Source organism: Pedobacter sp. ASV12 (assembly GCF_016429155.1).
In the GTDB taxonomy this organism is placed as follows: domain Bacteria; phylum Bacteroidota; class Bacteroidia; order Sphingobacteriales; family Sphingobacteriaceae; genus Pedobacter.
The window spans coordinates 1-57,671 of sequence record NZ_JAELUC010000012.1; the positions used below are offsets into that span (position 1 = coordinate 1).

The 57,671-nt window shown below is 44.4% G+C and carries 50 protein-coding genes and 2 riboswitches (1 of these 52 running past the window's edge); of the genes, 34 read left to right on the forward strand and 16 right to left on the reverse strand.

Going from position 1 to position 57,671, the window contains the following annotated elements; translation table 11 throughout:
• The first annotated feature begins 209 nt into the window (after positions 1-209).
• The 3 genes from JHD69_RS05190 (at position 210) to JHD69_RS05200 (ending at position 3,603) form a co-directional block, all read left to right on the forward strand.
• A complete protein-coding gene (locus JHD69_RS05190) occupies positions 210-407 on the forward strand; it encodes a hypothetical protein (protein ID WP_199138024.1) in 198 nt (65 codons plus the stop codon).
• 36 nt (positions 408-443) lie between these two features.
• Entirely contained in the window at positions 444-1,325 is an 882-nt protein-coding gene (locus JHD69_RS05195) for a polyphosphate kinase 2 family protein (RefSeq protein WP_199138026.1), read from the forward strand.
• Positions 1,326-1,445: 120 nt separating this feature from the next.
• A riboswitch (cobalamin riboswitch) is annotated at positions 1,446-1,634 on the forward strand.
• 97 nt (positions 1,635-1,731) lie between these two features.
• On the forward strand, positions 1,732-3,603 hold the full coding sequence (locus tag JHD69_RS05200) for a TonB-dependent receptor plug domain-containing protein (protein WP_199138028.1): 1,872 nt from the start codon (positions 1,732-1,734) through the stop codon (positions 3,601-3,603).
• A gap of 468 nt (positions 3,604-4,071) precedes the next feature.
• On the opposite strand, the gene JHD69_RS05205 is transcribed toward JHD69_RS05200, so the two are convergent.
• Positions 4,072-5,328, reverse strand: a complete 1,257-nt coding sequence (locus tag JHD69_RS05205; protein WP_233165720.1) for a serine hydrolase — start codon at positions 5,326-5,328, stop codon at positions 4,072-4,074.
• A gap of 184 nt (positions 5,329-5,512) precedes the next feature.
• Positions 5,513-5,702: riboswitch (cobalamin riboswitch) on the forward strand.
• Between the two features lie 89 nt (positions 5,703-5,791).
• Between JHD69_RS05205 and JHD69_RS05210 the strand changes: the two genes are divergently transcribed.
• The 9 genes from JHD69_RS05210 to JHD69_RS05250 all read left to right on the forward strand — a co-directional run bounded on the left by JHD69_RS05210 (position 5,792) and on the right by JHD69_RS05250 (position 15,683).
• Positions 5,792-7,831 (forward strand): TonB-dependent receptor plug domain-containing protein, encoded by a 2,040-nt coding sequence (locus JHD69_RS05210; protein WP_199138030.1) that lies wholly within the window; start codon positions 5,792-5,794, stop codon positions 7,829-7,831.
• Complete coding sequence (locus JHD69_RS05215; protein WP_199138032.1) at positions 7,828-8,961, forward strand: YncE family protein; 1,134 nt, start codon at positions 7,828-7,830, stop codon at positions 8,959-8,961. Before JHD69_RS05210 ends, JHD69_RS05215 begins: the two co-directional genes overlap by 4 nt.
• Positions 8,962-8,972: 11 nt before the next feature.
• The gene (locus tag JHD69_RS05220) at positions 8,973-10,112 is read left to right on the forward strand and encodes a YncE family protein (RefSeq protein WP_199138034.1); all 1,140 of its coding nucleotides are present in this window, start codon (positions 8,973-8,975) and stop codon (positions 10,110-10,112) included.
• A gap of 1 nt (position 10,113) precedes the next feature.
• Positions 10,114-11,067, forward strand: coding sequence for a PKD domain-containing protein (locus JHD69_RS05225; protein WP_199138036.1), 954 nt, complete (start codon positions 10,114-10,116; stop codon positions 11,065-11,067).
• A 41-nt stretch (positions 11,068-11,108) separates the two neighbouring features.
• Entirely contained in the window at positions 11,109-12,245 is a 1,137-nt protein-coding gene (locus JHD69_RS05230) for a PKD-like domain-containing protein (RefSeq protein WP_199138038.1), read from the forward strand.
• A gap of 209 nt (positions 12,246-12,454) precedes the next feature.
• Positions 12,455-13,420 (forward strand): DUF5074 domain-containing protein, encoded by a 966-nt coding sequence (locus tag JHD69_RS05235; protein WP_199138040.1) that lies wholly within the window; start codon positions 12,455-12,457, stop codon positions 13,418-13,420.
• Between the two features lie 65 nt (positions 13,421-13,485).
• Positions 13,486-14,070 (forward strand): DUF6580 family putative transport protein, encoded by a 585-nt coding sequence (locus JHD69_RS05240; RefSeq protein ID WP_199138042.1) that lies wholly within the window; start codon positions 13,486-13,488, stop codon positions 14,068-14,070.
• A 226-nt stretch (positions 14,071-14,296) separates the two neighbouring features.
• Entirely contained in the window at positions 14,297-14,989 is a 693-nt protein-coding gene (locus JHD69_RS05245; RefSeq protein WP_199138044.1) for an SIR2 family NAD-dependent protein deacylase, read from the forward strand.
• Positions 14,982-15,683 carry a diphthine--ammonia ligase gene (locus JHD69_RS05250; protein WP_199138046.1) on the forward strand — a complete coding sequence of 234 codons (702 nt, stop codon included), beginning with the start codon at positions 14,982-14,984 and terminating at the stop codon, positions 15,681-15,683. The genes JHD69_RS05245 and JHD69_RS05250 overlap by 8 nt, the downstream gene beginning before the upstream one ends.
• A gap of 6 nt (positions 15,684-15,689) precedes the next feature.
• On the opposite strand, the gene JHD69_RS05255 is transcribed toward JHD69_RS05250, so the two are convergent.
• The 3 genes from JHD69_RS05255 to JHD69_RS05265 form a co-directional block, all read right to left on the reverse strand.
• Positions 15,690-16,331 carry a hypothetical protein gene (locus tag JHD69_RS05255; protein ID WP_199138048.1) on the reverse strand — a complete coding sequence of 214 codons (642 nt, stop codon included), beginning with the start codon at positions 16,329-16,331 and terminating at the stop codon, positions 15,690-15,692.
• Between the two features lie 335 nt (positions 16,332-16,666).
• Positions 16,667-16,915, reverse strand: a complete 249-nt coding sequence (locus JHD69_RS05260; RefSeq protein WP_199138050.1) for a hypothetical protein — start codon at positions 16,913-16,915, stop codon at positions 16,667-16,669.
• 62 nt (positions 16,916-16,977) lie between these two features.
• Positions 16,978-19,146 (reverse strand): S46 family peptidase, encoded by a 2,169-nt coding sequence (locus tag JHD69_RS05265; RefSeq protein WP_199138052.1) that lies wholly within the window; start codon positions 19,144-19,146, stop codon positions 16,978-16,980.
• Between the two features lie 149 nt (positions 19,147-19,295).
• On the opposite strand from JHD69_RS05265, the gene JHD69_RS05270 reads away from it, so the two are divergent.
• The 11 genes from JHD69_RS05270 to JHD69_RS05320 all read left to right on the forward strand — a co-directional run bounded on the left by JHD69_RS05270 (position 19,296) and on the right by JHD69_RS05320 (position 28,066).
• The gene (locus JHD69_RS05270; RefSeq protein WP_199138055.1) at positions 19,296-19,508 is read left to right on the forward strand and encodes a PLDc N-terminal domain-containing protein; all 213 of its coding nucleotides are present in this window, start codon (positions 19,296-19,298) and stop codon (positions 19,506-19,508) included.
• A gap of 91 nt (positions 19,509-19,599) precedes the next feature.
• Complete coding sequence (locus JHD69_RS05275) at positions 19,600-20,076, forward strand: GAF domain-containing protein (RefSeq protein WP_199138057.1); 477 nt, start codon at positions 19,600-19,602, stop codon at positions 20,074-20,076.
• A complete protein-coding gene (locus JHD69_RS05280; protein WP_199138059.1) occupies positions 20,069-20,674 on the forward strand; it encodes a DNA-3-methyladenine glycosylase in 606 nt (201 codons plus the stop codon). The genes JHD69_RS05275 and JHD69_RS05280 overlap by 8 nt, the downstream gene beginning before the upstream one ends.
• A gap of 348 nt (positions 20,675-21,022) precedes the next feature.
• Positions 21,023-22,312, forward strand: coding sequence for a kynureninase (gene kynU / locus JHD69_RS05285; RefSeq protein WP_199138061.1), 1,290 nt, complete (start codon positions 21,023-21,025; stop codon positions 22,310-22,312).
• Positions 22,305-23,165, forward strand: a complete 861-nt coding sequence (locus JHD69_RS05290) for a bestrophin family protein (RefSeq protein WP_199138063.1) — start codon at positions 22,305-22,307, stop codon at positions 23,163-23,165. Before kynU ends, JHD69_RS05290 begins: the two co-directional genes overlap by 8 nt.
• 103 nt (positions 23,166-23,268) lie before the next feature.
• Positions 23,269-24,171 (forward strand): histone deacetylase family protein, encoded by a 903-nt coding sequence (locus tag JHD69_RS05295; protein WP_199138065.1) that lies wholly within the window; start codon positions 23,269-23,271, stop codon positions 24,169-24,171.
• Between the two features lie 16 nt (positions 24,172-24,187).
• Positions 24,188-24,877, forward strand: coding sequence for a pseudouridine synthase (locus tag JHD69_RS05300; protein WP_199138067.1), 690 nt, complete (start codon positions 24,188-24,190; stop codon positions 24,875-24,877).
• 106 nt (positions 24,878-24,983) lie between these two features.
• A complete protein-coding gene (locus JHD69_RS05305; protein ID WP_199138069.1) occupies positions 24,984-25,730 on the forward strand; it encodes a hypothetical protein in 747 nt (248 codons plus the stop codon).
• Positions 25,731-25,756: 26 nt separating this feature from the next.
• Complete coding sequence (locus tag JHD69_RS05310; RefSeq protein WP_199138071.1) at positions 25,757-26,710, forward strand: hypothetical protein; 954 nt, start codon at positions 25,757-25,759, stop codon at positions 26,708-26,710.
• Position 26,711: 1 nt separating this feature from the next.
• Positions 26,712-27,815 carry a DNA polymerase IV gene (dinB, locus tag JHD69_RS05315; RefSeq protein ID WP_199138079.1) on the forward strand — a complete coding sequence of 368 codons (1,104 nt, stop codon included), beginning with the start codon at positions 26,712-26,714 and terminating at the stop codon, positions 27,813-27,815.
• A gap of 92 nt (positions 27,816-27,907) precedes the next feature.
• Positions 27,908-28,066: a hypothetical protein gene (locus tag JHD69_RS05320; RefSeq protein WP_199138081.1), complete on the forward strand. Its 159-nt coding sequence runs from the start codon at positions 27,908-27,910 to the stop codon at positions 28,064-28,066.
• A gap of 1 nt (position 28,067) precedes the next feature.
• Here JHD69_RS05320 and JHD69_RS05325 read toward each other — a convergent pair whose 3' ends face one another.
• From JHD69_RS05325 to JHD69_RS05360, 8 genes are all read right to left on the reverse strand, one after another.
• Complete coding sequence (locus JHD69_RS05325) at positions 28,068-28,433, reverse strand: response regulator (RefSeq protein WP_199138083.1); 366 nt, start codon at positions 28,431-28,433, stop codon at positions 28,068-28,070.
• 73 nt (positions 28,434-28,506) lie between these two features.
• Positions 28,507-29,646, reverse strand: a complete 1,140-nt coding sequence (locus JHD69_RS05330; protein ID WP_199138084.1) for a cytochrome-c peroxidase — start codon at positions 29,644-29,646, stop codon at positions 28,507-28,509.
• Between the two features lie 4 nt (positions 29,647-29,650).
• On the reverse strand, positions 29,651-31,213 hold the full coding sequence (locus JHD69_RS05335) for a DUF6850 family outer membrane beta-barrel protein (protein WP_199138085.1): 1,563 nt from the start codon (positions 31,211-31,213) through the stop codon (positions 29,651-29,653).
• A 44-nt stretch (positions 31,214-31,257) separates the two neighbouring features.
• Positions 31,258-32,586, reverse strand: coding sequence for a DUF4876 domain-containing protein (locus JHD69_RS05340; RefSeq protein ID WP_199138086.1), 1,329 nt, complete (start codon positions 32,584-32,586; stop codon positions 31,258-31,260).
• A 19-nt stretch (positions 32,587-32,605) separates the two neighbouring features.
• Complete coding sequence (locus JHD69_RS05345) at positions 32,606-35,377, reverse strand: TonB-dependent receptor domain-containing protein (protein ID WP_199138087.1); 2,772 nt, start codon at positions 35,375-35,377, stop codon at positions 32,606-32,608.
• A gap of 114 nt (positions 35,378-35,491) precedes the next feature.
• Entirely contained in the window at positions 35,492-36,850 is a 1,359-nt protein-coding gene (locus JHD69_RS05350; protein ID WP_199138088.1) for an MATE family efflux transporter, read from the reverse strand.
• A 52-nt stretch (positions 36,851-36,902) separates the two neighbouring features.
• A complete protein-coding gene (locus JHD69_RS05355) occupies positions 36,903-37,535 on the reverse strand; it encodes an AlbA family DNA-binding domain-containing protein (protein WP_199138089.1) in 633 nt (210 codons plus the stop codon).
• A gap of 17 nt (positions 37,536-37,552) precedes the next feature.
• Positions 37,553-38,038: a DUF4442 domain-containing protein gene (locus tag JHD69_RS05360; protein WP_199138091.1), complete on the reverse strand. Its 486-nt coding sequence runs from the start codon at positions 38,036-38,038 to the stop codon at positions 37,553-37,555.
• 103 nt (positions 38,039-38,141) lie between these two features.
• Between JHD69_RS05360 and JHD69_RS05365 the strand changes: the two genes are divergently transcribed.
• Positions 38,142-38,450: a phosphoribosylpyrophosphate synthetase gene (locus JHD69_RS05365; protein ID WP_199138093.1), complete on the forward strand. Its 309-nt coding sequence runs from the start codon at positions 38,142-38,144 to the stop codon at positions 38,448-38,450.
• Between the two features lie 30 nt (positions 38,451-38,480).
• On the opposite strand, the gene JHD69_RS05370 is transcribed toward JHD69_RS05365, so the two are convergent.
• Both JHD69_RS05370 and JHD69_RS05375 read right to left on the reverse strand, forming a co-directional pair.
• Positions 38,481-39,164 carry a response regulator transcription factor gene (locus JHD69_RS05370; RefSeq protein ID WP_199138094.1) on the reverse strand — a complete coding sequence of 228 codons (684 nt, stop codon included), beginning with the start codon at positions 39,162-39,164 and terminating at the stop codon, positions 38,481-38,483.
• Entirely contained in the window at positions 39,164-40,618 is a 1,455-nt protein-coding gene (locus JHD69_RS05375) for a sensor histidine kinase (RefSeq protein ID WP_199138095.1), read from the reverse strand. Before JHD69_RS05375 ends, JHD69_RS05370 begins: the two co-directional genes overlap by 1 nt.
• Positions 40,619-40,759: 141 nt before the next feature.
• On the opposite strand from JHD69_RS05375, the gene JHD69_RS05380 reads away from it, so the two are divergent.
• The 9 genes from JHD69_RS05380 (at position 40,760) to JHD69_RS05420 (ending at position 54,556) form a co-directional block, all read left to right on the forward strand.
• The gene (locus JHD69_RS05380; protein ID WP_199138096.1) at positions 40,760-41,932 is read left to right on the forward strand and encodes a redoxin family protein; all 1,173 of its coding nucleotides are present in this window, start codon (positions 40,760-40,762) and stop codon (positions 41,930-41,932) included.
• Positions 41,933-42,020: 88 nt separating this feature from the next.
• Positions 42,021-43,250: an MFS transporter gene (locus JHD69_RS05385; protein ID WP_199138097.1), complete on the forward strand. Its 1,230-nt coding sequence runs from the start codon at positions 42,021-42,023 to the stop codon at positions 43,248-43,250.
• Positions 43,251-43,426: 176 nt separating this feature from the next.
• Positions 43,427-44,320: an oxygen-dependent coproporphyrinogen oxidase gene (gene hemF, locus JHD69_RS05390; RefSeq protein WP_199138098.1), complete on the forward strand. Its 894-nt coding sequence runs from the start codon at positions 43,427-43,429 to the stop codon at positions 44,318-44,320.
• 173 nt (positions 44,321-44,493) lie between these two features.
• Positions 44,494-45,651 (forward strand): DNA polymerase IV, encoded by a 1,158-nt coding sequence (gene dinB, locus JHD69_RS05395; RefSeq protein ID WP_199138104.1) that lies wholly within the window; start codon positions 44,494-44,496, stop codon positions 45,649-45,651.
• Between the two features lie 6 nt (positions 45,652-45,657).
• Entirely contained in the window at positions 45,658-48,645 is a 2,988-nt protein-coding gene (gene dnaE / locus JHD69_RS05400) for a DNA polymerase III subunit alpha (protein ID WP_199138106.1), read from the forward strand.
• A gap of 309 nt (positions 48,646-48,954) precedes the next feature.
• Positions 48,955-51,519, forward strand: coding sequence for a DNA gyrase subunit A (gene gyrA / locus JHD69_RS05405; RefSeq protein ID WP_199138108.1), 2,565 nt, complete (start codon positions 48,955-48,957; stop codon positions 51,517-51,519).
• Positions 51,520-51,546: 27 nt separating this feature from the next.
• Positions 51,547-52,629, forward strand: coding sequence for a tetratricopeptide repeat protein (locus JHD69_RS05410; protein ID WP_199138110.1), 1,083 nt, complete (start codon positions 51,547-51,549; stop codon positions 52,627-52,629).
• 87 nt (positions 52,630-52,716) lie between these two features.
• Positions 52,717-53,859, forward strand: a complete 1,143-nt coding sequence (locus tag JHD69_RS05415) for a tetratricopeptide repeat protein (protein ID WP_199138112.1) — start codon at positions 52,717-52,719, stop codon at positions 53,857-53,859.
• 310 nt (positions 53,860-54,169) lie between these two features.
• Complete coding sequence (locus JHD69_RS05420; protein WP_199138114.1) at positions 54,170-54,556, forward strand: VOC family protein; 387 nt, start codon at positions 54,170-54,172, stop codon at positions 54,554-54,556.
• A 5-nt stretch (positions 54,557-54,561) separates the two neighbouring features.
• Here JHD69_RS05420 and JHD69_RS05425 read toward each other — a convergent pair whose 3' ends face one another.
• A complete protein-coding gene (locus tag JHD69_RS05425; protein WP_199138116.1) occupies positions 54,562-55,203 on the reverse strand; it encodes a GNAT family N-acetyltransferase in 642 nt (213 codons plus the stop codon).
• A gap of 24 nt (positions 55,204-55,227) precedes the next feature.
• Positions 55,228-55,584, reverse strand: a complete 357-nt coding sequence (locus tag JHD69_RS05430) for a response regulator transcription factor (protein WP_199138118.1) — start codon at positions 55,582-55,584, stop codon at positions 55,228-55,230.
• Positions 55,585-55,742: 158 nt separating this feature from the next.
• On the opposite strand from JHD69_RS05430, the gene JHD69_RS05435 reads away from it, so the two are divergent.
• Positions 55,743-57,671, forward strand: the 5' portion of a protein-coding gene (locus JHD69_RS05435; RefSeq protein WP_199138120.1) for a tetratricopeptide repeat-containing sensor histidine kinase. It continues 186 nt past the right edge of the window; the window shows 1,929 of its 2,115 coding nt (coding positions 1-1,929); its start codon is at positions 55,743-55,745; the stop codon falls past the right edge of the window.

The window sequence follows — 57,671 nt, forward strand, 5'->3', positions numbered from 1 at the left end:
TACTGTCTCGTGGGCTCGGAGATGTGTATAAGAGACAGGGCCGATCCAGAACATGTTAATGCCAGGAGAAAATCCGTTGGCCTCGAACCCATAGAGGAATACTATGAAAAAACAGCGGCGTTTTTAGGCTGGAAAAGACCCCAATCGAAGAACTAGCCTCAAAAAACAAACTTTTGCAGGTTGCTTTTGTTTTTCTGATAAAGATAATCATGTCTAAAAAGAAAGAAATATCACCAGCAACAGTTGCACCTAGGGATGGTTTAGACAACACAGGTACCCAAGGCTATGATTCGTTGAGCAACGACGCATTTACCGGTAGTTCTAAAAAGTCTGCCAAACATCCAAACGATAGCGATAGTGGAACGGGCAGTTCTTCAAAAGATTTTCATGAAAACGAAGAACAATAAATTTTGCTTTATATTTAAAGCTAAAATGCAATACTTATGAAAATCGACATCAAAAAATACCAGGCCTCTACCCAAAAGAAATTCAAGCTTAAGGATTTTGGTACCAGTTACCACGGCGATCTGGATAAGGAAAAAGGGAAACTAGAGCTGGAAAAAGCCAAGTTGCAATTGAGCAACTACCAAGAAAAACTGTATGCCTCGGGCCAACAATCGGTTTTGATTATTTTTCAGGCCATGGATGCCGCGGGTAAGGATAGCGCCATTGAACATGTGATGTCTGGTCTCAATCCCCAAGGCTGCCAGGTATACAGTTTTAAAACGCCGAGCAGCGAAGAATACCGTCACGATTTTTTATGGCGACATTATAAGGCATTGCCAGAAAAAGGAAAAATAGGCATACACAACCGTTCGCACTACGAAAACGTGTTGGTATGCAAGGTGCATCCCGAATATGTGTTGAGCGAAAACATCCCAGGTTATACCAACATAAAGCAAATGGATGCCAAGTTTTGGAAAAGCAGGTACGAAAACATCCGCAATTTTGAAAAACAGCTGACCGATAATGGAACTGTCATTTTGAAGTTTTTTTTGAACGTATCAAAGGAAGAACAAAAACAGCGTTTTCTGGATCGCATTGAAGATCCAACCAAAAACTGGAAGTTTGCCGCAGGCGATTTAAAAGAAAGGGCGCTGTGGAAGCAATACATGGAGGCTTACGAAGAAGCTATCCAGGAAACCTCTACGGCCAATGCGCCCTGGTTTGTGGTGCCTGCCGACAAAAAATGGTATACCCGATTGGTCATTAGTCAGGTAATTGCCGAAACACTGGAGAAATTGAATCTCAAATATCCTGTATTGCCCAAAGAAGAAGCCGATCAGTTGCAAGTGTTAAAGCAGCAACTGTTAGACGAAGAATAAGAACCTGAAACGCTTCTCGGGTAAATCAATAGGTGAGCATTCTTCGCGTAACCTGAATTTTAATGAGCAGCCCTATTCAAAATAAACTGCCGTCTTTTTTTAATCAATCAGAAATAACTTACCTTTGCATCGCTTTTAGGTTCCTGGTCTTCGGATTGGGATTAAAAGGGAATACGGTGTAAATCCGTAACTGTCCCGCAGCTGTAAGCTCCATAATGGTTTTCAAATCTTGGCCACTTTTTCAATTGGAAATGGGAAGGCCGAAAACCGGGAGCAAGTCAGAAGACCTGCCTACGAGTAAATAATTCATAGCTTTCGGGGATTGGAGCTAGGAATGGGACTAATTTATTTTATACCTCATTTCTTTCGTTGATTCTGTAGCTGTGTGTACAAAAAACTCACTACATTGAACAAAACAATCAAATGCATTGCAGCAGGTCTGGGACTTGCGCAATTGGTGCTAATGGGCGGCCAAACAAAAGCCCAAGAGGTACAGTCGTTAAACGAAGTAGTTATAGCTGCTACCAAAAACAATCAAAAACAGGCACAAACGGGTAAGGTGGTTAGCGTTATTACCAGAGAAGAACTGGAGCGAAGCGCGGGCAGAAACCTGGCCGAATTATTGAACCAGCAGGCGGGAATTAACGTGGTTGGTGCCGGCAGCAACTATGGTAAGGACAAAAGCGTATTTTTTAGGGGTGCCGGAAGTGCTTATGCCGTAATTTTGGTAGATGGTATTCCGGTAACCGATCCGTCGGGTACCGGTGGCGCCTTTGACCTGCGCATGTTTGCTATTGATCAGATAGACCATATCGAAATTTTAAGAGGTGGACAGTCTACTTTGTATGGTTCTGATGCCGTGGCAGGGGTAATCAACATCATTACCAAAAAAACAGGTACCAAAGGCAATAATGTCTATGGCGTTGCCAGCGCCGGAAGCTACAACTCTTATAAGGGAACGATTGGCTTGAGCAGCAAGGTAGATGCTTTTACCTATAATGTAAGCTATAGCCACTTCAAAACCGATGGTATTTCTGAAGCTGCCAATCCGGAAGGCAATACGCAGGTGTTTGACAAAGATGGCGTGAAGCAAGATGCCTTGAACGCCAACTTCTCTTTACAGTTAGACAAGCGTTTGAGCATTAATCCATTCCTGCGTTATTTTTACGGCAAATTTAATTACGATGCCGGACCTTTTGCCGATGCCAACAACACTTCAACAGTTAAGCACTTTAATGGTGGCTTAAATGCACAATATCAGTTGGATAAAGGCAAAATTACCTTGAACTACAGCTACGAGAATACAGGTCGTGTTTATAAAAGCAGCTTTCCTGGCCAATATCAAGGCCGTATGAACTTGGTGGATTTGTTCTATAACCAAAATTTAGGCGAAAAGGTAAACCTATTGGTGGGTTTAGATAACAGATCAACCGATGTTACTTATTATGGTAATGTATTGAAAAGACCCAACACCAATCTGTTCAGCACTTATGGCTCTTTGTTTTTGCATGATTTGAGCATTTTTAACCTAGAAGTAGGCGGCCGTTACAACAAACACAACAAATACGGCGAAAACTATACCTATGCGGTTACGCCTAGCTTGAACATCATAAAGGAAGTAAAATTATTCGGAACGGTTTCGTCGGCCTTCAGGGCGCCAACCTTGGATATGCTTTTTGGCCAATATGGTGCCAACCTGAACCTCAAGCCCGAAAAAGCAACAAACTATGAAGCGGGTGCCAGCTTTAATTTCTTAAAGGAAAAAATAAGCCTGCGTGCAGTGGCCTTTAAGCGCGATATGACTGATGCCATTAATTATGGTGCTACTGGCTATATTAATCAAGACAAGCAAAAGGATAGGGGTTTTGAAATTGAGCCTGGCGTTACCTTTAGCAAGTTTACCGTAAAAGGTTATTATGCCTATGTGGAAGGCAAACAGACTTCGGGCAATACGGTAACCGATTTCTTGTTGCGCAGACCTAAAAATACTTATGGTGTCAACGCTGGCGTACAAGCTACCAAAGAGCTGTATTTGAGCGCCAATTATAAGTTTACCGGTCAGCGTGTAGACAGCGACTTTAGTTCTTATCCTTCGGTAAACAAGATGTTGGGTTCATACCGATTATTGGATTTCTATGCAGAATATGCCTTGGCCAAAAAACGCATCAAGATTTTTGCCGATCTGAAAAACCTAACCGACGAGAAATACGCCGAAATTATTGGCTATAGCACCATGGGCTTTAACATGAATGCCGGTGTAAGTTTTAATTTTAAATAAAATAGCAGTACCGTTAGGCTGGGCTCTGGCCAAAGCAGATCAATTAAAAACGCCATGTAAATTAATTACGTGGCGTTTTTTAGTTAAATTGATTACGAATGAAGAGCAGGGTTTAGGCCATCGGGCCTTATCCTGTTCAATCTTTAGCGTTAACTATGCTTCCCAATCGCATCGCGAATAATACCTGTATTCTTCATAATTAGGGCAGAACGGTTCCACAGAGGGGCATTCCTTCAAAATACAATTGCCTCCCGGAGGACAGCCTGCACCTGGTCCATAAGGGTCGTAAAGACAAGTGCTAAAACAAGCTTCGCATGAAAAAAGGCCACCCGTAACCTGTTTCATCTCATTTCTAGATAAAGTTTTTCCGATCATAACTTTTGCGATTTAAAATTTGGTTGATTAATTGGTTAGTTAACTCTAATATACTAAATCACAGGTTATTATACAAAATAAGATATCATAGTGTTATTTGTTGCCATAGTCCATTTTATAACGGCTGAGGTTGGGCAGGTGCTTTTTGCTACGGTTCAGTTCGTACTCATAAATGGTTCGGCCCAGGTTTTTCATAAAAGGGTAGCACACGGTTTCGTACTCGTATTTGCTGTCGTTGTAAATACCATCTTCGTTTGATTGGACAACTGCCGTCAAGAAAAACTCAATCTTGTTCTTGAAATCTACGAAGTACGAATTGTCGATAATGTAGCCGTAGCTATCGCCGTATTTATTGAAAATCCTGATGTTTGGATCAAGTTCGACGTTTTTCTCCCGTCCATAATATAGCATCTTGGCATAAGTAGGCCAAAATGAGTTCGGGTCGTATTTGGGGTAATCACTTTCTGTGGGCAGCTTGCTCATGTAGGTATAAATGAGCTGGTAGTCGGCCGGCGTGAGGTTAAACCTTTCTCTGGCCGGAAATGCTTCGGGCATCATCAGGCGTTTCAGCAACATTTGCTGGTCGCCAACTGTAAATACGTTTTTGTTGGCAAAACTATAGGGTTCATTGACCAGCTGTTCGTTGCTGTCGATATAACCTTTGCCCACCAGCAGGTTGGTTAAGGTGAGGGGATAATCTTTATCATCGTATTGGGCATCCTGATGGTAAACCAGTTTTCCATCCTTGTAAAAATCGATAGGGTTGGTATGTCTGGCCTGTTCGCCACCGTCGCCAATAGCCAGCCTGTTTAAGATCCGGCTGTGGTTCATGCCGTATTTGCTAAGTTTAGCATTGATTTCGGCCCTGCCAATAAATTCGAACAAACGATTAAAAGCGTCGTTGTCACTGGTGAGGAGAATTTTTTTGACGTAATGCGTTATAGAAGGCTTGCCGTTGGGGGCGCTTTCGTCTTTCAGTACTTTGGTTTGCCCTTTAAAGTTGCTGTCGGTTAACATGGTCAAATCGGCATTCATGCCTTTGCTTTTCAGGGTGTTTACCTTTTCGAGCGCAAAAACCACGGCTGCCAGCTTAACGGTACTGGCCGGATAAAAATATCGTTGCGGATTGTAGTTGTAACTGAAAGTCTTAAAACTTGGCTTGTTATGCTGATCGCGGTTAACCTGGGTATAGATTACCTGTACTTCGTTTTTGTTGGGATGGTTTAATACACCTGAAAAGAGTTCAGGCTTGCTTTGCATGAGCTTTGCCAAGAACAGGGTGTCGGTTTGTTGGGCCATGGCTTGGATGCTGATGATCAATAATAAAAAAAGGGATGATAGGCTACGCATTGGCTTATTTTTAAGTTTAAAGATAGGGTTTTAGAACCAATTGCAAAATTGACGAAGCTGTAAAGCGATAGTTGGCTACAGCTTATGATAAAAGAGGGGTATTTCTTCCTGGTCGAAGAAGAAGATCAACAAGGGCTTCGTAGCGCTTCTTTCTACATTTTTTTGCATTCCTGCCTGTTTTGGCTATATTTGCATCGCTTTTGGTTCCCGATTTTCGGATTGGGATTAAAAGGGAATACGGTGTAAATCCGTAACTGTCCCGCAGCTGTAAGCTCTGTAACGGTTTTCAAATCTTGGCCACTTTTTCAATCCAGAAAGGGGAAGGCCGAAAACCGGGAGCAAGTCAGAAGACCTGCCTTTAGCATTATGATTTCATAGCTTTCGGGGATTGAAGCTAGGAGTAAATGCTTGTTGATACATGCTCCTTCATTTCTGTTTGCTGTGGGTTTAACTCACAACAAAAATGACAAAAAAGAAATTGGCCTTTTTTGAAGGCTATGTTGCTTTTATTGGTGTCGCCGTAGTGGGAATGCTCTGCGCATTCGAAGGCGTTGCCTTTGCCCAAAACACTGATACCTTGGGCAAGGTAAACCAATTGCAAGAAGTAAAAATAAACGAATACCGTGTAAGCCGACAAAGCCTGTCGCCGGCTCCGCTACAGATTTTAACCGGCCCAGACCTCCAACGAATCAACAGTTTGTCGGTTGCCGATGCCATCAGGTACTTTTCGGGTGTGCAGCTCAAAGACTATGGTGGCATTGGCGGACTTAAAACCATTAATGTACGGAGCATGGGCAGCAACCATACTGCTGTTTTTTACGATGGCATTCAATTGGGCAATGCACAGAACGGCCAGGTAGACTTAGGCAAATACTCGCTCGATAACCTGGAAGAGATAGCCCTGGTTAGCGGCCAGAGCGACGAGCAGCTGCAACCGGCCAAAAGTTATGCTTCGGCCAGTGCCATCTACCTCAAAACCCGCATTCCTGCTTTTGATGATAAAAAATACAACCTCACAGCTAATTTTAAAACCGGCGATTTTGGTCTCCTCAACCCGGCATTTGTGTACCAGCATCAAATCAGCAGGCATCTTTCGGCCAGTGTAAGCAGCGAATACATCAAAGCCAACGGAAAATATAAGTTCAGGTATACCAATGGTGTTTACGACACCACGGCGGTACGAAACAATGGCGATGTTAACCGGTTCAGGCTCGAAACGGCTTGGTTTGGCCAATTGAACAAACAAGGCAAATGGCACGCACAGGTTTATTCCTTCTTGTCAGACAGAGGTTTGCCGGGTGCTATAGTAGCGAACAAATTCAATTACGACCAACGTATTTGGGACAGGAATATCTTTGTGCAAGGCAACTTGACACAAAAATTTGGAGAGCGCCTTGCTGTGCTGATCAACACCAAGCTCGCTTACGATTATACCCGTTTTCTCGATCCGGAATACATCACGCTTAACGGTTTTCTCGACAATCGTTTTCACGAAAGGGAAGCTTATGTTGCTGTATCGGCCAATTACAGGTTAACCGATAGGTGGCAGGTGTCTTTCGCTTCCGATTATCAGTACCAAGACCTCAAGGCCAATCTTTACCGCTTTGCCTATCCGCGCCGAAACACCTTCTTAAACGTGCTCAGCTCCTCGGTCAAACTGTCGAGGTTCGAAGTACAAGCCAACTTGTTGAGCAGCACGGTAAACGACGAGGTAAACGCCTACAGTTCGGCCGGAAACAAGCAGGTTTTTAGCCCAGCAGTGTTGTTTTCGTGGAAGATTTTTGAAGAATCTAATTTCAGGCTGAGGGGTTTTTACAAGGATATTTTTAGGATGCCTACCTTCAACGATCTCTATTATACTTTTATTGGCAACACCTTGCTCAAACCCGAGTTTGCCCAGCAATACGATTTGGGCTTTACTTATCAGAACTCCTTTAAAAAACAGCAGCTCACTTTTGTAGAGGTCCAGGCCGATTTTTACTACAACCAGGTTAAGGACAAGATTATTGCGCAACCAGGAGCTAATCTGATCCGCTGGATTATGTACAATTTGGGCAGGGTGGATATCAAAGGTGCAGAGCTGAACCTTAAAACCGGTTGGAATTTGGGAAAAGAACTCGCCCTTGGCACAGCCATCAACTACACCTTTCAGCAGGCTATGGATATAACCGACCCCTCTGACGAAAACTATAGGCAACAGATTCCTTACATCCCTAAGCACAGCGGCTCTTTCCTGGCCAAAATCGACTACCGCAACTGGCGAGCCAATTACAGTTTCATTTATACCGGTTATCGCTATAACCAAAAAGCCAATATCATTTACAATTATATGGAGCCTTGGTATACACACGACCTGGCTTTGGGCTATGGGTTTAAGCTCAAACAGGCCAGCTTTAACCTCAATGCAGAAGTAAATAACCTGCTCAACCAGTATTATGATGTTATTCCAAACTTTCCGATGCCCGGAAGGAATTACCGTTTAACCCTAAACTTTAAGCTATGAGCAAAAGCAAGATACATCAACTTTTAATTGTTCTTTTTGTGCTGTCCTTGGTGGCTTGCCGAAAAGATCCTAAGCCATTGCCCGCCGAAATCAGCAGGGTAGAGCCCGAGCCTAACTCGGCCGTAAAGGGGTTTTATTTGGTTAACGAGGGCAACATGAACATGAACAAGGCTTCGTTAGATTACCTCGATTTGGTGAATGGCATCTATACCCGAAACCTGTACAACCAGGTAAACCCCGAAGCCACCAAAGGCTTGGGCGATGTGGGCAACGATATTGGCATTTACGGCGATAAATTGTATGTAGTGGTCAATATTTCTAACAAAGTGGAAGTGTTGCAGGTAAAAACGGGCAAACGTATAGGCCAAATCAACCTCGCGAACTGCCGTTATGTAACCTTTAATCAGGGCAGGGCCTATGTGAGCGCCTATTTGGGCAAGGTTGGCGACCCCAAGGCGCCCAATGGCATGGTAGCCGAAATAGATACGGCAAAACTAGCCATCAACCAGACGGTAGAAGTAGGGAGGCAACCCGAAGAAATGGCCATTGTAGGCAACAAGCTCTACATTGCCAACTCGGGAGGTTATAGTCCGCCAAACTACGAAAGCACGGTTTCGGTTATTGATTTAAACACTTTCAAGGAAATCAAGCGCATTGAAGTGGCCATTAACCTGCATCGCCTAAAAGCCGATCGTTATGGCGACCTCTATGTAACCTCGAGAGGCGATTATTATACCATCCCATCGCGTTTGTACGTGGTCGATACCCATACCGATCAGGTCAAAAAAGTATTCGATGTCGCGGCCAGCAACTTGGCCATTGACGGCGATTTGGCCTATCTGTACAGCACCGAATGGAACTATATCCAGGGCAAGAACACCATTAGCTATCACCTGATCGATGTGAAGAACGAAACGCTACTCGACCAGAAATTTATAACCGACGGCACCGAAAAAAACATCAAAATACCTTATGGCATTGCGGTAAATCCGGTGAGCAAAGATGTATACGTAACCGATGCCAAAGACTATGTAACTCCCGGCAAATTGCATTGCTACAACGCCCTAGGCAAATTAAAATGGTCTGTTGCCACCGGCGATATCCCTGCACACATTGCTTTTGTTTATTAATTAAATTAGATATGAAAACTATTGACAACAAACCGTTTAAAACCATAGTATTAGCCTTTTTATGGGGTATACTATTAACCAGCTCCTGTAAAAAGGACCGTACGCCGGCACCGATTCCCAAAGTTCCCGAAATAGCAGGCACTAAAGGTATTTATATGCTTTGCGAAGGCCTTTGGGGCATGAACAACAGTGCCATTTCTTACTACGATATTGCTACCAATACCGTGGAAAAAGACATGTACAAAAAGGTGAACAAAACCGATTTGGGCGAAACGGCCAACGATTTGAAAGCTTACGGTAGCAAAATGTACTGCGTAGTGGCCGGTAACCAAGGCGAAGCCAGGTCGTTTGTCGACATTATCGATATTGCTACCTGCAAATCGCTGAAAAGGATTTCGTTTAACAGTGCCAACGATGGTTACATGCCAAGGTTTGTGACCTTTTATAAAAACAAGGCCTATGTATCGAGATATGATGGCAAAATCAGCCGCATTGATACAACATCTTTGGCTGTTGATGGCGAGTTGCAGCTCATGAACGGCTCCAACAAAGCCGAAGGCCTCGAAGAACTAACGGTAGCCAATGGAAAATTATACGTAACCAATTCATCGCATCCTTTTTATTCAAACGGCTTAAAAACCAAGGTTACGGTTATCGATTTGGCTTCTTTTACCAAGGTTAAGGATATTGAGGTAGGCAATAACCCGGTGAGAATTGGCGCTGCCGGCAATGGCGACCTGTATGTGATCACCTGGAACGATTACATCATCTTCAACAATCCGTCCTTGGTACGCATCAACAGCACAACCGATGCCGTGGTACAAACCGAATCTTATGATTTGGGTGCTATTAATATTGTGAAAGATCAAGCCTGGGTAAGCCAGGATGTGTATACCAATCCAACGGTTAAAGGCATCAACTTGGCAACGGGCAAATTGGGCAACAGCCTGATTAGTGATGGAACAAAAATAACTACGCCTTATGGCCTTACCGTAAATGGTTTCGACCAGTCGGTAGCCGTTGCCGATGCCATGAACTACAATTCTTCAGCCGGTAAGGCTTACATTTTTGGTAAAGACGGCAAGCTGCAATACAGTTTCGCTACGGCCGCATTGCCGCAACATGCCGTGTTTAATTATAGCTACAAATAAGATGAGGGCTTATTCATTAAAATGCGCTGTTAAAAGTTCGGTATTGCTGCTGTTGCTCTTCGTGCTTGCCTGTAAAAAAAACAGCGAGGAAGAAAGGCCAGCACCCATAAAGCAGCGTGCCTATATCAGTAAAATATACGAATACAAGCCGGCACCCGGACAATTTATTAACGACCCGAGCTATGGCACTTTGGCCAAAGCCAATGCGTTGGTTGGTGCCAGCGATAACGGCTTGCTGTCGCTTGGCGCTTTTGGGGGTTATGTGGTCTTTGGTTTCGACCATCCGATAAAAAACGAAACCGGCAACGATTTGGGCATCTTTGGCAATCCTTTGATTGGCGGAGGAGGCGAATGGTCTGAACCGGGTATTGTTTGCGTTATGCAAGACCTAAATAAGAATGGCTTGCCCGACGATGGCGAATGGTACGAATTGGCAGGCAGTGAATACAACGCGCCTGAAACGCGAAGAAACTACAAAATCACCTATTACAAACCAAGTGCGCTTGCCGATGATATCCGATGGACGGATAACCTGGGCAACGAAGGCTTTGTGCTCAGAAATTCGTACCACAATCAAGCTTATTATCCAAATTGGGCCAACGAAACGCAACTTTCTTTTGAAGGTACCCTGCTCAAAAACACCTTGCTCGAAGGTGGCCTAATCACCAATTTGCCGTTTTCTTTTGGTTATGCCGACAGTGGATCGCCGGAATATTTGAGCTTGCAAAACCTTTTGGGCAGGGGCTATAATGCTTTCGACATTGATTGGGCAGTTGACCGCAACGGCAAAAAAGTGGCATTGATGCAGATCGATTTTGTAAAGGTGTATACCGCACAAAACTGCAACGGCAATCCCTATCATCCGGTAACCAGCAATCCGCGTTCGCGCTACCTCGGCGAAATATCGACGGAAATTGCCGGTGCCATTGACATCCGTCTATACCAGCAACAGTAAAATAAACCATGAATTATAAAACAAGGCTAACCCTTAAAAAAATGAGAATTCTTAATTATCTATTGCTCGCTACCTTATTTGTTTCAGTGCTTTCGTCCTGTAAAAAGAACGATGTTGCCAAACCGCCAGTACCTATTTTAGGCAGTGTTTATCCAGAGATATCGGTTAAACTGGCAGAAAAATATGCGTTTAAAGTAACCACGCTCAATGGCGAAACCTTTAGTAACCAGTGGACGCTTGACGGAAAAGCGGTAGGCACCGATTATACCTACAATTTTACGCCAACCTTGGCGGGCACCTATACCTTGGTGTATAAGGCCAGCAACGAAGCCGGCAGCTTTAGCTACACCTACAAGATTACCGTACCGGTTCCTGTGGTTGCTGCAACGCCAACCAGCAGCAAATACATCAGCAAGGTTTTCGAATACTTGCCGGCGCCCGGACAGTTCATTAACGAAGCGGCCGTAGGTTCGTTGGAACAGGCACAAAAACTGGTTGGCAATACCAGTAACTTGTTGACCCTGGGTGCCTTTGGTGGTTATATCGTTTTTGGCTTCGACCACTCGGTAAACAACCAAACGGGTTACGATTTGGCCATTTACGGCAACCCGATAGGAGGTACAACGCCTTGGGCCGAACCGGGAATTGTAATGGTGAGCCAAGATAAGAATGGCAATGGCCTGCCAGACGACGAATGGTATGAACTGGCCGGAAGCGAATACAACGATCCCGCTACGATCAAGAACTACGAAATTACCTACAAAAATCCGAAGGCCTATGCCAATGTAACCTGGACAGACAACCAAGGCAACAGCGGTTCGGTAGATATCAATACCTTTCATAAACACAATTACTATCCTGAATTTGCGCCAAACCAAGAGACGCTTACTTTTAAAGGCACCTTGCTGAGGTCTACCTGGGGCAAATATGGCAGCATCTTTATCAATTCGGCTTTTGCATGGGGCTATACCGACAGCTGGTCTATCGGCGACGATTACCAGAACAATCGCTACAATGGTTTCGATATTTCGTGGGCCGTAGATAAAACCGGCAAAAAAGTAGATTTAAAAACCATCGATTTTGTAAAGGTATATACCGGTCAGAACGAAAAAGGCAATGCCCTTTTGGGAGAAATCTCTACAGAAATCAAAGGCGCTACCGATTTAAACATCAAATAAGCAATACGCTCTCTAGGCTCTTGTGCTGTTTGGTGGCAAAGGAGCCTTGAAATGCAATACGTTAATAATAATATCAACACAAATGAAACCATTTACACTTGCACCATCCAAATCATTATTATCGGTAGCTTTTGCTGTTCTCCTGTAAAAAAGATCAAGTTGACCAACCCGCTCCAGCAACTCAGGGCAAATACGAAAATGGCTTTTTTATGGTAAATGAAGGCTGGTTTGGACACGGTACCGGCGAAATCAGTTTTTACGACTACGCCATGAAAAAGATTACCGATAGCATTTTTAAACGCGAAAACCCTACCAAAGATTTAAATCCCACAAGTTCTACCTTGCAGTTTGGGACGATTTTCAACAACAATATGTACCTGGTTAGCAAAGTTGGCGGACCTATGGTGGTGGTTGATGCCTTTACTTTTAAGGAAAAGGGACGCATCGCAGCCAAAGGGGGCAATGATTGGAGGGCTTTTTTAGGCATCGACCAAAATACGGGGCTCTTGAGCAGTTCTTCGGGCGTATACATGGTAAACCTCAAAACCATGAGCGCCTACAGCAAACTGGTTGGAGCCGATGGCCAGATTGGCGATATGTTCAAGGCTGGTCGATATATTTTTATGCACAGCGCCACCAATGGCATGCTGATTTTTAACGCAAACGATTATAGCCTAAACCAAAAGGTAAAAGGCGTAACCATGGGCTTTGCCCAAACGCCAAACGGAAAAGTATGGTACACCGGTGGCAAATACCTTTACGAGATTGACCCGCAAACCCTGGCCAAAGATAGCGTCGACCTCAAATTTACGACTTATGCGGCTTGGGGTGCCTGGCATTCAGGCTCTATAGTGGCATCTACTAAAGAAAATGCGGTTTATGTATTGAAAAATGCCAGTTTTAGTGGTGGCAGCGAAGTTTACCGATATGTAGCTGGTAATAAATCGTCGATTGATGCGCCATTCATTACCAATCCGGCACAGCAAATATTTTATGGAAAGGGCATCGGTTTTGATGGCAGGCAGAACCAGCTGGTTATTCAAACCGTACAATCGGGTTTTGGTGCCAATTTTGCCATTAATAACCTCTTTTTTTATGACACCAATGGAAAGCTGAAGCAAACTATTCCTTATGAAGGGTATCATTTTCCTTCGCTAACGGTGTTCCATCAGTAAGCTTTAAACTTAACTCTTTTATATTATCCAGAAATAAACTAGTTTTGTGAGTAAAATAAAGAATAATGGAAAACAAGTTTAACTCGAGAACGCTAGTATTGCTATTGTTTATGGTTGTCATCATTGGATTGAGGGTAATTGCGCCACTTTCTCCTGATTTCAAAGTCATTGCCAATTTCTCTGCATTTGGCGCGGTAGCCTTATTTGGTGGAGCTTATTTCAAAAATACGTTTAATGCTTTTGCCTTGCCAATGCTCATTTTGTTATTGAGCGATATCGGACTTGCACTCGTAATGGGCAAAGACTATGGCTTTTACCAGGGCTGGTACTATACCTATATTGCCTTTGCGCTGATGGTTATGGTAGGCAGGATTTTGATTAAAAAAGTCAACATCCAAAACCTTTTTGCCGCTAGTTTGGCTGTGGTTTTTATACACTGGATCGTTTCCGACTTTGGTGTTTGGTTAGGTTCTACGTTTTATCCGCAAACCTTGGCCGGTTTTTGGGCCTGTCTGGTAGCCGCTATTCCTTTCGAGCTCAACTTCCTTTATGGCACTTTGGCCTATACGGCTTTGATGTTCGGTGTATTCGAAAGCTTAAAAGCAAAATATCCTGTTTTGAGCCTAAAAAGAGACATTGCACACTCTTAACAAATAAAATATTCGAAGAAAGCCCTTTTGTACCATCGTGCAAAAGGGCTTTTTGTTTAAATTAGCAGATCCAAAGCCGCCAATATGACTAGCAACCCTCGCCGGCTTTTGAATGATAAGCGTATAAACCGATGAAACTGCCATGGGCAAATACCTGTAAATTAAGGTAATGCCGATGATTTCCGTTTGCAACAATGTGCAATTTCATCGCCATGAAAAAACAGTGATGAAAAAAAGACTAGTAGTTTTAACGGGAGCAGGTATCAGTGCAGAAAGCGGCCTTAAAACCTTCAGGGATTCTGACGGACTGTGGGAAGGCTATAACGTTAGGGAGGTGGCTACTCCAGAAGCTTGGGATTGGAATCCGGTGTTGGTGCAACAGTTTTACAATGAACGCCGCAGGCAGGTACGCGCCGCCATACCCAATGAGGCACACCTGGAACTGGCCAAACTCGAAACCCATTTCGACGTCCATATCATTACTCAGAACATTGACGACCTGCACGAAAGGGCAGGCTCCAGCCAGATTGTCCATTTGCACGGACTCATTACCCTGGCACAATCCGATCAAAATCCTGCGCTTGTTTATCCCATAATTGGCGACGAAATTAAGATGGGCCAACTGTGCGAACTGGGTTCGCAGCTAAGGCCACACGTAGTTTGGTTTGGCGAAGCTGTGCCAATGATCGAAACCGCGGCCAACATTTGTGCAACTGCCGACCTGTTTATGCTGGTAGGCAGTTCGCTGGCCGTATATCCGGCTGCCGGATTAATTGACTATATACCCAAACATGTACCTAAATATATTATCGATCCTAAAATCCCATCGGTAGAGCGCTATCACAATTTGATCAAAATTGAAAAATCTGCTACTCTAGGCTTAAAAGTGGCTGCCGATTTATTAAAACAACATGTCTAATCGCAAAAAAGCCGTATTTAACTGGAGCGGAGGGAAAGACAGTACGCTGGCCCTTCACTATGTATTGCAACAAAAAGAATTCGAAATCAGCCATTTGCTCACCACCCTAAACGATTCGTTTAATCGTATTGCCATGCACGGTGTCAGGGAGGAGCTTTTGGTCAGGCAGGTGGAAAGCCTAAAGCTTAACCTGCTACAAGTAAGATTACCCGAAATGCCCAACATGGAAATTTATGAGCAGCTAATGGGAAGACAATTGAGCAGGCTTAAAGAAGAAGGCATTACCCATGCCATATTTGGAGATATATTTTTGGAGGATTTGAAGGTTTACCGGGAAAACCAGTTGGAGCAGTTGGGCATGTCGGCCGTTTTCCCGCTCTGGAAGGGCGATAGCTTGGAGTTGGTGCGCGATTTTATAGAATTAGGGTATAAAACCATTGTAGTAGGAGCCGAAGATGGCTTGCATGACTTTTGCGGGCGGATAATAGACCACAAGTTTTTGGATGATTTGCCCAATTACGTTGATCCATGTGGCGAAAACGGAGAATTTCACACTTTTGTGTTTGATGGCCCCATTTTCGAAAAGCCGATTAATTTTACCCTCGGCGAAAAGATTTTCAAGGCTTTCCCTAAATTTAACCAAGAAGATCTGCCTACGGGGTATTGGTATATCGATCTCATTCCCGCCGATTAGCAAGGCCTATTTGTTCTTCTTGTTGAACAGCTTGCTCAGGTTAGGCTTGATGCCTACGGTAAGCGGTACGGCGCTAAAACTGCGGTTCTGTATTTTACTGAAACCCTGCATATAGCTGGCTTCAATAAATAGAGAGGCCCCGCCAATGTTGTACTCTGTGCCCAATCCGGCTTCTACCATCCCCATGCCGTTGCTTTTATTGTCGAGCGTAGCCGAATGATTGCTTTGGTCGATGGTGATACGTGGCGTAAGGATAATCCCGCCACCTGCACCGGCAAAACCATACCAGGCGAATTTACCATCGATATGGCGATACCCCAGCGCCAAGTTGAGCAGGTAGGTAGTAGTTCTTGCTTTTTTCAAGGAATAGCTGTAGCCCTCATCCGGGCTTAGTTCTTGGTAACCGTAAGCATGCAGGCTTACCTTGGGATAAAGGAAAAGACCTTTGTTGCCGAGCCCTAAATTCAAGCCAAGCGACGTAGAAAATTTTGGCTTTAAATAGTCTGCACTTTCACCTACCGGAAAAGAGAAGCCGATGCCGCTCATGCTGTAAAGTTTATCCGGTCGGGTAGGAGAATTTTGCGCTTTTAGTGAAGTTGCCATCAAGGTTGATAAACCCCAAGCAACTGCCATGATGTATTTTTTCATTAGACAGTTTTTAGTGTTTAAGTACAACAGCAAAAATGGTATTTTGTTTCGCTGGGCCAAGTAATGATGGCGCCTTATGGCCTCAAAACAAAAATGCCCAAAGTTGGTTGTCTTTGGGCAAACTTTGCATTTATTTGGTTAAAATAACACTCAGAATAATATTTTGTTTTATTTTTTAAGTTATTAATTATCAATAAGTTATTTTTATTTAAATAAATTAATTGTTTTAATATGGATTGTTAAGGTAGAACTAAAGCGTTTAAAATAAAGAATAATATTCTGATTTTAAATTAAAAGCACTATTATACAGTATATTACAGTTTTTAATTAAATCATTACTGCTGTCTTTGGTAAGCGGCGTTAAAATCGCTTCTCATGGTTTTGAAACGCGCTGTAACCGTATTTAAAAACTCTTCGTCAAGCATTTGGAAAACTTCGTTTGCTCCTCCTCCCATCAGGTCGAGCTCGGCTAATTTGTAGCTTTGTTCCAGCTGTCCCTGTTCAAATTTGACAATGTATTTCTGGTTCATGCTAAACAAAGTAATCTTAAAATTCGGATGTGGCAATTCGGCAACTATTCTCATGTACTGTGTTTTTTATAGCAAAACGGCGAAGCACTTGCCTCGCCATTGTTGCCTGTTTTTGTTTAAAGTTTAACACCCATTTCCTTGAGCAGGAAATCGGCATGGTCAATTTTTTGTGCTACCCAAAGTACATACCTGATGTCTACGCCGATAGAACGGCTATAGCTTTCGTTCCAGGCATAATCATTGATGGTGGCTTCGTAGGCCCGGTCAAAATTTACCCCAATCAACTCGCCATAAGCATTCATGATCGGAGAACCCGAATTGCCTCCGGTAGTATCCATGTTGTAAAGGAAGGCGACTGGAACATCGTTCAGTTCTTTTTTGACAAACGGTCCAAAATCCTTGGCTTCCCAAAGCGACCTGATCTGTTGCGGGTAATTGAATTCAGGATTTCCGGTAGCTCCTTTTTCTAAAATACCTTTAATGGTAGTGTAGGGTGCCATATAGCTGGCATCGGCGGGCGAGTAGCCACGCACATGGCCATAGGTAAGCCTTAGCGTGCTGTTGGCATCAGGTATGAAGTCTTTCTTCATAAACTTTTCTTTTACATTTACATAATCGCCCATCAGCTTGTTCAGTACGCCGTCTCTACGGTCTTTTTCTGGTTTAAGCGCAGCGATTTGTTCGGCAATGCCTTTTTCGAACAATAAAATGCCGTCGTTGTAATCGTTAACAGACTTGGCCGATTTAAGGATGTTGTTGAATACGTAGTTCTGGTCTTTCAACCTGCTCAGTCCAAAGGCATCGTTAATGAAATCGTTGACCATGGTTTCGTTGTTGGCGCCACGGTTGGTAATTTTATCTACCGCACTTACCCTTTGGTTAGCAGAGAAAGCTGAGGCATCCATCATCATTTTCTTTAGTATTCTACGGTCTACATCAATATCATAAGCTTCGTAAACGGTATTTAACGACTGTTTAAGCTTGGCAATATTGCTGTTGAAGTAGTTTTCCTTCTGGGCGTTTGGCTGTGCCTCTAAATCACTTTTAAATGCGTTGAGCTGCTTGGCTACATTGAGCAAGCTGGTAGAGGTGTAGATCTGGCCCAGCCAAAGATCTCTGTTGGCATCGCCATTGATCTGCTGGTAAAGCTGGTCTATATCATTCATCAAATTGCCGTATTGGGCCTTCACTTCAACATTTGAGTTGATGAAAGCAGCCAAAGCCGCGTCTTCCTGCTTTTTCTGAGCCACCAAGTCGATGCCTTTGATACCTTTAAGCTTGCCTCTGTAGTTTTTCATTACGTTGGCGTTTCTTTTGATGCGGGTGGCCAGTTTAAGTTCGGTGGCTTTGTCTTTTTTGCCTACGCTTTCCATCGTGCTGTTTTGGAAATCGTACAATTGCGATACATAAGGCAATAAAAACTGTTGCTGGTAATTGATAAACTGCGCCGGACGGTGGCGGAAAGTTTTACCCGGATAGCCCAAAATAAACACAAAATCTTCTTCGTTGGTTCCTTTGGCATTTACCTTCAGAAACTTTTTAGGGGTGTAAGGCACGTTATCTTTCGAGTATTTGGCCGGCGAACCATCTTTGGCCACATAAGCGCGCATAAAAGAGTAGTCGCCGGTATGGCGCGGCCAAACCCAGTTGTCGGTTTCGCCACCAAACTCGCCTATGCGACGGTCGGGCACATAAACTAGGCGGACGTCTTGAATGGTTTTGTATTTAAACAGCACATAACTTTTGCCAATAAACATTTCGGACACTTCGGCTTTGATGCCAGGATCTTTTTTCTCGGCCTCTAAAGCCAAATTCTTCATGGCGTTATTGATGAGCTGCAAGCGGGTGGCCGGATCGCTGATGTTGGCAACCGTGCCTAAAACCTTATCCGAAACATCTTCATAACTATCAGTAATACGGCAGGTTAAGCCTTTTGCCTCAATTTCTTCTTCATGGGATTTGGCCACAAAACCATTGTTCAGGTAGTCGTGCTCAGGCGTGCTGGCCAACTGCACGGCGCTAAAGGCGCAATGGTGGTTGGTGATGATCAGTCCCTCGTTCGATACAAAGGAACCGGTACAGCCGCCCACGTTAACCAAGGCATCTACCAAACTGATCCCGTTCGGATTGTACACTTCATTCTGGTCTATTTTAAGGCCTGCTTTTTTCAGGTCAACTTTATGGATTTCGCTCAGGGGAAACATGCCCTCTTCGGGTGCACGATAGGCGAATTGGCCTATGGCAGTGCAGAGCAGTAAAGTAATTAATAAGGATTTTTTATTCATTTCACTTCGTGTTAGGGTAGTACAGGCCAAAGCTAATCAATTTGTTTAACCTAACGAGGCATTGTTGAATAGTCTTGTCATGTTGATACTTGTCAGCCAGTACTTGAATAAATGCTTAATATTGCTTATTTTAGGGAAAAATATACACGATGGCAAATCTGTCTGGCATTTTCTTTTGCGCCGTTTTGGCGCTCGTGGTGGTAGCCATTGATATTTGGGCTATCCTCGATATCGCTAAATTTCCATTAGATCGTGGCCGAAAAAAATGGATTTGGACCAATATTGTCATGTTGCTGCCCATTGCCGGAGGCCTCATTTATTTTTACGTCGGCAAGAAAGACCTGCTCGCCGCTAAGCGTTGATCAAGTTCTGTCACTCAAACGTTATTTGTTGGTACGCAAAACAAAATGAACCTGATGATTTGTTAGTTTTGCTATTCAATGTAAAAGACCCATGGCAGAAGATTTAACCATCACCCGTACCGGAACCAAAGCAGAACAATACGAATCGCTTATCCCGCAAATTGAAGCCTTGCTTTTTGGCGAAACAGACCTGATTGCCAATTTGGCCAATGTTTGCGCAGCTTTAAAAGAGCAGTTCGGCTGGTTTTGGGTAGGCTTTTACCTGGTTAAAGGCGACGAATTGGTATTGGGCCCCTTTCAAGGTCCGGTAGCTTGTACGCGCATTAAAAAAGACAAGGGCGTTTGTGGTGCTTCTTGGGCCCAGGCTAAAACCCTGGTTGTTCCTGATGTAGATCAGTTTCCGGGTCATATTGCCTGCGCTTCGGCCTCTAAATCAGAAATCGTGCTACCACTTTACCAACAGCAAAACATTATAGGCGTATTGGATGTTGACAGTGAATACTTGGCTCATTTTGACGAAGTGGATGCGAAGTACCTGGAGCAAATTGTGAAACTGCTAGATGCCTAAACTGCCTTATTCCTTTTATCAGCAAGACCATGTAACCGATTTGGCCATGCAACTGTTGGGCAAACAGCTGTTTACCCTGGTTGATGGTAAATTAACTGGAGGTACCATTGTAGAAACCGAGGCTTATAACGGAATCGCCGATAAGGCTTCGCATGCTTATGGTGGCCGTTTTACGCCCCGCACCTCAACCATGTACGAAGCAGGAGGTATTTCCTATGTGTACCTTTGCTATGGCATACATCATCTGTTTAATGTGGTTACCGCTCCAAAAAATACGCCCCATGCGGTGCTAATCCGTGGCTTAATGCCTACCGTTGGACTAGAAACTATGCTCGAACGCCGAAAAATGACTAGCCTCGCACCTCGACTAACCGCCGGACCAGGTGCCTTGGCCCAAGCTTTAGGCATCAATAAGGCGCTAAATGCCAAAGACTTGCTGGGCGAAGAAATCTGGATAGAAGACAATGGCCTCATTTTTAGCCCTGAACAAATTGTTGCCTCGCCACGTATCGGTGTTGATTATGCCGAAGACCATGCCTTGTTGCCTTGGCGCTTCTATATCAAGGGCAACAAATACGTGAGCAAGCCCAATGCTTAAGTTGTAAGGGCGAAGTCGATTTCATTTTGTGTTTTTATGCATCATCACCAAGATCAGAAAAAAGACCCTCGTTGAGTCTTTTATAGCATGCCGATTGGCCATGGCAGTGACGACCAATCTCCAGAAAAAGTTAAAATGAGCAAATAGACGAAGAAGACTGGCGTTCCGACCTACATCAACCTTTATGGCTATGGCTACAAAAACAGCTATGAGTTATATGAGCAGGTCAATACGAACTACAAAAGGATCAAATTTGAAGGGCTCGGAAGTCAAGTCGAGCAATCTGAATTTGAAGCAAAATATCAAGTCTAGCCGAGAGGTTAGGCTTTTTTTTATTAATATTGGCACATGAATTTCGAGAACAATCTGTCTTTCGCCCAACAGCTAGACCGAGCCGACCCACTAAGGGAAATGCGCAGTCAATTTCTTTTTCCTCAACACAACGGAAAAGAATTTATCTACTTGTGTGGTAATTCTTTAGGATTACAACCTAAAGTAGCACAAGAAGTAATGCAAGTGCAATTAGACAATTGGAAAAACCTGGCTGTAGAGGGTTGGTTTGATGGCGAAACCCCATGGATGTTTTACCATAAGGAACTGAAAAAGCTAATGGCGCCCATGGTGGGTGCAAAAGTTGCAGAGGTTTGTCCGATGAATACCTTAACGGTTAATCTGCACCTGCTGATGGTCAGTTTCTATCGCCCTCAAGGGAAAAGGTTCAAGATCATCATGGAAGCCGGGGCTTTTCCGTCAGACCAGTATGCCATCGAAAGTCAGGTTCGTTTCCATGGTTACGATCCTAAGGAAGCCATTATTGAGGTTAAGCCCCAAGCAGGAGCTTATACTTTAGAAACCGAAGCCATTTTACAGGAAATAAAAGCCAATGGCGCCGAAATTGCTTTGGTGCTGTTTGGCGGCGTTAATTATTTTACCGGACAATGGTATGATATGCCTGCCATAACAAAAGCTGGACATGCCGTTGGGGCTACCGTAGGTTTCGATTTGGCCCATGCGGCTGGAAACGTATCCTTAGAACTGCACGATTGGGACATCGATTTTGCCTGCTGGTGTTCTTATAAATATCAAAATTCTGGTCCTGGAGGCATCAGTGGTATTTTTGTGCATGAAAAACATTTTTCCGATACTTCATTGCACCGTTTTGCTGGTTGGTGGGGCTACCAGGAAGCACAGCGCTTTAAAATGGAAAAAGGCTTTGTGCCCGAGGCTGGTGCCGATGGTTGGCAGGTAAGCTGTACCCAGGTAATGCCTATGGCGCTCTACCATGCTTCGTTGCAACTGTTTGAAAAGGCAGGCTTTATCGAACCTTTAAGAAATAAAAGTAAAACTTTAACTGCTTATTTATTTTATGTTATTAATGAGGTAAATAAGAAATTAGGAGAGGAGCAGTATCACATCATAACCCCCGCAACCGAAGCCGATAGAGGCGCTCAGGTTTCCATCATTGCCAAAGCCAACGGTAAGCTGGTATTCGATCAGTTGGTAGCTCATCACGTACTTGGCGATTGGCGCGAACCCAATGTAATCCGTTTAAGTCCGGTGCCTTTGTACAACAGCTTTGAAGACATATACAGAACAGGAGAACTATTATTGACCGTTAGCCAGCAATTAAATGATTAACTATAATCCCAAAGAGTGGTCGCACTTTATCTTCCATATCCATAAAGCCGATACTTTTCGCAAGCTTTGGCCATTGATGCTTGGTGTGGCCGTATTTTCTGGCCTCATTGCTTTTGTAGAACTCAATTACCTGAAACTGGCCGAAACCACCTATATCAAAAACGTGGGCATGATGCATAACCTCTTAGGTTTCGTGATTTCGATGTTATTGGTATTCCGAACCAATACTTCTTACGATAGATGGTGGGATGGAAGGAAGCTTTTGGGTGCGCTGACCAACGTAAGTCGCAATTTTGCCATTAAAATCAAGGCGCTTAACCTCGACAAGGAAGAAAATTCCTTTTTCAAATATGCCATTCCAAAATATGCCTTTGCCCTGAAAGAGCACCTGCGTGAAAAGCAGTACTTTGGCAAAGACAGTTTCCTAATCGAAATTGACGGGGGTAAGCACATTCCGAACCAGGTGGCTGCGAGCATCGTCGGTAGGCTTTATGGCTTGCAGGCTGCCCACAAGATTTCGCAAGAGCAGCTGATTACCCTCAATGCCGATGCTACGCAGTTTACCGATATCTGCGGTGGTTGTGAGCGCATCAGGAATACGCCTATTCCTTTTTCTTACAGTGCTTTTATCAAAAAATTCATTTTCATCTATGTCATTACCTTGCCCTTTGGTTGGGTGTTTAGCTTGGGTTATTTTGTGGTGCCCATTGTGCCTTTCATCTTGTATGTATTGGCCAGTTTAGAGTTGATTGCCGAAGAAATAGAAAACCCTTTTGGTGTGGATGCCAATGATTTGCCGGTAGATCAGATTTGCAGCAACATTGAAAAGCACGTAGAAGAGATATTGAGCTAAATATGGAGCATTTCGGCATGCCCACTATTGCTTATTTGGACCTTGTTTAATCATTCTCTAGCTTAATGCCTACTAATTTATTCGTTCAGTAATTGCATTATTGATGCTCAAAATAGCTTATCACCGTCTTTATGCGCATCCGCTGCCAGCCGGACATCGGTTTCCGATGCTCAAGTACGAGCTGATCCCCGAACAGTTGCTACACGAAGGCACGATTAGGGAGGACAACCTTTTTGCGCCAGAGCCCCTAGCCGAGGAAATAATCTTGGCTACGCACGATCGCGTTTATTGGCAGCAGCTCAAAGGGTTGACTTTGCCTTTAAAAGAGCAACGTCGCATTGGTTTTCCCTTGACCGCCCAATTGGTAGAACGCGAAATCAGGATTGCACAAGGAACCATAGATGGCGCTAGCTTTGCCCAACAGTACGGAATTGCCTTTAATGTAGCTGGCGGAACGCATCATGCAGGGAGCAACTGGGGCGAAGGTTTCTGTTTGCTGAACGATCAAGCCATTGCAGCTAATTATTTGCTAAATAAAGGTTTGGCTAAGCGTATCTTAATCATCGATTTAGATGTTCACCAAGGCAATGGCACCGCACAGATCTTTGCCACAGAGCCCAGGGTATTTACTTTTTCTATGCACGGCGACAAGAATTTCCCTTTTAGAAAGGAACGGTCCGATTTGGATATTGCCTTAGCCGACGGCACTGGCGACGAAGAGTTTCTGGACAAGCTCAAAACAGCACTGGCCGAAGTATTTAGTAGGCAACAACCCGATTTTGTTTTTTACCTGGCTGGGGTTGATGTATTGGCCAGCGACAAATTGGGAAAACTGGCTTTAAGCAAAAAAGCCTGCAAAGAACGCGACCAGCTGGTTTTTGAGGCTTGCCTTAAATACCAGGTGCCGGTACAGGTAAGCATGGGCGGAGGTTATTCGGAAGATATTAAGGTGATTGTAGATGCCCATTGCAATACCTTTCGGCTGGCCGCCGATTTGTTTGTTTAATGCTTATCTTCGCGGAATGTTAGAAATTGTGTATCAGGATGAACATTTAATAGCCATTAATAAGCCACATGGCTTATTGGTGCATCGCTCTAAAATAGCCAACGATGCGACCGAATTTGCCCTGCAGCTGTTAAGGGATCAGATTGGCCAACAAGTAAGCCCGGTGCACCGTTTGGATAGGAAAACCAGTGGGCTATTGCTGTTTGCCTTCGAAAAAGAAGTTGAAATTGCCATGCACAAGCAGTTTATGGAAGGCGAGGTGAGCAAAAAATACCTGGCCATTTTACGAGGCTATGCACCCGATCAGTTAGACATCGACTATCCGTTGGCAAAAGAAAACGGCACGATGCAAGATGCTTTTACTTCCTTTGTAACCCTGCAACGCGCCGAAATTGACGTGGCTTTTGGCAAACACGCCACTTCCAGGTACTCTTTGGTAGAGGCTACACCTAAAACAGGCCGTATGCATCAGCTACGCAAGCATTTTGCCCATATTTTCCATCCTATTATTGGCGATCGAACACATGGTTGCAACAAACAGAACCGATTTTTTAAGGAGCAGTTTGCAATGACCACGATGTTGCTGCATGCCAGTCAACTGGCTTTTGCACATCCGGTAACTGGCCAGCAAATCGAGTTGAAAGCAGGCGTACACCCCGAGTTTAAGCGAATGATGGAGCTGATGAAGCTAGCCTTTGAAAATTAGAAGTCGAAAGCCGTTGCCTTTGGTCAGGCCATTAAAAAACGTTTTTATTTACAAATTGCCTCTTTTAGCACAATATTTGTTTGCCGTTTGCTGTTAAAAAAGACAAATGACGAAATACTTCTACCTTATCTTAGCCTTTGCCATGCTCGCGCTGAGCAGCTGTTCTTCCATCTATATGCCAAGCGTACCCAATACGCCCATGCTGACTACGCAAGGTGAAATTGCTGCTGGAGCCCATATTTCGCTAAAAGGCAATGCCAACTTCAACTCGGCCTATGCCATTAGCAACCATTTTGCCGTATTGGCCAATGGCGCCTACCTGAACAACGAAGCCACCAAAAAAGATATCAAGCACAAAATGATCGAATTTGGGGCGGGCTATTTTGATACTTTTGGACCAGACAATAACCGCATTCTCGAAATTTATGCCGGTGTGGGCAGCGGCAAAAGTCATAGGCTGTTTAGAGAGTTCGATGAGCAGAAGATTTTACTAAGCACAGACCTGTACGATTCTAAATACGATAAACAATTTATCCAAGTTAATTACAGCTCTAAGAAAAAAGACAAATTACGCCTGTTCGGTGTAAATTTTGCGCTCAATTATGGCACAGCCCTGCGCATGAGCTTTGTGAAAACCAACGATTTTTTTCGCAACGGCGTAAAGCAACCCAATGAAGACAATGTTTTTCTAGAGCCTGTATTTTTTACCCGCATGATTTTGAGCGACGAGGTGCAGCTGCAGTACACCAGTGGCAGCAATTTTGGCTTAAAAAACCGCAAATTCCTAAATGCAGGCAATTCGGTGTTCAGTGTAGGAGCCGTGGTAAATTTAGGCCGGGCCAAGAAAAAATAGCCCAGGATTATTGTAGCTTTGTAGCTATGCGGTACCTGTTTCTCTTTTTCCTGTTGCTTTTCAATGCGAAACTAAAGGCGCAGCAAACCTTTAAAGCGAAGTTTGATTCGTTTAAAAAGCTCGAGATAGACAGTGGCATCACCCTTACTTTCGATGAGCCTGATCAGCTAAAAACTGCGCTACCCACCAAGCTCATTATTTTTGCCTTGCCCAACGGTAATACCACGGCCCAAAGCTTTGGTAAGCAATTAGCCCCTGGCGACGATTGGCATTTTGATATCCAACATATAGGGGCGCAGACAGCTTTTATCCGGAAAGCAGATCCTCAAACCAATTACATTGTGGTTTATGCGGAAAATTCGCTGAAGGCTTGGCCAGCTTGGCGCAGAAAATTTGCCAACAGCGACGAACGCATAGCCAATTTGGTAAAACTGATTGAGAGCCACTATGCCCAATATCATCCTCAATTAATTTTAACAAGCCATAGTGGGGGCGGAAGCTTCATTTTCGGTTATATCAATGCCCAGCAATTGTTACCGGCAAACCTGGTGCGAATAGGCTTTTTAGACGCCACCTATGGCTACGAAACCGACAAACATCAGTCCAAATTGGCCAACTGGTTAAAACTGCCAAACAAATCGCTACAGGTAATAGCCTACAACGATAGCGTGGTGACATACAACGGCAAACCCTTGGTATCGCCAACCGGCGGAACCTGGTACCGGAGCCAGCTGTTGGCCAAAGACCTTGTTGTTGCTGGCCAGTTGCAAAAACAGGAATTTGAAGACCGGATCAGTTTTAGGAATAGACAGGGAACTACGGCATTTATACTGATCAAAAATCCGGCAGCCAAAATTTTTCATACTGTTTTGGTAGAGAAGAACGGGTTTATCCAATTGGTTTTGGCGGGTACCAAATTTGAAGATAAGGGCTACAAATTTTGGAAAGACCGGGCTTATGCTTCTTTTATTTTGCCTTGACATGAAATCAGAAGATGACAAATTGCTCAGAAAAATCATCCATATTGATATGGACGCATTCTATGCATCGGTTGAGCAGCGCGATTTTCCGGAATATAGGGGCAAGGCACTGGTGGTTGGCGGTCCGCCTGAAGGCAGGGGCGTGGTGGCTACCGCTAGTTATGAAGCACGAAAGTTCGGCGTTAAATCAGCCATGACCAGCCGTAAAGCCCAGCAGCTCTGTCCACATGCCATTTTCGTTTACCCGCGCTTCGCTGCTTACAAAGAGGCTTCGCAAAAAATAAGGGAAATATTCAGGCGTTACACCGATCTGATTGAGCCGCTTTCGTTGGACGAGGCGTATTTAGATGTTACGGAAGATAAATTGGGAATCGGTTCGGCCATTGCCATTGCCCAGGAAATTAGGCAGGCCATTAAAGATGAACTGCAACTCACCGCATCGGCTGGTATATCCATCAACAAGTTTATAGCCAAAATCGCATCGGATATGAACAAGCCCGATGGCTTAACTTTTATCGGGCCGTCCAAAATCGAAAAGTTTGTAGAGCGCCTGCCCGTCGAGAAGTTTTTTGGCGTGGGCAAGGTTACTGCCGAGAAAATGAAGCGCCAAGGCTTGCATACCGGACTAGACCTCAAGCAACTGGGTGAGCAGCGTATGGTACAGCTGTTTGGCAAAACCGGCAAGTTCTTTTATCATATTGTGAGGGGCATTGACAACAGGCCGGTACAGCCACATCAGGACATCAAATCGATCAGTGCCGAAGATACCTTCTCATACGATCTGGATAAAGGCGAAGAACTTAGCGAATGGCTGGACAAGATTGCCAGGTCGGCTTACAAAAGGCTGCAAAACCATCAGGTATTTGGCCGTACGCTGACCCTGAAAATCAAATTTGGCGATTTTAAGCAAATTACCCGAAGTACTTCTCTTGCTACACCTATTTTAGAATTGGAACAGGTGCTGGAAATTGCCAAAAGCCTTTTGGAACAAGTTGATTTCGCTGGCAAGAAAGTGAGGCTAATTGGTGTCGGCTTTTCAAATTTTGGTGAGGCCAGAACCAAAAACAATGCAACCGGCTATCAAACTTCCTTATTCGACCTGTAGCTAACATAACCTTTGCTTAACTTTAAGTAAACAATTCCGCCTTATTTTTACTTAATAATTAATAAGGGTTCATTCATCCTGTACAAGTTAATATGAAAATCAACGTTGTAGTTATTGCGATCGTTATTGTTGCTGTACTGGCTTTTGTTTATTTTATTGTGAAACGCAATAGAAAAGACCAAAAGGATTTAGAACAGGAGCTTAACGAACGAGAAGTAAAGCCAGAAAAGCACCGCGACCAACAGGTTTAGCCTAGTTGTTGCTTGTTAGCTGTTCTTCCAATATTTCTAGTAAACCGTCTATATCGAAAGGCTTTGGTACAACCTCGTCTGCACAAACTTCTTTCACTTTTTGTATTTGTGGGTGCGTAGAGAGCACTATAACCGGTATATGACTGGTTTGTTCGGCCTCTTTAATCTGTCGGCAAAGTTCGGTGCCTTCTAAGGTAGGTTTTACAATATCCAGCAAAATGGCATCGGGTCCAAATGCAGTAATGTGTTCGAATATGTTTCGTTCGGTGGTATGCAAGCTGGACTCATAACCCGCTTCTTCTAATACCAAAGAGATCAATTCAAGAATATCTCTGTCGTTTTCTATAACCAGCACACGCTTTTTCATTGAGGTAGCTTATTAAAATTTGCGACTAAATATAGTGTAATTCTTGTATTTGCCAACAAATTAAAATTCAGAATTATTTGGGCAGTTCAGGTTGCCTGTCTTTCCAAGGGCTTGTAGTAATTGCCTGCAGAAAAGCAACCACGGCATCTCTTTCGCCCTTGCTGAGCCTTAAGCCACGCAACAGCTTGTCGTTTTTAGGCAATAGCGGGTCATTTTCCTGCTCCGGCTTTACTCGCTGCACCGGCATGCCCACATTGTACATGTTCAAAATGCCATCCATATCGCCAAAGAGGCCATTATGGAACCAGGGCCCTGTACGCATTACATTGCGCAGGCTTGGCGTTTTGAATTTACCAACATCTTCGGGCTTTTTGGTTACGTTGTACAAGCCCAAGTCCTCGTATTTGCGTCCGTAATAGGTGAGGCCCACGTTGTGGAAATCGTTATCGGTAAACAAAGGTCCATTGTGGCAGTTCACGCAGCGTGCCTTGGTTCTGAAAAGATGCAAACCCACCAATTGCTGATCGGTAAGGCTATTTTTGTTGCCTTCTAAAAACCTGTCAAAATCAGATTTCCTGCTGACAATGGTTCGTTGAAAATCGGCCAGGCTTTTAAAAATACGTTCGGTATTGATCTTGTCATCACCAAATGCGGCCGTAAACAGGGTTCTGTAGCCTTTAATCTGCTTCAGCTTTTTAGGCAGCACCTTCATGTCCTGGTGCATTTCTATTTTAGAGGTAAGCGGGCTTTCGGCCTGTTCTTCCAGGCTATTGGCGCGGCCGTCCCAAAACAAGCGCTTGTAAAACCAAACATTTTCCAGTGATGGCGCATTGCGAGTATTAGGTGCATGGTCGTGGCCAATAGACACTTCTCGTCCATCGGCCCAGTTCAGGTCGGGTACGTGGCAGCTCGAGCACGAGATCTGATTCGATTCGGAAAGGCGCGGGTCGAAGAACAGCATCCTGCCCAAATCGACGATCTTTTTAATCGAATCGTTTTTGAGATTGATTGGCGAAGGGGGCAAGATCCCCAATTCGGTATATTTTACACCAGAATCAATGGTTGGCTTTGGCCATTGGCTCGGCGGTTTAGCATAGATTTTTCTGAGCGAATCGACAGGAATATCATCGCCCATTCTAAACTCGGTCGACCTGAACGAAAGGAACAACAAAAAAGCAAACGTAACACTTAATCCAAACAAAATCTTCTTCATGGCATCAAAAATATAGATTTAAGCTCATATTTGTGGCAAAACGATCCTTCCCCGGCAAACTCGAATAAGCGCTTTCGATTGTTTGTTCTTCTAGTTTTCTGAGGTAGAAGGTATTAATGGCAATGGCCGATCTCATGGTTCTGAAAATTGGAAATCCATAGGCCATTTTAAGTTGGCCACCAAGCGATGTAGCGGTATTGAAAATATAATCGCGATTGATGACGTTTTGGGTAAAGTAACCTGGCTGCTGCACTACCTTAAACGCGCTGGCCAAAGGCAGGTTGTAAGAACCCGTTAAGTTAATGGCAAAATAGGTATGGTTGGTATTGCTATGATTCAATCCGTAACCTAAAGACAGGAGCAGGTTGTTGTAGTATACATTGTTGCCACTGATGCCATCTGTTCTCTCTTCGCTGTACTGCTGGCCAGCCAAATAAAAGCTATGGGTATTCGCTTCCGCATATTTGTTGACAAACAGCTTTGCCGTTACATTATTGCCGTTATAGATGTAATTATTGGCCTGGTAAGTGAGGTTAAAGTCCTTTCCGGTTTGGCTTTGAAAGTTAACGGTAGCTCCATAGCCAAGGCGATTTGATTTGTTGAGCCATAAAAGATTAACCTTCGTAGTTTCCAGGCCATAGCTGGTGTAGTCTGTAAAACCGCTGCTGTTGCTGTAAAAATAGTGCTGATTTTCTTTAAGGAAGCTTCCGTTCAGGTAAAAATCACCTAAAGTATTTGTATGTAAGTCCATAAACAGATCGGCTCCGTTTCTTACCATTTTATCATCATAGGTTCTGTTTTTCAAGGCGTCGTCCCATTCCCGATATCCGTTTACCAAATGATTGTAATACACGGGGAAGGCCGAACTTTCATAATACCTAGGATTTTTATAGCCTATGTTGATGCTTTCGCGACCGTAGCCATGTCCATAACCAAGCCCGGCTTTAAGGGTCTTCGAAAAGCGATAGCCCAAAATGCCCTTTAAATTGAATTGGTACTCGCCAACCGAACCCCTGGGGTCGTTAGTAGAGAAGTGGTCGCCGACTTTGTAATTGGTTTCGAACGAAAAAGTCAACTTGTCTTGCCAAATGCTTTTGCTAGCCATGGCATTAAAAGCATAAATGGTCCGTTCATAATGCACATAGCCCGGCGATCCGAAATAATACGGTGTAGTGGTATTGCTTCGGGTTTGATGGGCATAGCGCGTGCTGTCTTCGAAAATCTTTTGGTAGTTTAAGCTTCCAAACAATTTAACAGTGCCTATTTTGGCTGTTCCTTCGGTAGCAAAACCACCACTGTTAATGGTAGTTGCGCCTTGCGCCGGTATAAAATGGCCTCGCTCAAAACTGTAGGCCACACCGGCACGGCTCACCCTGTTGGGCATCAAGTCGATCAGGTAGTAGCTGCTGGCCTGCGCAAAACGCATTTTAGCCAGCTGTATCGAATCGGCATAAACAAATTGCGAAAGATTGGCATTGGCCAGTCCTATCGAATCCTTTCTGCCTTGTGCAAACGTGGCAAAAGGCAAAAGGAGCAGGAATAGAAAACAATATTTGCTTTGGTACATTGCAACATTAAATCGCCAGTCGCTTAAAGCTGGCTATGGTTATGTTATTTAAAACCTCTTGGGGTGGCTACGTTGAGGAAAGTGAAATCTTCGGTACTGTTGTTGGTGTCTTTCAAGACGATACGTCCGTTTACTGTTTTTTCGGTTTTTCTGATGATCGACTGCGAAGTATAAGAACCTAGTGGTACGTAGGTAAAGCCAGCATCAAGAGCCGAGTTGTATTTTTTAGGAATACGGTCATCGGCCTCTACCGGTTGAACTTCAACGGCATCGATCACGTATTTGTTCGGAATTTGATAGTATTTGGTGGCTGTTGACGAAGGGGTGGCCTTGGTGGGATAGTTGTACATGGGCCAATCTTTAGGGCTTTGGGTACCATCAGCTTTGATCAAGGCATAAGAATACCTGCCCGGATTATCGAAAATCATATCAGTTCCGAAATACGAAAGCACGGTAAGGTTCGGTACATTTGGGTTGTCGATATCAGATGCCAAGGGTTTGGCCAATAAGGGCGCATAATAGGCTTCAAAATCGGCGCCACTCAAATCAATGGTCAATGCCGGATTGATTACCGTAACCTGCTTGCCATCGGTACCCGTAAATGGCGCCTTGTGGTTGATGGCGGTTTGCGCCACTACAATGCTTTTGCCGGGCTGTACAGGATATTGCTTGCCGGTTCCGGGAATCATCAAAAATGCGCGGGCGTAGATGTAATCGTTATTAGCATCGATATTGGCTGGCATGTTCACCGATTTAGACCAGTCTAATTGGCCGGTTGAAGCCAATAGATTATAAGAATTGGCAGTCGATTTGGTAATCAGGCCAACGGTTTCGGCAAAATAAAGGCTATCAGCATACAATACCTTGTCGCTGTTGTTGTAAAACTCTATAAATTGATCCCTGTACAAGGCGCCGTTAACACGGTCTGAACCTGCAAAGTATACTTGCTTGATGACCCAATCGCCAGTAAAACCAGCCCTTAGGTTAAGCGAAAGCGTTTCGTTAAAGCCTACCGCAATCTGTTTGTTTTTAAGCGAAGCATTAAAAGTTACGGCCCTGTCTACCGGAATAGCTGTAATGGCGGTATAATCTGCGGCCGAAATCGTTGCCGAAGCATCAATATCGTAGGCCCCTGGCGATAACTGTGAAATCAGCAAAGTTCCTTTTTCAGAAACATTAAACTCACGAACGGTTTTGGTGCTTACGTTGGTTACCTTAACTTTTACCACGTTTAAAGGCAACTTATAGGTACTGGTTTCAAGGTTGTAAGATACATTTACATTTACGTCGATGGGCTGTATCTCTGTCGTGTTATTTTTTTTGCAAGCCGTTAGCGCTAAGCTGGCCAAAAACAGGTAAAGGTATTTTTTCATTTTGCTGCGATTAAAAAAATTAAAGTTTTAACGAAATCTCGGCTCCAAAAGTTGGAGCACTATTGGGGAAGGTATAAGTATTGGTCGTCGAAATATAATAGGGCTGATAGTTGAATACGTTGTATACGTTGAAGGCAAACCTGAAACGTTTCTTGATCTCTTTGGCCAGGCTCAAATGGAAATTGGGAATGATTTTAGGCACATTGTTTTCGTTGATTTCCGACGAAGGCTTGATCAAATGGCCATAATCCAAGTTGTTCGGATCTGGATCGGTTACCGTAATGTATCTGCCATCGCGGGTAAGATAGCCCAGCGGGACGCCAGCTGTTGGCGATTGCACGGTTTTTTGAAGCAAAGAAAAATCGGCAATAAAGCTTACTATCAAGCTGATTTTAGGGATATGTGTAGACGAACTCAACGAGGCATTGCTCAAATACGATGTACGGTTGGCAGGTTCATAAACACCGATAATGGCATAATCGGGCCTAGCAGTGCCTTCGTCGGTAAAGCTCGACTGCCTTGGACTGTTGGTGCGGTATTTCGTTCTGAAAATACCCGCGCTAAGGTTAAAGCTGGTAGCTAATGCAGTGATTTGCGGCGTGTTGGCAATCAGTTCAATGCCATCATTGTCCGACCTCAGGTCGTTGTTGAACGTAGAATAGGTGAAGCTGTAGTTTTTGGTACCCGTTTGCGTAATGATCGGCTTTTGGTTGGGTACTGGCGTTACTGTGTAAGAAGGCAGGGTAACATATTCCCGTTGCGCAACCGTGCTGATGCCATCTCTCGATTGTTTGCTGAATACGGCCAACGAGATACGGTAGTCTTTCATCTTGAGCTGAGACGTAAATTCGAAAGTCTGGCTTTTCGATGATTTGATGTTGCTGGCCGTAGGATTGTAGCGGTTGACGTAAACCAGGTAAGTGCTTTCGGCTACTTTGCCGTTGTAAGCGTTTACCAGTGGTATTTCATTATACACTGGTCCGGGATATCTTTGCGCCAACGAAGGCGATTTAAATGCCAAGCCGTAAGCCAAGCCGATGCTCAGGTTATCGCTCAACGAATAATTGGTATTGATCCTAGGCGAGAAGGACGGCAGGGCATTTTGAATATCGTACCGCAAGCCACCACGTACATTAAGTTCCCTTTTAAAGAGGTTCAGTTTAAAGACGTCCTCTAGGTAAAGACCAACGTTTTGTTGCGGTATGGCCAAAGCAAAATCGTAATAACGCTCAGAACGGTTAGAAGTGAGCGAAGTGGGGGCAACGGCCGTCTGTGCACGGGGCCTGCTAGGATCTAAAACCTGGCCCAAGCCCTTGTTGGCGCCGTAATCATAGCTGATGCCAAAACCCAGGAAATGCGTGGTATTTCCGAGTTTAAAATCAGCATTGAAATCCAGTTTGGCCGAAGCGTTGACTGGCCGGCCATCTATTAGCGATTGAGCCGTATAAATGCCCGGTACATAACTTCCTTCGTGTATACCGGTGGTGGTGGCGTCAGAAATAATGGCGTATGGCTCATTTCTGTACTGTTCTTTATAGCTGACCTGATGGCCCTCGGCATAGCGCAGGTTAAGTGAAACACTCTTCAGGAAATTGGTATTCAAGCGGTAAAAACTACGATTGGCTGCACTGAAGTTCCAGCTGTTAAATTTGGTTACGGTTTTGCTGATATCGTCTGGATCGCGCTTAATGCCATCAAGATTTTGGCCATAATCGATGCTCAAGGTGTTTTTGAGGCGTTTTTCCTTGCCAAAAGTATTGGTATATATGGTAGAAGCATTGATTCTGCGGTAAGCCTTGATTTTGTCGCGGTTATCGGCAAAAGAATTTACGTAGTTGAGGCCTACATTCAATGCCCCCGCTTTGGGCGAGAGCTTAAAGCCCTGCGAATACCCATAAGAAGTGGCATTGTCGCGCAGCTGCATGCGCAGGTAAGCCGGCGCCTTGCCCGCTTGGCGTTCAACAATCAGCGCCCCATCGCTCAAATCGCCATATTTGGCTGGCGCAACACCCGAAATCACTTCTATGCTTTCGATGTTGTCGGCAGGTATCTGCCGTAAATCCGTCCCACCAAAGGCAAAGTCGCCGGAGTACGACGTTGTGCTCGTACCGCTTAAGCCATACGAATTGCCGCTTGACAGGTAGGAATTGCTGACCCCCAGCATACCAGGATTAAAGCTCTGCATGTTCATGTTGTTGCTAATGGCATTGCCATCAACAATAATGGCCACGCCAAAGGCATTGTTCATTTCAAAGGCGCCTCTGTTGTTGGTGGTCGGCGCAAAGGTAGAACGCAAGGTAAGGTTCTGTACATTTTGCAAAGATGGAGGCGTGACCTTTCTGTTCGGAATTTGGTTCAGCAGGTCTGAAAGGCTCAATGCTGGCGTACGTTCAATAATGTCTCTGCTGATGATCAGCGATGAGTTGGATGAACCTTCGTAATTTCTTTTGGCATTGATGTCGATGGTAGCCAGGCTCAGGTTGAGTTCCTGCATAACTAAAACCCCAAAGTCGAAATTATTTGCCGTAAGCTTAATCTGCCTGGTCAGTTTTTGGTAGCCGATGTAAGAAAACTCAAAAGTAAGCACAGCATTGCCAATGTGGCTAAGCTGTACTTTGAATGCGCCATCTTTATTGCTCGTTAAATATTGGTTGAGCTCAATAATTTTAATATTGACAGCTTCAAGCGCTTGACCTGAGGAAGCGGTTACTTTGCCCGAAATAGTGGTGCTTGGCTGGCCAAATGCACTAAACAGGCTACACGATAAAAGTAAGGTATAAAGTAATTTCAATTAAGACTAATTCTAATTTGGCGCAAAGATGTGAAAAATCTGAACAGCCGGCAAGTTATTTAGAATAATTCTTAATTGTAGTTTAGATTGTTACACCAAAGCTAAACTGCTTCTTTACGAATTGGCCAAGAGCTTGGTGCGGTGCTGAAACCTGAAAAACAATAGGATAGAGGCTGTTAACAAGCCAAGGGTCAGGCCATACCAAATGCCTTTTACACCCATGCCAAGGTGCATGCCCAAGAAGTAGCCTACCGGTATGCCAATAACCCAATAAGAAAGAAAAGTGACCAAGGTTGGAATATTGACATCGCCTATGCCACGCAAAACCCCCAAGCCAACTACCTGTGTACCGTCAAACAACTGGAAAAATCCGGCAATGATTAAAAGCTGCGCCGCAATTTCGACCACGGCTATGTCATTGGTATAAATGTAAGGCAATATGCCGCTGGCCAAAATAAAGAGGAGAGCCGTACAGCTCATAAAAGCCAAGACCACATGGTAGCTGGCTACCGCCGAAATGCGCAGGTTAACCAGATCTTTCTTGCCCAGGTAATTACCGGTTTTAATAGTAGCCGCCGATGCGGTGCCACTGGCAACCATATAGGTAAAGGCGGCCAAATTAATGGCAATCTGGTGGGCGGCCTGTGGTGCGGCGCCAAATGTACCAATCAGGATGGCCGCGCCACTAAATGCACTGATTTCGAATACATACTGCATAGAAACCGGCGCACCAATTTTGATGATCTGCCCGCTTCTTACCTTGTCCATAAAAGTCCACTTGAATTTTTGAAGGTATTTCTTGAAGTTTTTAGAAGTCAGTACATAATAGCACATCACCAAGGCCATCAAACAACGGTCAACCAGCGTGCTGATCCCTACGCCTTTTACACCCATAGGCGCAATGCCAAATAAGCCTTTTACCAATATAATACCCAAAACAATATTCAGCAGGTTGCCGAATATGGAGATGAACATGGCTTGTTTGGTAAAGCCCAATCCTTCGGCAAATTGCTTAAAAGTTTGAAAAACCATCAGCGGAATGATCGAAATAGACAGCAGGCCCAGGTAAGGTTTGGCATATTTGACTACTTCAGGCGATTGGCCCAAATGATCGATGGCGGCCAACGTGCCAAAATGGAGCAGGCTATATAAGATTATTCCGGTAAAAATGTTGATCAGCAGACTGTTGGAAAGCAATCGGCCACATTCTTCGTGGTTTTGTGCGCCATTTTCCTTCGCAATCAAAGGCGTTAAACCATAAGAAATACCCAAGCCCAAAACCAAGATCAGCGTAAACAAACTATTGACCAAAGAAACGGCGGCCAACTGTACCGTTCCGGCAAACTGGCCCACAATAATGCTGTCGGCCATGTGCACCAGCATGTGGCCAATCTGCGAAACCACAATCGGACCAGCTAAGATGAGGTTTTCTTTGTAGTAAGGCTTATATTTAGTGTAGAGGGCTTGTAGCATAGCGTTGCAAAAATGAGGTTTTTATCCCACAAATCGGCTCGTTTTGTGTTAATTATTTGAGCTCGGCTACGGTAAAATATTCTTCTTTTTCTGAAGTATGTGGCAGGATTACGCCGGTTAAAATGAGGCTTACAATAATTTTCTGTGCCTTTTTGTAGGCGCTTCGGGTCAGTTTGCTGTATTCTTTCAGGGTAATGCGTCCATGTTCTTCCAGGTATTCGAGCAGTTTCTTTTCGTGCTCCGAATAGGCAATAAGCTGGCCTGTTTCCTGGTTGCCCTGCTTCAATACATCCACAATAATCTTGCTGGCCAAAATGCTTTTGTCTTTTATCCTGAAATAAACCCACCATTTTTTGTTTTCGTCCATGGCATAATGGGGTTTCGAGTCGCTTTGCGGGATGTCGACTACCAAAACCACCTTGTCGTCAAGGTAAACCTCTTCGAATTTAGGTTCTATGGCAGGTTTACAGAACTGGTGGGCAGCCTTGTTGATCATGTATTTTTCTTCTTCCTCAGACTTGACGCCTTTGATGGCACCATCGTCGGTAACGCCGATCAGCAGCTTGCCGCCTTTGTTGTTGGCAAAGGCAACTAGGGTCTTGGCAATTTTTTCGACACTGCTAATGGTCTTTTTAAAATCCAAGCTTACGTTTTCGCCTTCCAGGATCAGTCTTTTGATATTCATACGCTAAGCTTTAATTGTTAAATGGCCACTTTTTGTTTTTCGCCAGGAAATTTGGTGCGCAGGTATACTTCGTTTTGTACGGTGGCACAAAGTTCGCCCTGTTTATTGTAAAGTTCCATCGGGTACGATTTGACGAACTTTCCGGTAGTGTTGAGCGCTGTTTTGGCCTCTGCTATCATCTCGTCGGTAACCACCAGGGTAAAGTAAAGGCTGGTTAACCCCGGCTTCAGGTATTGGATGGAAGCGCTCTTGAGCCAAACGCGTACCTTAAACCCGCTACGTTGCATCAGCTGGTCGAAAAGGATGGCATAAAAAGGATCTGTTGCCGCATAAATGGAACCGCCAAAAATAGAACCATTGTAGTTTCTGTTCAAAAAGCTGTTGCTGATCTTTACGTCGACGCCCCTAAAGCCCGGATGGAACCTTCTGACCCAAATTCGCTGAAACAATAGTGGTGGATATAAGCACAAGGCCCATTTAAGGGTTCTCTCTGAAACTATCATGATGGTTAAATATCTGAAATACTATTGAGCTTTGAAAGTTTTATAACGGAATTTAGTTGCAAATTGATGGCTCGTTTTAAGTCAAAAAATAGTAAATTAGGCTATGCATATTTACGACACCATGAGCGCTGCCTTGGCAGACCTCGAGCAACGCGGCTACGAATACGATTTTAACCTGACCAACGACGGCATCGAATGCAAGTCTCTAGACCTCAAACTGATGCCCGAAGAGTTCGAAATAGAAGAATTCTACCGTTTTGAGGGCATGACCGATCCGGCCGACAGTTCGGTGGTATATGCCATTTCTTCAGCTGTAGGCAATTTGAAAGGCGTATTGATTGATGCTTATGGCGCTTATGCAGAAAACATCTCGCCCGAACTGCTGGATAAGCTTAAAGTGCATCACGATTAAAGGTGCATTTGTTAAATTGTAATTCCTGACCTAACAAATCAGCTTATAGCCCATGCCACGCACGTTGATGATCTGCACGCTTTCATCATCCTGCAGATGCTTGCGCAAACGCGTGATGAAGACGTCCATGGTACGCGTATTGAAAAAACTGTCGTCGCCCCACAATGACAACAGGGCCATTTTCCGTTCGGTTAAGCGGTTTTTGTTTTTGTAGAGGAGCCATAGCAATTCTGCTTCCCGGTGCGAAAGCTGTATGGCATTGCCTCTCAAAGAAAGCTCCTGCTTGGGGTGGTTGAATAAATAATCGCCAATAACGATCGATTCGGCAATAGCCTTGTCTTCCCGTAATGTTCTTTTCAGCAGCTCATCTATGCGGAGAAAGAGCTCTTCCAAGCTGAAAGGTTTCTTAAGGTAGTCGTTGCCGCCGCTTTGGTAGCCTTCAATGACGTCGGCAGTAGTGGTTTTGGCGGTCAGAAACAAGATAGGGATGTTTTCGTTGCTTTGCCTTACCTGCTTAGCCAGGGTAAAACCATCGGTATGGGGCAACATCACATCTAAGATCAACAAGTCGAATATGCCGTTCTGAAAGATATTATAGCCTTTTTTTCCATCTGGCGCATGGCTCACCGCATATCCCTTCTGTTCGAGGCTATCGGCAATGACCTTGGCCAGGAAAGGTTCGTCTTCTACCAACAATAGTCTTTTGTTTGCCATTAGCTAGGGAGTTGAATGACAAAGATACTGCCATGGGGTTGGTTATCAATTACCTTGATTTGGCCATGGTGTTGCACAATAACATTTTGCACATAATTGAGGCCCAGGCCATAGCCTTTAATATCATGTACATTGCCTGTTGGGACGCGAAAAAACTGTTCGAATATTTTGGCTTTAAATTCGTCGGCAATACCAGGGCCGTTATCTGCAATTAAAATATTAATGTATTTATCCTTAATAAGATAGCGAATTGTAATTAAAGGGTTTGAGGAAGTGTTATACTTGATGGCGTTTTCAACTACGTTGCTCAATGCCCTGAACAAATGCAACTGATTACCTTTAATTGTCAATGCCGCACTAGCCTCCAACTGGATGTGGGCGTTTGTAGGTAAAGCTGTCGAATTGATAACCTCCGCCAGCAGTTCCCTTAGCTCTATTGTTTCATTTGTTGGGAAGGCAATTTGCTCCAATTTGGCACTGCCCAATATCTCTTTGGTTAAATGGGTGAGCTTCTTGGTCTGGTAAAGGATAATATCGAGGTATTTGTTACGCGTTGCCATGTCCTGGTCAAACTGTTGCATGGCTTCGGCGGTAATCTGTATCGACGACAGGGGCGTATGGATTTCGTGGGTCATGTTGCTGATGAACTGATTTTTCATGGCTACCAGCTTGCTTTGGCTAAGCAGGGTTTTAACGGTGTAGTAAAAGCAGAAAATGGTAATGCCAATCAGCAACAGGGAGCTGATCATCAACCACTTCATCTCTCTGAGGTAGTAGATATTCGGATTTTCCAAGCTGGCCCAAACCATTTCTTTTTCATAGGGCCTGCGTAGGGCCGTATTCACTTCTTGGGTAATGAATATTTTCCGGTCTTTCTTTTCGGCATTGAGCCTAAATGGCGTATAGATATCCTTTTTAGCCAGTTCTTTTTTAAATAGGGCAGCAAGGCTGCTTGTATTGGCTTTGGTAGCATTATAAATGTGCGAGAGGCTGTCGCCCAGGCGCTGGGTATAAAAATAGATGATGCCTTTGCGCAAATCGCCACCAAGCGTATTGTCTGTAAAATGATTAATGAAAATGCTTTTGGCCTGGGGAGTAATTTTGCGCACCTTTTCCTTAAAATTGGTAATGCCTATACTTACCGGTCTATTTCCTTTTTCATAGGGATGTGTATCGCGCATATGGAAAACCGTATTGCTGTCTCGGTTATTGATGTCGCAGGTAATAGTGATGAAGGCGGTATCGCTGAGCCATTTTTTTACGGCCGATTTGATCAATTGATGCCTGAGGTTTATTTCATCGTCTACGGCTTTTGTCAGCGCCTCGTTGCTGTCTTTCTTGAAGCGAGTTACGGTAGCCTGATAGTTCTGGTAGTTCCAATACAGCTGCAGGCCGGTAATGCCCAGCACACAAAAGCTCATCAGAACCAAAACCCAGGTTATCTTTTTCTGCATATTGCAAACATAGTACTCCTTTCAGTTAATCCCTGCATCAGTTAACACTAATTAACTTTACTTAACTACACTTAACCTGTCAGCCTTTGTTTTGATGCCATTTTTGTGGGAGATCAATTAATCACACAAACCTTTAAATACATGAAAAAGTTAATCCTAATGACCCTTTTACTGCTCAATGTTGCTTATGGCCAAGTTAAAAACAATGAGCTGGTGCCCAATTTTAAATTAACGACGGTTTTAAATGCACCGGTTAAAACCGCTGACCTGCAACAATTGAAAGGCAGGTTGGTATGGATAGAATTTTGGGCTACCTGGTGCGGGGCCTGTATAGAAGCCATGCCTCATTTGCAACAACTGCAGGATAAATACAAAAACAAGCTGCAGGTAATCAATGTAACGCAGGAAACTGCCGAACGCACCAAGCAGTTTATGAAGGCAAGGCCCTCAAAACTATGGTATGCCATTGATACGGCCGGAAAGTTGGCCGATCTATTTCCGCATCGCCTCATTCCCCATAGTGTGCTCATTTCGCCCGATGGGAAGCTGATTGCGGGCACTAACCCAGAAAGCATTACCGAAAAAGTAATCGATAGCCTGTTGGCCAACCAACAGGTGCACCTGCCGGAGAAAAAAGACAATTTGACGGCCGACTACATCAAGACCTATTTTTTTGCCGAAGACACCGTTAAAAGCAGGTTGGTGATACAGCCCGAAATCAAAGGTGGTCCGGGTATGCGGATGAATTTTATGGATCAGCCCGCCTTTGCGGGCAGGAGGCTTACCTTTATCAATGTGGGCGTAGGCAATATGTACCAAGAAGCGTTTGGCAGTTTCGGCTATGGAAGAACCATCAACAAGGTTGACAACAAAGAGAAGCAACGCTATTGCCTCGACATCATCGTGCCCCAAAAAGAACAATTGTTTCCGAGCCTGAAGGCTGCATTGGCCAAGAAGTTTGGCATCAAGGCATCGATACAAAAGCAGGATAAAGAGGTGTATGTGCTCAAGATCCTGGACCAGGATAAATTCAACAAAATCAAACGCAATACCGCTGGTAAAAGAACCTATTTCGCCATGCATGGCCAGATAGATCAGCAAAATATCAACATGGACGATTTTGCCGATTATTTGGAAACCTTTGGCGTTTATAGGCTATTGGTGCTCAACGAAACCGGCAACAACGAAAAATTCGACATCAAATTCTCGTTCCAACCCGAAAAACCCGAAACGCTAAACGATATTTTAAAGGACATGGGACTGGGCCTGGAAAAGGCAAACAGAAGCGTTGATTTTCTCGTGCTCGAAAAGTAGGCACGCAGGCTTGCAAAGTTTTTAAAAACTTCGCAAGCCTTATTTTCGGTTTTTTTTGTAGTTTAATCGGCTCAAACCAAACCGTATAATGGAAGAACCAAAAAATCAGACCAACAAGAATATTGTTTTTTTAGTGATCGTAGCCGCGTTGGGCTATTTTGTAGATATTTACGACTTAGTGCTGTTTTCTGTAGTACGCGTAGATAGCCTCAAAGAAATTGGCGTTACTACAGATCGGATGCAGACAGAAGGCTTATTCATTATTAATATTCAAATGTTGGGCCTTTTGTTGGGTGGCATTCTTTGGGGAGTATTGGGCGATAAGCTGGGCAGGATTAAAGTGCTTTTTGGTTCTATTCTTTTGTATTCTATTGCCAACATAGCTAATGGATTTGTTACAACGGTTAATAGCTATGCACTAATTAGGTTTATTGCCGGTGTTGGCTTGGCAGGAGAGCTCGGAGCAGGCATTACCTTGGTTACGGAAACAATGAGTAAGGAAAAGCGTGGTTATGGAACAATGATTGTAGCTGGTGTGGGCCTGTTTGGCGCAGTGGCAGCTGCAACTGTTGCCAAAAACTTCCACTGGACAGATGCTTACTTTGTAGGCGGTGGTCTGGGCTTACTCTTATTATTTCTCAGACTAGGAACTTTTGAGTCGGGTATGTTTAAAGATGTTGCAAAAAGCGAGGTATCAAAAGGCGATATCATCATGCTTTTTAATGATCGAAAACGTTTTGCCAAATATCTTTGCTGCATTTTGCTTGGGGTACCCTTGTGGTTTGTTGTAGGTATTTTGGTTACCTTGGCTCCAGAATTTGGTGTAGCCTTAAAAGCGAAGGAAACATTAAGTGCGGGTACGGGGATTATGTACACTTATATTGGCATAGCGATAGGCGATTTGGTAACGGGTATCTTAGCTCAAGTGCTAAAATCGAGAAAGAAAACAGTTCTAATCTTCCACGTGCTTTCAGCAATCAGCGTAGTTTATTATTTAAACAGTTATGGACTAGACAACAATAACTTTATATGGATATGCCTTTTTATGGGGTTTTCTGTAGGCTATTGGGCCACATTTGTTACTATTGCAGCCGAACAGTTCGGTACCAATATCAGAGCTACGGTTACTACGACAGCTCCAAATTTTGTCCGTGGGGCTTTGATTCCAATTACGTTTCTATTTCAGTTTTTTGCTAAAAAATTCAATATTATAACCTCAGCCTACATCTTAACTGCATTCTTAACGATCGTTGCCATTTTTGCAGTTAGCCTATTAAAAGAAAGCTTTGACAAAGACCTGGATTATGTAGAGGTTTGATTTAACTAATATTGAAGCCACCGTTTGATACTAATCTGTCAAGCTGTGGCTTTATTGCTTAACCAAGCATGCGTGCTTCGTTGTAAGTAATCGTATCTGTCAAAACAATGTACTTTCTCTATATTTGCGGCCGATTAGCTCGAATTAGCCGTAACTTTACAGCAAAATAATCAACCATGTTTAGGGACGAAGTAGCAGCAGCATATCAGCAAATTCAGGACAGTATTTGCGAGGGTTTGGTTCAGGCCGATGGCAGGGCAAAGTTCGAAGAAGAGCTTTGGCAACGTGAGGGTGGAGGTGGCGGCAGGACCCGTGTCATGCAAGGCGGCAACGTCATCGAAAAAGGCGGCGTAAATTTCTCTGCCGTACATGGCAAATTGCCCGAAGCTGTCAAAAAAGCATTCAAGGTTGCAAACGACGATTTTTTTGCTACCGGTGTTTCTATTGTGATGCATCCCGAAAATCCTTTCGTACCGATCATCCACATGAACATCCGGTATTTCGAAATGGACGAGCAGACCCGCTGGTTTGGCGGGGGCATCGATCTTACGCCGCATTACATCATTCCAACCGATGCCCGGTTTTTCCACCATCGCCTTAAACAGACCTGCGATGAGTTTGACTCCTCTTTTTATCCTAAATTCAAGGCGCATGCCGACGATTATTTTTTCATTAAGCACCGTGAAGAAACCCGTGGCGTAGGCGGTATCTTTTACGATAGGCTCAAACCCGAAAACACCTCCCTGAATTTTAAGCAGCTGCTTGATTTTTCTTTGGCCGTGGGCAATACCTTTATTCCTGTATATAGCGAACTGATCGATCGCAACCGCGATAAAGCATATAACGACCATCAGAAAGAATGGCAATACCTGCGCCGTAGCCGTTATGCCGAATTTAACTTGGTTTATGATGCCGGCACCAAATTTGGCCTCGAAACCAATGGCCGTATCGAAAGCATCCTGATGAGCCTGCCACCAACCGCCAAATGGAATTACAATCCACAAATTTTGGCTGGTAGCGAAGAAGAACAGACCAAAAACCTGCTTAAAAAAGGCATCGACTGGGTATAGCTTTGCTGCATTGCCGTCGGCAAGTTTAGCCGAATTTCCTGGGTAGTGGCGCAGCCAGCGATTTAAAAATTTTATAGTCAGGTCAAACCCTTATTTTAAAACTAAATATTTTAGCTAAAATTAAATTAAGATGAATAATACTAATTATATTAGTATTATATTTGTCTTGATTTATGCAGTTGGCCGATAAACATATTATTCATATGGACCAGGATGCCTTTTTTGTCTCGGTAGAGATTAAAAAAGACAACAGGCTGGCGGGAAAGGCCGTGATTATTGGCGGGCTTTCCGACAGGGGAGTGGTCTCTTCCTGCAGCTACGAGGCCCGTAAATTTGGCGTACACTCGGCTATGCCCATGCGTATGGCCCGCCAGCTTTGTCCGCATGCCATTTTCGTTAAAGGCAGTATGGACGATTACAGCAATTACTCGCACCAGATTACAGAGTTGCTCCAAGAAAGGGTACCCGTTTTAGAAAAGGCCAGCATCGACGAGCATTACATCGACATGACAGGCATGGACCGTTTTTTTGGCTGCATGAAATTTGCCCAGGAGCTGCGCAAATCCATACACGATCAAATCGGCTTGCCCATTTCATTCGGACTTTCCATCAACAAAACGGTATCGAAAATCGTGACCAACGAGTGCAAGCCCAATGGCGAAATGGAAATCAGCAAACCAGAAGTACAGCCTTTCCTCAATCCGCTCTCCATCAAAAAAATTCCCGGGCTTGGCGATTCTACTTTTATCAAGCTGAGCGAAATGGGCGTGCGCAAAATCCATACGCTCACTCAAATTCCGCCCGATTTAATGTTCAAAATCCTGGGCCAAAACGGGCTCAGCCTCTGGCAAAAGGCCAACGGCATCGACCTTTCGCCCGTAGTGCCTTACCGCGAACAAAAATCCATTGGCAAGCAGACCACTTTCGATAGCGACAGCATGGACGTAGCGGGCATCAAAGTGATGCTCACCGATATGGTAACCAAGCTGGCCTTCGAACTGCGCCAGCAGCACAAGCTAACGGCCTGTGTTACGGTAACCATCCGCTATGCCAACTTCGAAACGGTTACGCAACAGGCCAAAATTCCTTATACCTCGCTCGATTCGCTATTGATTGCCAAAGCCAAGGAACTTTTCGACAAGGTTTACCAAAAACGCATGTTGCTGCGTTTGGTGGGGGTTAAGCTGTCGCATCTGGTAGGTGGCTACGAACAGATTTCGCTGTACGGCCCTTCAGAAAAAATGTACAACCTATACCAGCGCATGGATAAAATCCGCAACCTGTATGGTACGGATGCCGTTCGTTTGGCCACTGTTTTTCCAGATAAATAGGCGCTGATGTTTCTCAATGTCCACTCGCAATATAGCCTCAGGTATGGCACCATGCACATCGAAAACTTGCTGATGGAAGCAAGGGCTAAGCGCATCCGGCAGCTGGTGCTTACCGATATCAACAACTCTACCGGCTGCATGGAATTTATTCGCACTTGCAGGAAACACGGCGCAGGCTTTGAAGACCGGCATGGCGTATACTGGCCTCCTTATCAATTTAAGCCCATTGTGGGCATCGAATTTAGGCGCGACGAACAGCTGCTTTACATCGGTATTGCTCGAAACAGGGAAGGCATGAAGGAACTGAACGATTTTTTGACCCTCCATAACCTCAGGCAAACTCCCTTGCCTTTCGAGCCGCCAAAGTTCCAGCATGTTTACCTTGTCTTTCCCTATGGCAGGCGCAGCAAATTAGCCGAAAACGAATTTATAGGCATCAGGGCCAGCGAACTGAACAGCATGGCCGGAAAGCCTTTGAGCCATTTGCAGCATCAACTGGTGGTTTTTCATCCGGTTACGGTAAAAGACAAGATAGAATACCGGCTGCATCAATACCTGAGGGCAATCGGGCTGAATACGGTGCTGGGCAAGCTCACCGAAAAAGACACCTGTAAGCCCGACGAGTTTTTTGTAGACGAGCGCGAACTGCGTGCCAAATTCGCATGTTGCGATTTCATCGTAGACAATACCCAAAAACTGCTGGACAGCTGCAGTACCGACGAATACACTTTTGGCAAAAAGAACAAAAAATACTTTACCAGCAGTGCCGAAGAAGACCTGAAACTGCTGACCCAACTGGCCATGAAAGGGCTCAAGTATAGGTATGGGGCCGACAGCAAGGAAGCCTTAAGGCGCATACAGTCTGAATTAAAAGTAATTGCCGACCTTGATTTCTGCGCCTATTTTCTGATAACCTGGGATGTGGTACGATATGGCATGGAAAGGGGCTATTACCATGTGGGCCGAGGTTCTGGTGCCAACAGCATCGTGGCCTATTGCCTCAAGATAACCGATGTTGACCCCATTGCGCTGGGCCTGTATTTTGAGCGCTTTCTGAACTACAAGCGAAGCTCGCCACCCGATTTCGACATCGATTTCAGCTGGGACGAACGCGAAGATATCCAAAACTACCTTTTCGAAAAATACGGGCGCAACCATACGGCCTTGCTAGGTACCATGAGCAGTTTTAAAACCAGGGCCGTTATCAGGGAAGTAGGCAAGGTGATGGGCCTGCCTAAAAGCGAAATTGACGATTTTGTTGACCCCAGCAAAGAAATAGCCAACAGGAACAATCCCGTTTTCAAAAAAATCATGGCTGTTGGCACGTTTATGAACGACATGCCCAATCAGCGTTCTATCCATGCCGGTGGTATACTGATCAGCGAAGAACCGCTAACCTATTATACCGCTTTAGATTTGCCGCCCAAAGGCATGCCCACTGTACAATGGGATATGTACGAAGCAGAGGCCATCGGGCTCGACAAGTACGACATCCTGAGCCAGCGCGGCATTGGCCACATCAGGGAAGCCGTAAAGCTTATTGCCCAAAACCGACAAAAACAGATCGATATACACGATTTTAAGGCCTTTAAAGAAGATCCCAACCTCAATGCACAGCTTAAGGCGGGCACGCCGATCGGTTGTTTTTATGTCGAGTCGCCAGCCATGCGCCAACTGCTCAAAAAACTGGGTTGCGACAACTACCTCACCCTGGTAGCGGCCAGTTCTATCATCAGGCCTGGCGTAGCTAGTTCGGGCATGATGAAAATGTACATCCAAAGCTATCATGCACCCGATAAAGTAAAATATCTGCACCCGGTAATGGAAGAGCAGCTGGGCGACACTTTTGGCATTATGGTGTACCAGGAAGACGTTATCAAGGTTTGTTGCGGCTATGCAGGCCTAGACTTGGCCGATGCCGATATTTTACGCCGGGGCATGAGTGGCAAATACCGTGCAAAGGTCGAATTTGACCGGCTTGCCCAGCGTTTTTTTAGCAAAGCCAGGGACATGGGCAGAGAAGAGGCCGTAACGGCCGAGGTATGGCGGCAGATCTCGAGTTTCGCCGGATTTAGTTTCTCTAAGGCCCATTCGGCCAGTTTTGCCGTAGAAAGCTACCAGAGCCTGTTTCTCAAAACCTATTATCCCATGGAGTTTATGGTGGCCGTGCTCAACAATTATGGAGGTTTTTACCAGCGCTGGGTGTATGTACATGCCTTAAAGCAAACAGGAGCGCAGGTGAACCTGCCTTGCGTAAACCATAGCGATGCCGAAGTAAACATTGAAAAAGACCAGGTCTATCTGGGTTTTATTGGTGTTCAGGGACTGGAAAACAGGCTCATCGAGCTCATCCCGAGAGAGCGGAAAATCAACGGCAACTATGCCGATTTGGAAGACCTGATTAAACGCACCAGCCTTACTTTAGAGCAGGCCTTGATTTTGATCCGTATAGGAGCCTTGCGTTTTACCGGCAAAAGCAAAAAAGAACTGCTTTGGGAAGTACACAACCATTTGGGCAATTCGAATAAGCCAGTAGCAGGTCATGAATTATTTCGCCTGCCCGTTAAGCCTTACGTTTTGCCTGCGCTGGCTACCGATTGGGTAGAAGACGCCTATCAGGAATTGGAATTGTTGGGTTTTCCGCTCAGCGTCAGCATGTTCGATCTGCTCAAAACCAGTTACCGTGGCGATGTGCTGGCCAAAGACCTCGACCGCCACGAAGGGCGGGTCGTAAAAATGCTGGGCAATTATGTGTGCGAAAAAACAGTGCATACCTCGCAAAATTCGAAAATGTGGTTTGGCACTTTCATCGATAGCGAAGGTGATTTTTTCGATACTGCGCATTTTGCCAACCGTACGCCGGTTTACCCGTTCAGGGGCAAGGGCTGCTATCTTATTTTGGGTAGGGTATTGATGGATTTTGGCGTGCCCAGCATCGAAGTCATGCAGTTTGCCAAGCTGCCCATTGTCGATAATCCGGTATTGAAGGCCTAGGATTAAAAAGCACGCCTCCTAGGTTTTCGAAAACTTTGTAAGTCTGCTTCAAAGTCAGCCGGGCAACAATGCTGGTCCTTGCGGCAATATCCACATTTTCGGTATTGAATTCCAGAAAAGGAGCAGCCACATGAAGAATGCAACAGTCGTTTTTAGGCCATTGTCTTGTCAAAATAACAGGATAAAGTCGATTATCCCCATGTGTAAAACTTTTCCACATCAGTGCACAGGTTGGCGCTTATTTTGTTAAATTCGCAAGGTTATAACAATACCTAATTTAAATTTCGTTTTTAACGAACATTATTATTTATGGCAGAAGATTTAGAAAATCAAGAGAACGACAAGATAGTCCCGATTAACATAGACGAGCAGATGAAATCTGCCTACATCGACTATTCGATGTCCGTTATCGTAAGCAGGGCCCTGCCCGATGTACGCGACGGTTTAAAGCCGGTACACCGCCGTGTGCTGTACGGGATGCTGGGTTTGGGTTTAGGTGCCGGAAAACCATATAAAAAATCTGCACGTATCGTAGGTGAGGTACTGGGTAAGTACCACCCGCATGGCGATTCGTCGGTTTACATGACCATGGTGCGTATGGCACAAGAGTGGAGCCTGCGCTACCTGATGGTAGACGGACAAGGAAACTACGGTTCGGTTGACGGCGATTCGCCGGCAGCGATGCGTTACACCGAAGCGAGATTCAGCAAGCTTGCCGAAGAAATGGTAGCGGATATCAACAAAGATACCATCGATTTTCAGTTCAACTTTGACGATACCGAACAAGAACCAACCGTTCTTCCTTCTAAAGTTCCCAACTTATTGATTAACGGCTCGTCTGGTATTGCCGTAGGTATGGCAACCAACATGGCGCCGCACAACCTTACCGAAAGTATCAATGCCACGGTGGCTTACATCGACAACAATGAAATTACCATTGCCGAGTTGATGAAGCATATCAAAGGCCCTGATTTCCCAACGGGAGCAATCATATACGGCTATAACGGCGTTCAAGAAGCCTTCGAAACCGGCAGGGGCCGTATCGTGATGCGTGCCAAAGCCGAGATAGAGAGCAACCGTGACCGCGAAAGCATTGTGGTAACCGAAATACCTTACCAGGTAAACAAAGCCCAAATGATTGAGCGTACCGCCGAACTTATTGGCGAGAAGAAAATCGAGGGTATTTCGAACATCAAAGACGAATCGAATAAAGACGGTATCCGTATCGTTTACGAAATCAAGCGCGATGCCAATGCAAGCATCGTATTGAATAACCTGTTTAAGCAAACCGCTTTGCAGACCTCGTTCAGCGTAAACAACATTGCGCTAGTTAACGGCCGTCCGCAGTTGCTTAACCTTAAAGATATCATCCGTCACTTTGTAGACCACCGCCACGATGTAGTGATCCGCAGAACCAAGTTCGAGTTGGCTGAGGCCGAAAAACGTGCCCATATTTTAGAAGGCTTGTTAATCGCCCTCGATCATATTGAAGAGGTTATCAAACTGATTCGTGCATCGAGCACGCCAGAAGAGGCGAGGGTAGGCTTGATGGAAAAATTCGGCCTGAGCGATATTCAGGCACGTGCCATCCTCGACATGACCTTGCGTAGGTTAACCGGACTGGAGCGCGACAAGATCAAAGAAGAATATGCCGAATTGATGAAAACCATCGAATATTTGAAATCTATTTTGGCCGACGAAGGTTTGCGTATGCAGATCATCAAAGATGAATTGGCCGAAATGGCTGACAAATATGGCGATGAGCGCCGTACCACCATCGTTCATTCTGCCGAAGACATGAGCATGGAAGACTTTATCGAAGACGAAGAAGTAGTGATTACCATCTCGCACGAAGGCTACATCAAACGTACGCCTGCTACAGAATACCGTACGCAAAGCCGGGGCGGCAAGGGCTCAAAAGGCAGCGATTCGAGAAACGAAGACTTTATCGAACACCTGCTGATTGCCTCTAACCATAACTATATGCTGTTCTTTACCGAAGCCGGACGCTGTTTCTGGCTCAGGGTTTACGAAATTCCAGAAGGAAGCAGAACCAGTAAAGGCAGGGCCTTACAAAACATCATCAATATTCCGAAAGAAGAAAAAGTTAAGGCTTACATCAAGGTAGTTAACCTGAAAGACCAAGAGTACCTAGAGAATAACTTCATCATCATGTGTACCAAAAAAGGTACCATCAAGAAAACATCGCTAGAGGCTTATTCGAGGCCGCGGGTTAACGGTATCAATGCCATCAACATTAATGAAGGCGACCAATTGCTAGAGGCCAGCTTGACTACCGGAAGTAGCGAAATCGTAATGGCATTGCGTTCGGGAAGGGCCATCCGCTTCAATGAAAGCACCGTGAGGCCAATGGGCAGAACCGCTACGGGCGTAAGGGGCGTAACCTTAGCGCATGATCAAGATGAAGTAGTTGGCATGATTGCTGTAGACGATAAAGAAGCTACTGTTTTGGTGGTGTCGGAAAAAGGCTACGGCAAACGTACCGATATTGACGATTACCGCGTAACCAACAGGGGAGGTAAAGGGGTTAAAACCATTAATATTACCGATAAAACCGGCTCGCTGGTAGCCATTAAGAACGTAACCGATGCCGACGATTTGATGATTATCAACAAATCAGGTATCGTAATCAGGATTGTGGTAAGTGAGCTGAGGGTAATGGGGAGGGCTACGCAAGGGGTTCGTTTGATTACTTTAAAAGGTAATGACGAGATTGCTTCGGTAGCCAAGATCCAGCATGAAGACGAAGAGGAGGAAACAGAAGGAAATGTAACCGACTCTGCAACAGGGGCCGACGAAAATCCAGAGAATAATAACAATACTGCTGCCGAAGGCGAAACAGCGGATAATTAATATAATTTCGAAAAAAACTAAAGAATAATGAAAAAATTGCTTTTAAGTACATTGCTTGTAGGTGTTGCTACGCTTGCAAATGCGCAAAAGAGTGAAGTAAACGAGTCGCAAAAATCGTGGAACTTGTACGTAACAATGATCAGCTCCCAAGGCTATGCCAAATCTATGGATGCGCTTAACAAAGGCCTCGCCCATACCGATCTGGCTATTGCCAACGAAAAATCTAAGGTGATGCCTGAAGCCTGGTCTTACAGGGCCCTGCTTTCTTCGGAGATTTCGAGGTTGGATACTGTTGACGTAAACAATGCCTTGAGCAAACAAAAAATTGCCGAAGAAGCTATCGGCAAAGCCAAGACTTTAGATACCAAAGGCAGCGAAAAAGACAATATTGCTACAGCTGAGATCAACCTTATCAATGCCAAAAGAAACAGGGGGGTTAGAGCCTACAACAATAAAGACTATGCTGGTGCCATGACTATCTTTAAAGAGTTGCTGGCCGCTAATCCAAAGGATACCGCCATGTACATCAATGTTGGGGTAACAGCCAATTTAACTGGCAAATATCAGGAAGCCGTAGATAATTTCAAGAAAGTTGTAAGTTTAAATGTACCCGAGTCTAAGGATTTCTACATCCAGATCATTAACCTGCAAACCGATAAGCTGAAAGATACCACAGCGGCTTTGGCTACCATTCAAGAAGCTTTGGCCAAATTCCCTAACGAAGCCAACTTTATTGGTGCAGAAACGGATTTGTACATTGCCAAAGGCGATATCGTAAAATCTCAGGAATCGTTGGCCAAGCTGATTGCCAAAGATCCCAGCAAAGAAGTTTACCATTACCTGATGGGCGATACCTATTATAAACAAGCTTTGGCCGTTCAGGAAACAAGAAATAAGCTTGATGCCAAAAAAACGAAAGAATATGATGCGCTTTCGGCTAAAATCGTAGCCTTGATCGACCAATCGATCCCATTTTACAAAAAAGCGCTGGATATTAATCCGAAATATGTACCGGCTTTGGAAACCTTGAAGCAAATCTATGCTTTCAAAAACGATACAGCTAATTGGGAAGCCATCAAGAAAAGATTGGATGCCATTCCGGCAAACTAGGAATAGCTTAAAGCCTAAAGGAAAGAGGGATAAATTTTTTTATCCCTCTTTTTTGTTATTTTTGTTGACCAACACCCCCTGTGAAGCATGAATCATAAATTTATATTTGCCCTTGTTTTCGTTTGTTTAGCCCATATTAATCAGAGCTTTGCCCAAAAATCGCAGATCCAGGTGGCACAGAACAGCGTAGGCAAGCTGCAGGTCAGTATCGCCAACAAGGAAGACGCCAAAAAGCAGCTGGCTGTTATAGGAGAGGGGATTAAGGCGGTAGAAGCAGCCCAGAATGATAAAAAAACCAAGAACTGGCCCGAAACATGGTCGATCAAAGCGTACCTGAGCTCTTATGTGGCCCTGATTGACGACAACGAAACCAATGCCGACAAATATTACGGACTGGCCACAGAGGCACTGGAAAAAGCCAAAGAACTTGATAAATACCAGGCCAATTCTACCTTGATCAAGGCAGCGCATTATAACATCATGATCAAAAAGCAGGCTGAAGGGAACAAGGCTTTCCAGCAGAACGATTTCATGACGGCTTTTGGCTTGCTCAAACAGGTAAGCGATTACCTGCCTACAGATACGGCCATTGCGGTAAATGTGGCATTGTGCGCCCAAAACATCCAATCGTACGATGAGGCGCTGACGTATTTTAAGAGGGCTAAAGACAATGGCATCAAAAATCCGATTGTTTTTCAACAAATGGCCAGCATTTATGCCTCTAAATTTGAAAGCGAAATGGCTATCAGGATGTTGGAAGACGGCCTAAAGCTTAATCCTTACCATCCGTTTCTGACCAACGATTACATCAACTTGTTGTTGGACAACGAAAAATATACGCAGGCAGCCAAAATCATCGAAGGTTCTATAGCCACGGAAAAAAGGAACAAGCTGTTGCTGTTTTTATATGGCTATTTGCAACAATCGCAACTGAACAACAGCACGGGCGCCGAAGCCACTTATAAAAAAGCATTGGAAGTTGACCAGAATTATTTTGATGCTTTGTATCAGTTGGCCTTGGTTTACGTTAACAATGCCAATACCGGATTGAAGGAAAAAAACAAGCAAAAATTCAATTCTTATGTGAACCGTGCCGAATTTACTTTGTTGCGTGCGCACGAGATCAACCCGAACGATAAGAATACCGTACAATTGCTCATTGAAATCTATACCCGTAAAGACAGGTTAGATAAGGTACAGGAACTCAAAAGAAAACTCAACGAATTTTAAGTGGCCGAGATGGTCAAAATAGAAGAGGAGATTATTGTTGGAATTATTAGTTAACATAACATAAATTATAGGACAATAAATTACACTATAATATTTAGCCAATCAGCATGGTAACGTGCCTAATTTCCTTAAGCCGATCGGCTATCAACGAAGAAAAGCTCCTTACGCCACGCGATAGAGCTGCTTTTTGTCTCAAATACACCTGTCAATCGTCTTTTTTATACCGTCGTTATTATTTTGCTAAACAATAGCTTTGTAAAAAGGTTATATTAACCGGCAATCTTAATGATTTACCCTTAACCAAAAAATGATGAAACCAAAAATGATTTGGGCCAATTTGGCCGTAAGCGATCTCGAGCGAACCACGGCATTTTATAGCGCACTGGGTTTTAAGCCCAATGGCTCGAATAGCGAATTAACGAGCTTCATATTTGCCGAGAACAATTTTATTATTCATTTTTTCCTGAAGGATATCCTCGAAAAAAATACCAAGAGCAAGTTCGCTGATCCACAACAGGCAAATGAAATTATATTCACGATTTCTGCGTCAAGCAAAGCACAAACAGACGATTGGGCCAAAGAAGTAGAAAATGCGGGCGGAAAACTGATCACCAAGCCCGATGAGTTTGGTGATGGATATTACGGCTTTGTTTTTGCCGATCCGGATGGCCACCGCTTTAACGTTTTTTACATGTAAAATGGCTAATTTTCGATAACGATTGAGGTATAAAAGCTATTCAGTTCCCAACCTAAAAACTGGTATAAGGATCTGCCTTCTTCGGTGGCTACCAAGAAATTCTTGAAAATACCTTTCGATAAGGCAATTTGTTCAAGTTCTTTCATCAACAAGCCGGCTAGCCCCCTCCTTCTGTACGCTGTTTCAGTTTTTATCCGGTCGTAAACAGCCAAGTCATCAACGAGTACAAGATGGCCTGAGGCTGCCAAATCGCCATTTAGAGCGATGATTTTTAGGGTCGAAACTGCACCTGAATAATCAAATTTTAATCGAAAGCCTTCGGGCAGTTCGGTATTGGGCATTTTCATGGGCTCAAGGCACGACATCATATACCCTTGGGGCTGTATAACCCATTTTTCAGGTATTTTGCCATGCAATGCCGTTGGCGGCGCGCACACTTTAAGAAATACCCAGGGCTCATCGATATGATTAGCCAGCTTGAGGAAATCTTTGTTAAGTTGCGGAAATACATAGCGTATCTTCTGCTTTTCGTAACCTACGTTTACCTTAAAACCCGATTTGAATGGAATCGGTAAAGGCAGTTTTCTCGATAAACACCAGGCTTTGAGCCATTGTTCTAAAATAAGCGGGGAAATAGGATGAGCCATCCCCTAAAAATAACTAATCAGCCATTAAAAGAATAACAAATAAGGCAATAACTCGACCATCGTTTTACAATTAAGCTTCTCATTGATGTTTTTCCGGTGCGTTTTAATGGTATAGCACGACACACAAAGCATATCGGCAATGGCTTCGTTGCTGTAGCCTTGCAAAATATGGTGCAAGACCTGTTTTTCGCGACGGGTTAGCTGCTCGAAACTTGCTTTGTTCGAGCCCAGAAAATCCAGCTGTTTGGTCAGTACATTGGTCAGCTTCCGATAAATTGCCAAATCCTCGATAGCAATCTCCAAACTGATAACGGCCTTTTGGCCATTCACCAAGGCAAGCTGCCAATCGTTGTTCGGGACAAGCGTGGTTAAGGTTTCCATTTGGGGTCGATTTTGTTTGGGTTTGCATTGAATTTAGCGGTTTTGGCTGCAGCATTTGAAAGCCAATTTGCCTGTTTGCCCTATAGCTTTGCCAAACCTGCTTTTCGCTTTGTGAAATTTAAGGCATCCACTTATTTTTTTCCTATTTTTAAGATGTGATGCCCTCTCCTGCCAAATATTGGTGCCTGCTGCTTGTCGGGTTGTGTATGTCGGCTTTTGCCTATGCGCAAAAACAGGGACAGCAACGGATAGATTCGCTGCAGCGAAAGCTTCCTTTACTGACCAACGATAGCGACAAGGTTATTGCCTTGAGCCACATTTCATTTGCTTATTTTCCTATTGATCCAAGGCAAGGCATTGCTTATGGCGAAAAATGCCTGCAACTGGCCAGGCGCATCGGTTTTGGCAAAGGCGAAGCATTGGCTTACAATGCATTAGGCGCAAATTATTGGGCCAAGCGCAATTTTTTAAAGGCGCAAGATTATTACCTCAAGGCCCTAAAGATCAATACGAGGCTTAAAGACAAGGCACAGATGGCACGTAATATCCACAACATAGCCGATATCTATTTGCGTTTTGATCCGAATAAAGCCCTGGGCTATTATCAAAAAGCAGTAGCTATTGCACGCGAAATCAATGATCAGGAAAAGATTTTGGGCTATCAAGCCAATATTTCCAGCGCTTACCAGATTCAGGGAAATTATTCGGAGGCCTTAAATTACCTGCAAAAATCGGTAGACCTGGCCAAAAAGCTCCACCGCCAAAGAGATGTGGCGGCCTACGAAAGCCTGATGGGAATTATCGAAATGGAAACAGGCCATTACAACCGGGCGCTGCAATTGGCTACCGATGCCTTGTCGATTTTTAGACAGATCGCCGCAACCAATCCGGCCAAAGATGATATTCCCCGCACGCTGCTCAACATAGCCAAAATCTATGGCAGGAAAAACGATTCGAAAAATGCGCTGCTCTATAACCAGGAGGCTTTCCGCTTGTTCGATCAGCTGCCGGGCAACATGGGCAAGGATTATGCAGCCGAATGCCAGAACAACATCGGTCAAATTTACCTCAACCTGGTGTCTGTAAAAATAAAACCAGACACAAAGTATGTTCAAGATACGGTACTAAAAAGCCAGTTGCGCCACTCGGAAGTCGCTTTTCGGAAATCCATTTCCATTTCGCTCCTAGCCAAGCAATGGGACGCGCTGACCATTGCGCAGCATGGTTTGGTTAAGGTACAGAAATTATTGGGCCAGCCTTATGCCGCCTTAGCTACCTATGAGGATTATTCGGATTTTAAAGACAGTGTTTACAATGCGGAAATGAACAAAAGCATTGCGCTGCATCAAATGGATTTCGAATACAATCAAGAAAAGGATTCTTTAAATACACTGAATAAATTGCAGGCCAGTAAAATTCAGTTCCTCGACCAGCAAAGGGTGTTAGACCATTTAAAAGTAAAGCAGCAATGGCTCTATTTTTTTCTCACGCTGATTATATTCTGCCTCATTGCCTTTTATTTCCTTTACAGGTACAGGTTAGCACAGGTACGCCTGAATAATGATTTGCACAACGAGAAAATGAACAAGCAGCTGCAAGAGGCCGAGTACAAAAAAAACATGAACCAGAACACCCTCGCTACGCTTATTTCGCAAATGAATCCGCATTTTATCTTTAATGCCTTAAATACCATCCAGAGCTACATCTATTCGGACAATAAAAAATTGGCTGGCGAGTACTTAGGCAAGTTTAGCGACCTGACCAGAAAAATATTAGACAACAGCAACAAAGCTACCATATCGCTGGCCGAAGAACTGGCCCTGCTCAACTTGTATCTCGATATCGAAAAAACAAGGTTTGGCGAAGAGCTCAATATTGTTTTAAGGGTATCGCCTGCCATTGATCCCGAAAATTTCTATATCCCTCCCATGCTGATCCAACCCTTTGTAGAAAATGCCATTAAACATGGACTTATGCACAGCAACAACACAAAGCAACTGCTGATTGAAATAAACGTACCCAACCAAATCGAGGATACGCTTGAAATCATTATAGATGACAACGGCATTGGTCGCGAGCAGAGCAAA

Excerpts from the sequence above, each read along its gene's own strand:
- JHD69_RS05190 (WP_199138024.1), top strand. The coding sequence starts at position 210 with ATGTCTAAAAAGAAAGAAATATCACCAGCAACAGTTGCACCTAGGGAT.
- JHD69_RS05195 (WP_199138026.1), top strand. The coding sequence starts at position 444 with ATGAAAATCGACATCAAAAAATACCAGGCCTCTACCCAAAAGAAATTC.
- JHD69_RS05205 (WP_233165720.1), bottom strand. The coding sequence starts at position 5,328 with ATGCGTAGCCTATCATCCCTTTTTTTATTATTGATCATCAGCATCCAA.
- JHD69_RS05210 (WP_199138030.1), top strand. The coding sequence starts at position 5,792 with ATGACAAAAAAGAAATTGGCCTTTTTTGAAGGCTATGTTGCTTTTATT.
- JHD69_RS05215 (WP_199138032.1), top strand. The coding sequence starts at position 7,828 with ATGAGCAAAAGCAAGATACATCAACTTTTAATTGTTCTTTTTGTGCTG.
- JHD69_RS05220 (WP_199138034.1), top strand. The coding sequence starts at position 8,973 with ATGAAAACTATTGACAACAAACCGTTTAAAACCATAGTATTAGCCTTT.
- JHD69_RS05225 (WP_199138036.1), top strand. The coding sequence starts at position 10,114 with ATGAGGGCTTATTCATTAAAATGCGCTGTTAAAAGTTCGGTATTGCTG.
- JHD69_RS05230 (WP_199138038.1), top strand. The coding sequence starts at position 11,109 with ATGAGAATTCTTAATTATCTATTGCTCGCTACCTTATTTGTTTCAGTG.
- JHD69_RS05235 (WP_199138040.1), top strand. The coding sequence starts at position 12,455 with ATGGTAAATGAAGGCTGGTTTGGACACGGTACCGGCGAAATCAGTTTT.
- JHD69_RS05240 (WP_199138042.1), top strand. The coding sequence starts at position 13,486 with ATGGAAAACAAGTTTAACTCGAGAACGCTAGTATTGCTATTGTTTATG.
- JHD69_RS05245 (WP_199138044.1), top strand. The coding sequence starts at position 14,297 with ATGAAAAAAAGACTAGTAGTTTTAACGGGAGCAGGTATCAGTGCAGAA.
- JHD69_RS05250 (WP_199138046.1), top strand. The coding sequence starts at position 14,982 with ATGTCTAATCGCAAAAAAGCCGTATTTAACTGGAGCGGAGGGAAAGAC.
- JHD69_RS05255 (WP_199138048.1), bottom strand. The coding sequence starts at position 16,331 with ATGAAAAAATACATCATGGCAGTTGCTTGGGGTTTATCAACCTTGATG.
- JHD69_RS05260 (WP_199138050.1), bottom strand. The coding sequence starts at position 16,915 with ATGAGAATAGTTGCCGAATTGCCACATCCGAATTTTAAGATTACTTTG.
- JHD69_RS05265 (WP_199138052.1), bottom strand. The coding sequence starts at position 19,146 with ATGAATAAAAAATCCTTATTAATTACTTTACTGCTCTGCACTGCCATA.
- JHD69_RS05270 (WP_199138055.1), top strand. The coding sequence starts at position 19,296 with ATGGCAAATCTGTCTGGCATTTTCTTTTGCGCCGTTTTGGCGCTCGTG.
- JHD69_RS05275 (WP_199138057.1), top strand. The coding sequence starts at position 19,600 with ATGGCAGAAGATTTAACCATCACCCGTACCGGAACCAAAGCAGAACAA.
- JHD69_RS05280 (WP_199138059.1), top strand. The coding sequence starts at position 20,069 with ATGCCTAAACTGCCTTATTCCTTTTATCAGCAAGACCATGTAACCGAT.
- kynU (WP_199138061.1), top strand. The coding sequence starts at position 21,023 with ATGAATTTCGAGAACAATCTGTCTTTCGCCCAACAGCTAGACCGAGCC.
- JHD69_RS05290 (WP_199138063.1), top strand. The coding sequence starts at position 22,305 with ATGATTAACTATAATCCCAAAGAGTGGTCGCACTTTATCTTCCATATC.
- JHD69_RS05295 (WP_199138065.1), top strand. The coding sequence starts at position 23,269 with ATGCTCAAAATAGCTTATCACCGTCTTTATGCGCATCCGCTGCCAGCC.
- JHD69_RS05300 (WP_199138067.1), top strand. The coding sequence starts at position 24,188 with ATGTTAGAAATTGTGTATCAGGATGAACATTTAATAGCCATTAATAAG.
- JHD69_RS05305 (WP_199138069.1), top strand. The coding sequence starts at position 24,984 with ATGACGAAATACTTCTACCTTATCTTAGCCTTTGCCATGCTCGCGCTG.
- JHD69_RS05310 (WP_199138071.1), top strand. The coding sequence starts at position 25,757 with ATGCGGTACCTGTTTCTCTTTTTCCTGTTGCTTTTCAATGCGAAACTA.
- dinB (WP_199138079.1), top strand. The coding sequence starts at position 26,712 with ATGAAATCAGAAGATGACAAATTGCTCAGAAAAATCATCCATATTGAT.
- JHD69_RS05320 (WP_199138081.1), top strand. The coding sequence starts at position 27,908 with ATGAAAATCAACGTTGTAGTTATTGCGATCGTTATTGTTGCTGTACTG.
- JHD69_RS05325 (WP_199138083.1), bottom strand. The coding sequence starts at position 28,433 with ATGAAAAAGCGTGTGCTGGTTATAGAAAACGACAGAGATATTCTTGAA.
- JHD69_RS05330 (WP_199138084.1), bottom strand. The coding sequence starts at position 29,646 with ATGAAGAAGATTTTGTTTGGATTAAGTGTTACGTTTGCTTTTTTGTTG.
- JHD69_RS05335 (WP_199138085.1), bottom strand. The coding sequence starts at position 31,213 with ATGTACCAAAGCAAATATTGTTTTCTATTCCTGCTCCTTTTGCCTTTT.
- JHD69_RS05340 (WP_199138086.1), bottom strand. The coding sequence starts at position 32,586 with ATGAAAAAATACCTTTACCTGTTTTTGGCCAGCTTAGCGCTAACGGCT.
- JHD69_RS05350 (WP_199138088.1), bottom strand. The coding sequence starts at position 36,850 with ATGCTACAAGCCCTCTACACTAAATATAAGCCTTACTACAAAGAAAAC.
- JHD69_RS05355 (WP_199138089.1), bottom strand. The coding sequence starts at position 37,535 with ATGAATATCAAAAGACTGATCCTGGAAGGCGAAAACGTAAGCTTGGAT.
- JHD69_RS05360 (WP_199138091.1), bottom strand. The coding sequence starts at position 38,038 with ATGATAGTTTCAGAGAGAACCCTTAAATGGGCCTTGTGCTTATATCCA.
- JHD69_RS05365 (WP_199138093.1), top strand. The coding sequence starts at position 38,142 with ATGCATATTTACGACACCATGAGCGCTGCCTTGGCAGACCTCGAGCAA.
- JHD69_RS05370 (WP_199138094.1), bottom strand. The coding sequence starts at position 39,164 with ATGGCAAACAAAAGACTATTGTTGGTAGAAGACGAACCTTTCCTGGCC.
- JHD69_RS05375 (WP_199138095.1), bottom strand. The coding sequence starts at position 40,618 with ATGCAGAAAAAGATAACCTGGGTTTTGGTTCTGATGAGCTTTTGTGTG.
- JHD69_RS05380 (WP_199138096.1), top strand. The coding sequence starts at position 40,760 with ATGAAAAAGTTAATCCTAATGACCCTTTTACTGCTCAATGTTGCTTAT.
- JHD69_RS05385 (WP_199138097.1), top strand. The coding sequence starts at position 42,021 with ATGGAAGAACCAAAAAATCAGACCAACAAGAATATTGTTTTTTTAGTG.
- hemF (WP_199138098.1), top strand. The coding sequence starts at position 43,427 with ATGTTTAGGGACGAAGTAGCAGCAGCATATCAGCAAATTCAGGACAGT.
- dinB (WP_199138104.1), top strand. The coding sequence starts at position 44,494 with ATGCAGTTGGCCGATAAACATATTATTCATATGGACCAGGATGCCTTT.
- dnaE (WP_199138106.1), top strand. The coding sequence starts at position 45,658 with ATGTTTCTCAATGTCCACTCGCAATATAGCCTCAGGTATGGCACCATG.
- gyrA (WP_199138108.1), top strand. The coding sequence starts at position 48,955 with ATGGCAGAAGATTTAGAAAATCAAGAGAACGACAAGATAGTCCCGATT.
- JHD69_RS05410 (WP_199138110.1), top strand. The coding sequence starts at position 51,547 with ATGAAAAAATTGCTTTTAAGTACATTGCTTGTAGGTGTTGCTACGCTT.
- JHD69_RS05415 (WP_199138112.1), top strand. The coding sequence starts at position 52,717 with ATGAATCATAAATTTATATTTGCCCTTGTTTTCGTTTGTTTAGCCCAT.
- JHD69_RS05420 (WP_199138114.1), top strand. The coding sequence starts at position 54,170 with ATGAAACCAAAAATGATTTGGGCCAATTTGGCCGTAAGCGATCTCGAG.
- JHD69_RS05425 (WP_199138116.1), bottom strand. The coding sequence starts at position 55,203 with ATGGCTCATCCTATTTCCCCGCTTATTTTAGAACAATGGCTCAAAGCC.
- JHD69_RS05430 (WP_199138118.1), bottom strand. The coding sequence starts at position 55,584 with ATGGAAACCTTAACCACGCTTGTCCCGAACAACGATTGGCAGCTTGCC.